The following is a 44,954-nucleotide window of genomic DNA, read 5'->3' as shown; positions in this document are numbered from 1 at the left end:
CCTTCACCTTCACCTTCACCTTCGCCCTCGCCCTCGCCGGCAGCCCCGACAACATCCAGGGAGCTTGTGCAGACGGCAGCACCCGATCCAGGACCCTCGGCGGTCACCGTGTACGTACCATCATTTACCGTTCCCCACGACACAATAATGTAATAGGCCTGCACTTGCGACGGCGCCGGTCCCTTGGGCGAGGACGCATCCAGATTGACATCGAGTGTTCCATCGCCCGCAGTGGATGTGAGTCGTGCGAGACGTTGCTCGGCCTGCTGATATCGAGCGTTGGTCAGGCTGACGATGAGTTGCGCCGCCGTACCCGTCTGAGGCGGATCTGGCGACACCTGAATCGTACAGGCGGGAGGCGCCCAGGCCACCGTGAGGGTACACGGGGAACTTTCAGCGTATGTTCCGTCCAGCGGGTGTTGCCATTCATAGTGGATCTCATAGACTATCGAATCTTGCTGCGCCGAAGGTGAGAAGTTGTCCGATGTGATCAAGGCGAATGTGCTGGAGGTTCCCGTAGCCGGTACGTGCATATCCAGGCCGTCATTCCCGCTGATGTGGAGTCGATCTACATTGGCAGGGTGGGGCACCGTAAAGGTCAAATTTCCACCCTTGCCGCCCGCCTGCGGGTCGACATAATTCATGAGAATACTCGTGCCCGTCTCCGACCCCAAATTGTCTGACACGGTTGCACCGGCGCAGTCCGGCAAGGGGGTACCCTGTACGTCGATTTTGTAGTCCTCCACCTCTCCATTGGGCACATTCAGGATGGCGTCGGAAACGGGGATCGTACTGAAGCGGAAGCGGGCATAGGTGTCAATATTCGATTCAATCGTCACAGGCAATTCAAAGGAGAGATGATTCACCCCCGCAGTTACGGCAACGGCGTTCAGGTATCGCTCACTGCCAAAATCAAAGGTGCCGTCGAGATTGAAGTCGAAAAAGGCGGTAAGATAGCCGTCGACCGACACGGTCACATCCATGGTGGCGGTTGCGCCGGCGATCATCGGGCTGGTAAACACAACGCCGTTGTCGAAATCGACCTCGAATTCTTTTGCGCTGTTGTTGTCATCGCCATCCGCGCCCTGGCTCGGCTGGCCATCGGAATCGGCGTCGATGCTACTGCCCATATAGGTAATTCCATCCACGCCATGGACTGCGCCGTTGTTTTGCCGCAGGGTGCCGTAGCTCGCGGGGGCATCGCCATAGTCGCCCCCGCGAATGGGGATGGCGTAGTCTTCCACTTCGCCCCCTTCAACCAGGCCCGTGGCAGAGAGCACGGGTTGATTGTCCACACGGAAACGAAGGTGACACGTTGAAAATGCCGCGGCGGCCAGCGCGCCGTTGAACGGGTTGAATGCGAAGGATGCGGCCGGAAAAGGCAATGAAAGGGCAGAAACAGGAGCCTCATCAGGGTCGTTCCAGTCGCCATCGCCGTTGTAGTCGATCCAGGCGCTCAGGTAGGCAGGCCGTTCGCTTACCGTGTAACGAAAGTTGGTAAGTCCCCAACCCACAATGAGCGCTTCCGGCAGCTCAATGCCGTCCTCGTCATCGTCGCCATTCAGATCGTCTTCATCGGCGCTGCTTGTGGGTTGCCCGTCTGTTTCCGCATCGACGGTGCTTCCCAGAACAGGGCCCGCGCGCAGAATGTGTCGTGCGCCATCCACACTCTTCAACGTTCCGTATTGAGCGGGCGCGTCGCCGTAGTCGGTATCGGGTAAGAACTCGAGCAGGTAATCTTCGACCTCGCCATCCGGCGCCAGTCCGGAAGGGCTGGCTACCGCCACGGTGGAATAGCGAAACCGCGCCACACCGCGCTCGACGACTTCCGCATCGGGGTCTATGTTAAGGGGGATCTCGTTGACGCCCGACCCCATTAGGTCGTTCCCGATAAAAATTTCTTCTCCCGTGTCGGCCCAGTCGCCGTCATTGTTAAGATCGATCCAGCAACTCAACAGTGCCCCTGATCGCGAAGCAATGGCCATGATCTTACCCTCCGATCCCGGCTTTATCGCGCCCTGTATGTGGATGCCGTCATCATCGTCTCCATTGGCTTCCGCGCCGGGCTCCCCATCCAGTTCACCGCTTACGCCGTTGCCCAGATAGGTGAGACCATCGAGGTAGTGGCGCGCGCCATCGGAACTGCGAAGGGTGGGAAAGAGGGGATCGGGGGCATCGCCAAAGTCGAGCCGTTTCACCGTCACACTGTAGTCTTCCACTTCCCCATCCGGGGCGGGCCCGTCGTAGCCCAGGGTGGCGCTGGTGCTTATCCGGAAGCGGGCGATTACCGCGTTCGTGCCCTCGGGCGGAAGGGCATTCAACGTAAATGACAATGTGTTCGGACCCTCTGCCAGGGCGACATTGGAAAAGACTTGCTCGTCCATGTCATCCCAGTCTCCGTCGCCGTTTGCGTCGATCCAGCCCTGGAGATAGCCTCCGGCGGCACTTGCGGTCACCGTTACGGTGGAGGACTCGCCCAGCACTACTTCGGAAGCAAATACGACACCGTCATCATCGTCTACCGTACCGTTATTGTCATCGTTGTTGGCCAGGGCACTCGGCTGTCCGTCCATCTCGTAGTCAATAAGATTTCCCAGGATGGGTCCGGACCCCGCCCCATGGTTCGCACCGCTACTGGCCAGTGTGGTGGGAAAGGTTGGATCGGGTGCGTCGCCGAAATCATAAATGGCCACGTTGACGGCGTAGTCTTCCACTTCCCCGTCATTGGCCCTGCCCGAATAGCTGAGAGCCGCATCACCACTGAAGCGGAATCGGGCAAAGGTACTCGTGGCGGTTGCCGTCGCGGGCACAGAGAACCCGAGTTCATTGGCGCCAGCGACAAGCTCCATGTCGGTGAATATCTGTTCGTCGACCCCGCTCCAGTTTCCGTTCCCGTCAAAGTCAATCCAGGCGTTCAAGTAACCTGCCGCGGAGGCCGTCACGCTCAGGCTGGCCAGGGATCCCGCCGAAATGGCCTCGGTGAAGGTCACACCGTCTTCATCGTCGATGTTAATTTTATCATCACCCAGGGCTTCGGCATCAGGTTGACCATCAGGCTCGTCGTCTACGGCGGTGCCCAGAAAGCGTGCCGAGGATTGAATGTGGGACGCTCCCGAGTTTGCACTGTAGGTCGAGTACGAGGCGGGCGCGTCGCCGTAGTCCTGCTTCAGGTCATAGCCGACCGTGAGTTCAGGGCGAGTGCTCTGGGTGTCGTTTTCACGACTGGCGAAGCCCTTGAGTGTACCAACATTGAAGGGGAAGCCTATCGTGACTTCATCCCCCATCAGTATCCAGCCAAAGTTATCTCCGTGGTCGAGCCAGTCCTGTACATCCTGCACCATTTGGCTGGAAGACCAGGTGAAATCCCCAAGAAAACTTACGTCGGTTGAGGCGCTTGTCACGCCCGAGTAGTCGCCCCCCGCCGCATTCCACGACGTGGCGTTGTAGCTTCGGTGTATCCACGTGGCATCTCCCGATTCGGCAATTGCTCCCGATCCGTTGGTGATGATTTCTTTGGAACTCGATTCGCCCCAGCCGGCGAGAACCTTGCTCAGCGATACGGTATTCGACGTGCCGCTGGGGTTACTGACAAGGCGCAGCTTCAGGGATACCGAGACGATCGTCGCGCCCTGGGGGATGTTTCCCGCTATATCGAACTGAACCAGCCCTCGCCGGATTGGCTCAGAGCCTGTGGTCCTCCCCGCGTAGAGGGTTTCGCCCGCTCCATTGCTGAGGCTGCCCGCGCTGCTCTCGAACAGGGTGTTGTCCTGACTGGCTGGAATCGAAACCATTTCCGTCGCAGAAGTCGAATCGACGGCAATCGAAATCAGGAGCAGAAGCAGTCCAATAGCTGCAGGTGTTCGACGAAGTAGTCTGGAGGCGCTCATAACAATCCTGGTTTCGGCTGTGTGGAGGTCCGCGCTGCACGGGACAGTAAACTGGTACCAAGAGTATTGTATAAAACTCCCGGTCAGGGCAAGGCGCGTCTTTTCGTCGGTTGAAGGAACTGGGCAGGCCACGCCGATTGACGCACCCCGATGGGCGCAGTCAGGGCCGCGAGCGACCCGCCTGATTTATGGATGGGCCTCCGCGACGCTATGGGCGCGGTGATCTGAGACCAAGTTCACCGGTATCCGGGGCGAATCCGGCTTACTTCCGAAAGCTGTTCCACTCGACGCGGAGTTTGCGCATGCGGGCGCGCAGGGTGTGGGGGTTGATGTCGAGGAGGTCGGCGACGCCGCCCTTGCCCTCAATCTTTCCGCCGGTGTGGGCGAGGGCGCGTTCGATGTGTCGTTTCATAGCTTCGTCGAGGGTGACGATGGGGCCAGTCTCGGCGATATCTGGCGCCACGGCCTGGCCAGAGGCGCGCTGGCCCACGGGCGCGATGCCGAGGGCGGCGGCGACTTCCAGCCTTGCGCCATCTCCCAGGAGGGCGGCGCGATCCAGCACCGAGGCAAACTCGCGGACGTTGCCGGGCCACGAATAGGCCGCGAGGAGGGCCAGATCGGCCTCGGTGGGCGTCTGGGGCCGAAGTCCGAAGCGGCGCGCGGCCCGGTCCGCAAAGTGGGCCGCCAGTTCGGGGATATCTTCCAGGCGCTCGCGGAGGGGTGGCAGCATGATGGGGAAGACGGCGATGCGATACCAGAGGTCTTCGCGAAAGCTGTGTTCCCGGACCATCATGGCGAGGTCGCGGTGGGTGGCGGCGACGATGCGCACGTTCACATGGAGCGACTGCTCCCCCCCCACGCGCTCGAAGACACCCTCCTGCACGACGCGGAGGAGGCGGACCTGTGCGGCGGCGGAAAGCTCGCCGATTTCATCGAGGAACAGCGTGCCGCCGTCGGCGCGTTCGAACCAGCCGCGCCTTGAACCGGTGGCGCCGGTGAAGCTGCCTTTCTCGTGGCCGAAGAGCTCGGAGTCGATCAATTCATGGGGGATTGCACCGCAGTTCACGCGGATGAAGGGGCCGTTGGCCCGGGGAGAGCTGTCGTGAATGGCGCGGGCGACGACTTCTTTGCCGGCGCCGGTCTCGCCGAAAATCAGCACGGGCACCTCGGAGCGGGACACGAGGGCGGCCCGCTCGAGTACGGAGCGCAACCCGCCTTTGGCGCCGATGATCTCGTTGGTCAAGGCCTCTCGGCCGAGGCGATGGAGCAGCTTGATCTTGTCGGCTTCAGCGGCCTCGCGCAGCGCGATAAGCTCATTGAGGCGCCGATCATTTTCCAGTGCGACGGCCAGGGGCTCGCAGAGTAACTCCGCGAGGCGCGCATCGGCATCGCCAAAGCGGTGGCCCGGTTGGGCACCCAGCATGAGTACGCCAAGGGTATCGTGCTCGGAGCGGAGCGGCAAGGCGAGGATCTGATTGCTGAGTGCATCGCACAACTCCAAGGGAATGGCGGGTACGGGAGCGGCGGCATTGAAGGCGACGGGGGTGCCTGTCTTGCACCAACGGGCAAGGGTGGCAACGCGCCGCGCATCGAGGGCGGGCGCGGGCAGGGTAGCCTCGTCGTCTTCGAGCACGGCCCCGAGGCGCTCGACGCGCTTGAGATCGGGGTCCACATGGAATAGCTGCATGCCATGGAGCGCCATGGGATCGGCGAGCAAGGGGGCGATCCGGGCGAGTGATTCATCAAGTTCGATATGGCGGCAGGCTTCGCGCCACACGGAGAGCAGGAGTTCGTGGTGTCTTTTCATGGCGGGAGTATACCGCAAATGTACTGGACAATGCGAATGCCTGTTATTTTTACCCGGCATATTTGCTGGATCTTGATGGGTTATCTCGAATCTGCTGGCTCACAATTCGGCTCCGTTGCCATCAAGTATGACGGATACCAGCCTTAACCCATCGAGCACACTCACGTAAGCCATCTGATAGCAAAGACTTAAACAAACAACACCGAACGACGCCGCCCGCCGCCAGGTGGCCATCTCGAAACTGGCACGCTGGCTGCTCTACAGGCATCCCTTTCAGGACGGTCAACCTATGGCGATCGCCCTGATCGGGACCCGTAAAACACCCCATGAGAATCGAGGAAATATGAGCAGCGAAGTAAGCCAGGAGAAAAAACCGGGGCCTGAGGCATCCCAGCGCATCGACCCGTCCATCACCGAGGCGATTCTGGTGGCCATCGGCAGCCTGCGCTATGGGTCTGTGGAAGTGACGGTCCACGACGGGCGCGTGGTGATGATTGACAAGCGCGAGCGAATCCGACTGGCCACCGGGGGCCACTGAGCATACCACCCCGCCCACCGCATCGGCGGAGGCATTTTGAAACATCCACTGCAGAGAACGGGCAGCAGATTTACCGGATATTCCGGAGTTCCGAGTCTTGGGAAATGAAGGAGAGACGAATCATGAGAACGAGGAATTGGTGGGGCTTGTCCCTGGCCGCGGCGGGCATCGCCACGACGGCCTGGGGCCAGCCACCGGGAACCCCGACGCCGGAAGAAGTGGCCGCGCTGCGGGAGCAGGTGGAAACGCTGACGCGGCAGTTGAACCAGTTTGAGGCGCGCTACGCGGCGGACCAGGACAGCATCGTGGAGAAGGTCGATGCGGTACAGGCGAAGGCGGAGAGCGTGAAGGACAAACAGCCGGTGGTGAGTTTGAATGGCGAGGGACTTCGGATAAAGTCCGATGACGGCGCTTTTGAGAGCCGCATACGGGTGCGACTGGGACACGACTGGGCCTGGTTCAATCAGGACCGCGAACTCAAGGGCGCTCTCGGCGACGAGCAGGACGGAACGGACTTCCGCTTTGCGCGCATCCAGCTTCAGGGCAAGGCGTGGGAAGATTTCACGTACACGGCGGAGTTCGACTTCGCGGGACAGAACGGCGAGGACACGCCGAAGTTTCGCGATGTCTGGTTCCAGTACAACGGAGTTCCCTACGGCGGCGACCGCGCCTTTGATGTGAAGGTGGGTCATTTCAAGGAACCTTTCAGCCTGGACGAGATCAATGCGATCACGGCGTGGCAGTTCCTGGAAAATCCGTTGCTGGACGTGTTCGTGCCTTCGCGCAACGCGGGCATCCAGCTCAGCGATGCGCTGCTGGGCGAGCCCAAGGCGGAACGGTTGACCTGGGCCCTTGGCGCGTTCAAGGAGACGGATGACTGGCCGAGCAGCAACGACTCCGACGAGGATCAGGGGTACCAGATCACGGGCCGTGTGACGGGTCTGCCGTATTACGCGGAAAAGGGCCGGCAATTGCTGCACCTGGGCGCGGCCTTCAGCCACCGCAATCCCGATGGGGCTGTGGTGAACTATGGCGTGCGACCCGAAAGCCGCGTTTCTCTGTTCCGTTATGTGAATCCGGACGCGTTTCCGGCAGGTTTCCGTTTCCGCGATACCCATGCGGACGACATCAATCTGTATGGCCTGGAACTCGCCGGCATCTTTGGGCCGCTTACATTCCAGAGTGAATACGTTCGCTCGGACGTGGAGACCAGACTCGGCGGCGACCTCAGCTTCGACGGGTACTACGTCCAGGCGGGTTACTTCCTGACCGGCGAGAATCGCGTCTACCGCCACGACAGTGCACGCATCGAGAACCCCGTGGTGAAGCATCCCTTCACGTTGCGCGGTGAAGAGCGCGGTTGGGGCGCCTGGGAAGTGGCCGCGCGTTACGGAGCCGTGGACATCAGCGATGGTCCGGTGCGGGGCGGCGAACACAGCAGCCTGACGCTGGGCGTGAACTGGTTCCTGAACCAGAACGTCAAGGTCTCCACAAACTACATTCACAACGAGATTGACCACGACTTGTATGAAGGCGATTTCGACGTGGTGCAGACCCGCTTTCAGTTTGAATTCTAAGGGGGCCGGGACCATGTCCCGAGTCGCCTGACTACGATAAACAACTTTCAATCAACAACCGAAGACAGAAGGAATATTCACATGAAACACATCAAGACCTCCAGCCGCATCCTTTCCGCCCCCGCCCAGGCTTCCCTGATCGAGACCCAGCAGAAGGTGGCCGTGTTCGGCGCCTTTGCGGCGGCCCTCGGGGTGTTTGGCGAGAGCATCGGCATCCTCCTGGGCCTCCAGGAAGAGCAGAACAAGTAGTCTGATTCAAGGAGTCCCTGACATGTCGGTCAAGAAGAGCATCGTGGATACAGTTTTCGAGACACCGCTGGTGGATGTGAGCGCGCTTATTCCCGCGCGCGAGCGCCGGGCGCGGGTCCTTCTTAAACTGGAGTTCTTCAACCCGCTGAGCAGCGTGAAGGACCGCATCGGGCGCGCGATGATTGAAGCGGGCGAGGCCGAGGGACTCCTTACACCGGATACGCATATCATTGAGCCCACCAGCGGCAATACCGGCATCGCGCTTGCCTTTATTGCCGCTGCACGGGGCTACCGGCTGACGCTGACGATGCCGGAGACGATGAGCATCGAGCGTCGCCACATGCTGCGCGCACTGGGCGCCAGCCTGGAGCTGACGCCGAGCCACAAGGGCATGGGCGGCGCGATCGAGCGGGCCCGAGAGCTTTCGCGCTACACGCCGCACGCCTGGACACCGGGCCAGTTCAGCAACCCGGCGAACCCGGCGGTGCATGAACGCACAACGGGTCCGGAAATCTGGCGGGCGTCCGAAGGCACGGTCGATGTGGTCGTGGCGGGTGTCGGCACAGGGGGCACCATCACGGGAACGACCCGCTATCTTCGAGGCCAGAATCCGGGTGTGCTTGCCATTGCGGTGGAGCCCAGGGAGTCGCCGATACTTTCCGGCGGCAAGCCCGGTCCGCACCGGATTCAGGGCATCGGCGCAGGGTTCGTTCCGGAAACGCTGGATGTGTCGCTGTTGAACGCGGTGGAAACCGTCACCAGCGATGATGCGGCGGGCTGGTCGCGAATTCTGGCTTCTTCTCAGGGGATCCTGGGGGGAATCAGTACGGGTGCGAATGTGTGTGCCGCGGTGCGGGTTGCGCAGCGTCCTGAGTATGAGGGCAAGACCATCGTGACCTTCGCGTGCAGCGCGGGCGAGCGGTACCTGTCGACGCCCCTCTATTCGGACGCCTACGAGCACACCGATGTGAAGAGCCTGCTCCAGCAGGCCTATGAGATCGGGGCGGGACTGTAGGAAGGATGAAGGGTGAAGGGTGAGAACCCGCCTATTTGACCCATCTGCCTATTCGGCCCATAAGACCCAGAAGACCCAGAAATTCGCGCAACGCGCTATCGAAAAAACAACAGAAACGACCAAAGGAGTACACACCATGAAACTAACCCTGAACCTTAAACAAGCCCTGCGCAATGCGGGCGTGGCGCTTGCGCTGGCGGGCATCGCGGCCGGCGGCGCCCAGGCCGCGGATATCGAACTGCTCAACGTGTCTTACGATCCGACGCGGGAGCTCTACGTGGAGTACAACGAAGCCTTCGCGGCGTATTGGAAGGAAAAGACGGGCGACAACGTTACCGTCCAGCAGTCCCATGGCGGCGCGGGCAAGCAGGCGCGGGCGGTTATCGACGGGCTGGAAGCCGATGTGGTGACGCTGGCCCTGGCCTATGACATCAGCGCCATCGCCCGGGAAGCCAAGCTTTTCGGCGAGGATTGGCAGACACGGCTGCCCCACAACAGCTCCCCCTATACCAGCACGATTGTATTCCTGGTGCGCAAGGGCAACCCGAAGGGCATCAAGGACTGGGGCGATCTGGTGAAGGAGGGCGTGGAAGTGATCACGCCGAATCCGAAAACGTCGGGTGGCGCGCGCTGGAACTACCTGGCGGCCTGGGCGTACGCGCTGAAAAAGGAACTGGGCGATCTGGCCGTGCTGAAGGACCCCAAGCAGGCGGAAAAGGTGAAGGCGGCGGACGCGAAGGCGCAGGCCTTCGTTAAGACGCTCTTTTCCCACGTGCCGGTGCTGGACTCCGGCGCCCGTGGCAGCACCACGACGTTTGTGCAGCGGGAGATTGGCGACGTACTTCTGGCGTGGGAGAACGAGGCTTTCCTGTCGATCGAGGAACTGGGACCGGACAAGTTTGAAATCGTGTATCCGTCGCTGAGCATTCTGGCGGAGCCGCCCGTGACGGTGGTGGACAAGAACGCGAAGAAGAAGGGCACGGAGAAGGTTGCGGAGGCTTACCTGAAGTACTTGTACTCCCCCGTTGGCCAGCGCCTTGCCGCGAAGCACTTCTATCGCCCGATCGAACCGAAGCACGCGGATCCCAAGGATCTTGCCCGCTTCAAAGAACTGGACCTGGTGACGATCGACGGCGTGTTCGGCGGCTGGGACGTGGCGCAGGAAAAGCACTTCAACGACGGCGGCATCTTTGACGCCATCTATGCACCGGGGAATTGATTCCCGATTGAAACGGTCGACGGGCCCGAAGGCGATGCACCACGCGCCTTCGGGCCCACCCCACGAGGAGAGAAATCTTGTTTAAGTTGCTCAAGTCCCACACGGTGTTGCCCGGCTTCGGGTTGACCCTGGGCTTTACCCTCCTGTACATGAGCCTGATCGTGCTGATTCCCCTTTCGGCGCTTTTCGCGAAGACCGCCACCATGGGCGTGAGCGAATTCTGGGCCGCGGTCACGTCGGCCCGCGTGCTGGCATCGTACAAGCTGACCTTCGGCGCGTCATTCGCCGCGGCGCTGGTAAACACCGTTTTCGGGTTTGTCACGGCGTGGGTGCTGGTGCGCTACACCTTTCCCGGAAAGCGCATTGTGGACGCGGCGGTGGACCTGCCATTCGCCCTGCCCACGGCGGTTTCGGGGATTGCGCTCACGGCCATCTACTCCAAGAACGGCTGGATAGGCCAGTTGCTGGAGCCGCTGGGTATCAAAGCCGCCTACTCGCCTCTGGGCGTGGGCATTGCCCTTACCTTCATTGGATTGCCCTTCGTCGTCCGCACCCTCCAGCCGGCGATGGAAGATTTGAACAAGGAGCTGGAGGAAGCCGCCGCCAGTCTGGGCGCGACGCGCTTCAAGACGTTTTTCCGCGTGCTCCTTCCCCCACTCGTACCGCCACTCTTGACGGGCTTTGCGCTGGCCTTCGCGCGGGCCATCGGCGAATACGGCTCGGTGGTGTTCATCTCCGGCAACATGCCCATGAAGACGGAGATCACCAGCCTGCTGATCATTACAAAGCTGGAGCAGTTTGACTACGCGGGCGCCACGGCGATTGCCGTGGTAATGCTGCTGGTGTCCTTCGTGTTGCTGCTGCTCATTAACCTGCTCCAGTGGTGGAGCGTTCGCAACTATCAGGGAGGACACGCATAATGGCGACCGCAGCCTCTCAGCGCTTTCCCAAGCCCCAGGCGGCCATTACCGAGCCGCGGTGGCTCCGCGTTCTTCTTATAACGATTACCGTGCTGTTCCTGGCCTTTTTCCTCTTTGTGCCGCTGGCGGCCATCTTCACGGAAGCGCTGCGCAAGGGTATCGGGGCCTATTTCAAGAGCTTCAACGATCCGGCGGCCCTGTCGGCCATCAAACTGACGCTGCTGGTGACGGGCATTTCCGTGCCGTCGAACCTTGTCTTTGGCCTGGCCGCGAGCTGGGCGCTGGCCAAGTTTCAGTTCTGGGGTCGGAGCGTCCTGATTACGCTGATCGACTTGCCCTATGCGGTTTCTCCGGTGATTTCCGGCCTGATTTACGTGTTGCTCTTCGGGCTTCAGGGCTGGCTTGGCCCGTGGCTGAGCGAGCACGACATCAAGATAATTTTTGCGGTGCCGGGGATTGTGCTGGCGACGATGTTTGTGACCTTTCCCTTTGTGGCGCGGGAGCTGATCCCCATCATGCAGGAGCAGGGCACGGAAAACGAGCAGGCGGCGCTTTCGCTGGGCGCGTCGGGCTGGCAGACCTTCTGGCGGGTCACGGTGCCCAACGTGAAGTGGGCCCTGCTCTACGGCGTCATCCTGTGCAACGCCCGAGCCATGGGCGAGTTCGGCGCGGTGTCGGTGGTCTCCGGTCACATCCGGGGCAAGACCAATACCCTACCGCTCCACGTGGAGATTCTGTACAACGAATACAACTTCGTCGCGGCCTTTGCGGCGGCGTCCGTGCTGGCCCTGCTGGCGCTGGTGACGCTCGTGCTGAAGGCCATCGTAGAACGGCTGGCCCACGAGGGCAGCAAGTCCGCATCGTAAGTGCGCCCCATTCGCACAGGAGTTTGATTGATGAGTATTGAAGTTCAAAATGTCACCAAAACCTTCGGCACATTTCGAGCGCTGAACGATGTATCCCTGACGGTAAATACGGGCGAGCTGGTGGCCCTGCTGGGGCCCTCCGGATCCGGCAAGACAACGCTGCTGCGGATTATCGCGGGCCTGGAGATTCCGGACCCGAATCCCGAGACCAAGATCCTGTTTCACGAGGAAGATGTGGCCCGGGTTTCGGTGGGCAAGCGCCGCGTGGGCTTTGTATTCCAACATTACGCGCTGTTCCGCCACATGACGATCTTTGAAAATGTCGCGTTTGGGCTTCGCGTGCGTCCACGGGCGACACGGCCGGCAAAGGCGGCAATCGAAGCGCGCGTACATGAATTGCTCCAGCTCGTGCAGCTCGACGGACTGGCCAGGCGCTATCCGCACCAGCTCTCCGGCGGGCAACGGCAGCGTGTGGCCCTGGCCCGCGCTCTGGCCGTCGAGCCCAGCGTGCTCCTGCTGGATGAACCCTTCGGCGCGCTGGATGCGAAAGTGCGCAAGGAACTTCGGGCCTGGCTGCGTCGTCTGCACGACGAGATCCACGTAACCAGTGTATTCGTGACCCACGATCAGGACGAGGCCCTGGAAGTGGCGGATCGGATCGTTGTGATGAATGGCGGAAGGATCGAACAGGTAGGCACGCCCGACGAGGTGTTCCACCACCCGAAAACCGAATTCGTGATGCGCTTTCTGGGCGAAACCAACGACTTCCACGGTCGCGTGGATTCCGGCACGGTGCAGTTTGGTTCAATGGCGCTGCCCTACCCCGAAGCGCGTCAGCAGGTCGTTGGCGATGCGCGGGTGTTTGTTCGGCCCCATGATCTGACTATAGACACCAAAAAGGAAGGCGATTCTTCGCTGGAGGCGTCGGTGGTGCGCGTGCAGTCGGCGGGGTCGCTGGTGCGGGTGGAACTGAAGACGAGTGACGGCCAGGAATTGGCGGCGGAGGTATCGCAGGAACGCTTCGGCACGATGCGCATCGAGGTGGGCAGCACGGTCTATGTGCGACCGCGGCACATACGGGTGTTTTCGGGGGCTTGACGCTCGATCTATTTACCTCAGATACCTTCTCGCCGCCCTTTGGGTTTGACTCCATTCACTTTGGAGCCCTTACTCAAAGGGCGGGCTGCTTTTTCGCTCATGCAGCTTTCAGGCCGCAGCGCGGGAATGTCTGGTCCGCAGATTCAGAGTGTGGCGTTGCTTCCGCAGCAAGATATCGCTACAGTATGGAAAGATTGACTAAGAACAGAAAAGTAATTCGGCAGAAACTGGAGGCGCACCATGAAATTCTCTCATATGGCATATCTAATCGCTGGCATTGCGTTTTGTTCGACCTTGGCCTCGGAAGCGGAGTCCACACAGAACGACGACTTGTGGCGTCTGGTTGCCCAAGCGCACACGATTGTTGGGGGACGCCTGATAGTCCCCGTCGCTGAAATCCAGGCAGCCGCCGCCGCGGGCGAAGGGCGATATGTGAATATCACGGTGGGCACAACGCGGGTGTTGAAGCGTCCGACTCAATCGGCGTCTGTTTCCATACAATGGTGGACCGAGCCGAACTCCAATGGACCGACCGTGGGTACGATTGAAAACCTCGATGGACAGGAGGCGATACTCTTTCTTACCCAGTTCGATGAAGCCGGGCCAGGCCACTTCTTTTTGCGCACACCGAAGGCACTCCAGGCATCTTCGCCGGAAGCCTGGGCCGCGATTGAAGCGGAAGTGAGCGCCCAGGAGGCAATCCTCAAGAACTATCAACCCCCGGCAATAAAGGACACCGAATTTCGGCGGGTCCGGAAGCTGGTCGATTCCTTGACCCACCCGGAGCGGGCGGAAGAAGCACTCAGCGAGCTACAGTCTTTGGGAAAGGAATCGGTGCCCGCGATGATCCACCTGATGGACGACCGGCGCTCCCTGACCGTAAAGCAAATCACCGTGTCGATGCCGGCCGGGCACTGGGAAGGCATCGCGCACTACGCACCGCAATGCGTGGTCGACGTGATGTCAATCCTATTGAGTCGCATCACGGGCGAATCCTTCGGTACGCTCCAGAACGGCGGGTCCGAACGGGAACGAGCGGCTGCGGTCGACGCCTGGCGAGTTTACCTCCACTATTTGACAATTGAATCGGAGACTGCGCTCGACGGTAGGCCCTGAAATGGCCTCCCGCTTGTTACGCGAAGTCTATGCCGCAGAGCGGAACGATATGCATTCCCACGGAGGACCGTGGGAACGAGTGTGCTCTACAGCCGCTCGACGTTCACTTCCATCCGCAACAGCGGCACGGGGTCGCCGAACTGGGTGTAGATCGCCACATCGGCGGCGTCGCGTCCGTAGGCGATGGCGACGCGGGCGCCCTGGAGGTCTTGCTGGGTGGGGTCGAAGGTGTACCAGCGGCCTCCAATAAAAGCCTCGAACCAGGCGTGGAGATCCATGGGTTGGAGGCCGTCGAGGTAACCGACGACCATGCGGGCGGGGATGGAGAGGGCGCGGCAGAGGGCTATGCCGAGGTGGGTCATGTCGCGGCAGACGGCGTGGGTGCGCTGGTTGACCTCGGTGGCGCTGATGATCTCCTGTCCGCAGCCGGGGGCATATTGGATAGTGGCACGGATGTAGTTCACGATGGCGGCGCACTGGTCGTAGCCCGGGGCCCAGCCGACGGTGATGGCGGCGGCCATTTCCCCGAAGCGGTCGGACTCGCAGTAGCGGCTGGGCAGGAGGAAAGGCAGGGTCGCTTCGGGCAATTCCTGCACGGGGTTGAACCACGCACCGGGCGCGGTGTCGGAGGCGTCGGCTGTTTCCACTTCCGCAGTGGCGCGGATGGTGAAGGGGCCCGGCGGGGCCACAAGTCGCTGGCAGAGGTTGCCAAAGGGGTCGGTGAATTCTGACATGGGGACTTCGGGGGTACGGGTAAATTCCTCACGGAACACGGATTGGTGGTCGCCACTCTGGGGGCGAAGCATGAGGAGGAAGGGGGTTTCCGTGACTGCGTGGAATTCGAGGAGACAGGATGTCTGGAGCCGCATAGTTTGTTTCCGCAATGATTCATGTATGCCGGTTTGGCACTTGCCTTTGACAAGTTTTACGAATCGTTTGCTGAGAGACGAGCAAACGCTTCCCGTGGGGTGACAATTGGAATATCTTCCACATGGCCAAGCACCACCATATGGCCTTTGTCGCCCGACACGATAAGGTTTGCATTTCCAGCGATTGCGGCTGCCAGGATGAGGTTGTCATCCGGGTCCGCCGACACCATTGGAACTTGAACGATTTCCACAAGCAGAGACTTTGACAGCATGAGATCCAGCAGGTCCGCTACCTCTGCCGAATCGATACGCCCCTTTATCCGTGTATAGCCCGTTACCCGCCTAAGTTCCGATAACTGGTGTCTTGAAGAAACGAGCTCGAAGGCATCGTCAAGCCAGAGCTGAAGTAGTCGACCCGAATGGCCCTCTCTTCCCAGCAGGCCCGAAACGAGCACGTTCGTATCAAGAAGGATTCTCACGCGCCCATTTCACCGCTTCTTCGGCCAAAGCGTCCGCCTCCTCGGGGCTCAGGTCGGCGTTTCTATCCTGAATAGCCCGCACGGTACGCCGCAGAAGCTCCGCGCGCACCGCCTGATCCACAAAGTCAGCGAGGTCTGCGGAACCGTGCTCATGTGCGAGGTAACGCTGCACTCGGCGGTCCGTGTCGTCTGGTATGGCAAGGGTCCACTGCGTCATGGGCATCTCCATGCAATTGAGTTGCGTTGCTTAAGTTTACACCATGGAGGCGGAGCCGCAAAATACTTCAACCGAAGCAGCGAGCGGTGGCCCCCGTGGTTATGCCTCCGATTGCAGGGACGGCAGGGACGACAGGGACGGCAGGCCTCTTAGACCAGTCGTCGCTGTTGTCACTGCCGTCCCTGTAACGTGGCATTGGGTAAGTTTGACGGTATCAGCCCAGCGTCTTCGCGTGCTCCACGAGCTGATCCAGCGCGGTGGCCCAGCCGTCGTGGAAGCCCATGTCTTCGTGCTGCTTTTTGACTTCAAGGCTGTTGTGGAGCGCCATGGCGATGTAGCGGGTTCCGGCGCCTTCGGGTTGCATGGTGACGACGCCGGTCATGAAGGACTTCTCTGCGGGGCGGTAGCCGGGCAGGAGGGCGTCGGTGAAGACGAGGCGCTCCATGGGCACGACTTCGAGATAGCAGCCCATGTTGGGGAATTCCTGACCTTCGGGGGAGAGCATGGTGGTGCGGAAGATGCCGCCGGGGCGGAGGTCGATCTCGCAGTCGCTTACGCCCCAGGGTTTTGGGCAAAACCAGACCTTGAGGTGCTCCGGCTCGGTCCAGGCTTTCCAGACAAGTTCCACGGGGACATCGATGACACGCTCGAGTTTGAGGTCGAGGGCGGGGTCGAAGGCATAGGGAATCCTCATTGCTGCTGCTCCTTGAGTTTGAGAAGGTATTCGTCCAATTGATCCAAACGGCGTTCCCAGAGCGAGCGCTGCCGGGCGAGCCAGTCTTCGACGGTGTGCAGTTTTGCGGCGTCGAGTTTGTAGGTCCGAACGCGGCCCGTTTTTCTGGAGCTCACCAGTCCGCTGTCTTCGAGGACCCGCAGGTGCTGCACGAAGGAAGGCAGGGCCATGTCGAAAGGCTCGGCCAGTTCGCTGACGGAGGCCGAACTGAGGCTCAATCGCTCCAGGACGCGGCGGCGCGTGGGGTCCGACAGGGCCTTGAACACGGCGTCGATGGGCTCGGCGACGAGGGACATGATTTACTCCTTGTGATGGCCCGGGTGGGGTTCTCACTGCTGCGGATTGGATTATAGCAGAAGAGAATACTTAGGTCAACACCTAATTGTTTGAAATTCGGGTGTCTGGTGCGAAATTGTGTCCCAGAACCGGCACTTGCGGCGTCTATCCGCAGGGGGCTACACTCCCTTGTTACGAGAGGGCATTAGGGTGAACGACGAAAAGCACAGACGGCAGTTTCTGCAGACGATTGCGGCGGGGAGCCTGCTTGCCCTCGCCCCCACGGCGCTTGCCCAGGGTCGGCGCACGCGCAACACGACGGAAGACGAGGATCCGAGCGTGTTTGTGTTTTCCCGGCTTCAGTTTCGCACCATCAACACGACGCAGGACGAGTGGGACTGCGGAATCGACAAGGACGAGGATCTGCTTCGTTTTGTTCGGGAGACGACGAACATCAAGCTGTCCGAGAAGACGTTTTACGAGCGATCCATCTCGATAGAAGACCTGCGACAGGCCTATTTCCATCCGGATGCGCCTTCGGTGGCCTTCAGCCGTCCCTTTATCTTCATGACGGGCAGCGGGATGTTCGAATTCAACGAACCGGAGGCGGCGACGCTGCGCGAGTATATCAAGCGGGGCGGGTTCTGGTATGTGGATGACTGTATCGCCAAGGACAACCCGAACGCGTTTTACAAGTGCTTCCTTCGGGAGTTCAAGAAGGTCTTTCCGGATATGGAGATGGTTCCGGTGCCGAAGGACCATGAGATCTATCACTGTGTGTACGACATGCCGGATGGCGCGCCGTGGGTCCAGGGGGATCGTTCTTCGGACATGGGTCTTTTCATCGACAAGCGTCTTGCGGTGCTGTTGACCTCGGTGGATCTGCACTGCGGCTGGCGGTGGGAATTCACGAACCGGACGGTTCACGCGGACAAGACGATCTGCCGGAAAATGGGCGTAAATATTATTGTGTATGCGCTGACCCATTGAGGGCGGGTGCGCCGCGCGAATAGATTGGGGCGGTTGGCGGTAGTTGAGGTGCAATCGAAAGGCCAGATTTTGGCGCAAACAGGGGATCAAAATGGCAAAGAGAAATGTTTCCGAAGGCAGGCGCTCCATTTACATGGTCGGGCAGGTGTTGGTCGTGGTGGGCATGCTCACTTTTGGTTCCGTATTCGTAACGTTCGCAATGGATTTTGGCCGCTTCGATAATTTTGTGGGCCGTGCCCAGTCGTTTGCCATGCGGGCCTTTGGCGGCATGGCCCTGATGATAGCGGGTGGCGCCCTGGCTGGGATTGGCCGTGCTGGCCTGGCGGGCTCCGGTGTGGTGCTCGATCCGGAACGGGCGCGAGAAGACCTGGAGCCCTGGGCGCGCATGGCCGGGGGCATGATGAAAGACGGCTTGGACGAGGCGGGAATTGTGGTGGGCACGCCGGCGGGGAAGCGCGCGGACTTTGGGGAGCGGTTGCGCGAGCTTCACGCGCTGCATCAGGAGGGGATTCTCTCGGACGAAGAATATGCGCGGGAGAAGGCCGAGGTGCTGGAGCGGAACTGAAGGTCGCGGGCTGGAAAGATTGTGAGATGGATCGAGAAGTCGAGCGGCGAAAGGGGCGACATCCCGATGAGCCATGGCGCTGGCGGGAAGATTGGGATGGGGGCGTCCTGCGATGTCAGCGGCCGGCCCGCCTTGCATTCCAGTGGGTGTTCAGTGCTTTCCTGAGTTGTGTTGGATTTTTTGTCGCGGTCAATTGGAAAGACTTGGCGAAGGACGACCAATCCACCTTCCTGTTCGGTGGGACCATATTCATGGCAATTGTGGTAGTGTTGCCGACTATTTTCAGCACCCTCCGCTGGTGGAAATGGCGGGACATGGTGTGCGAACTCCAGACGATTCCCGGGGCCATTGGCGGACGCCTGGTCGCAACTATCAGGACCCCTGTCGCGCCGACGGAGATCGACTCCATCGAGACGCGCCTTACCTGCTATTACTATAGTCCCGAGAGCGGCACGGACACGGGCCACGGCATGCGGACCGAGCTGTGGCGTGAAGCGCAGACGATCCCCGCGGCTTCGATAGGGATGGACGCCCAAGGCTGCGCACTTATTCCGGTGGATTTCGCCATACCATCCACGTGCGAGGCGTCGACGGCGGAGATGAAGCCTGACCGGGTTCAGTGGGAACTTGCCGTCAGCGGGAAATCGGCGGGTATCAATCTCTCGGCGATGTACATTGTTCCTATTTTCCAGTTTGCTGGGGAGCAGGCGATATCGCGTGTTGAAAGCCTCGCGCCGGAAGTGCCGGTGGCGTACCCACAGACGATTCAGGTAAAGGAATGGGGCGATGGGATTGAGTTTCACTATGTGGACACTCCGCTTAGAATTCTCGTCGCGCTTGTATTCGCCATTGCCACCGTTGTTCCTACCGCGCTGCCGGTCTATCTTTACACCTCGACCTCGACGCCGATCTTCGTGGTGATCGTTTTCGCAGTTTTTGCCATTCCGCTCGTGCATACCACGCTGCGCCTCTGGTTTGGCCGAAGCCACGTTTGCCTCTCCCCCACATCGCTTACCGAAATTTCTTCGATGCTGGGCTTCCTCCGTCGAAAGGCAACTCCCCTGGGCGAAATCGTGCTGGTGGATGCGCAGGTTGATGGGCGTTCCGGGAAGACGCTGTACTATGCGATCCGGGTGCATACGGAGTCGGGCGTGCGGTTGGTGCTGAAGGGAATTCGCGACAAGGCGGAGGCGGACAGGCTGGTGCGGCAGATTGAGGCGTACCTGGCGCGGCACCGGCCGGGTGTGGCCTGAGCCAGTTCGTGTCCCCGGAACAGGAGTGCTTTGATCGTGCGGAGTGCGCTCGGGCCGCGACGGGACAGCCACGGACGTTACAGGCCCCCTTGGCTCGGGTAGGGGCCGTGTACATTCGACGTGAGGTGTCGTGGCGTGGCGCGTGGGTCCGCGTCAGTCCCTGCGGTGTCGCGCTATTTTGCTGCGTTCACGCCGTAGATTCTTGCATCCCGGAGGAAGAAGCGGAGTTGCACGCTTTGTCCGGTGAGGTCTCCCCCATTTTTCCCGTCCCAGGCCATGGGGAGGGCGCGGCCTTCGGTGTTTTCGTAGAGGCATTTGTCGCGCTCGTAGCCGGGGATGAGCATTCCAGTGGCGTCTTTCAGCTCCGCCATGATGTAGGCCTGTCCGGTGGCGCCTTCGGCCGGTCGATAGCCCGCGTACGCATTGAGGGTGAGGCCAGCCGCAGGCATTGTGAAGGGGGGCGTGGAGAATTCGCCGTTGGCGCGACAGGTGGTGTAGAACACACGGTCGTCGGGCAGACTGGCGATGCTGCCGTCGGGCTTGTAATAGCGGAGGCGACCTTCGCGGAAGAGGGGGCCCTGGAGGGCGAGCCAGAACTGCTGCTCGAAGGCGTTGGTGTCGCGGAAGGGTCGCTTCCAGTTGAGTCCGTCGCGGCTGATGGCCCACTCGCTCATGTAGGGCGGGCCGTGCTTGGTGAGGGCGCGGCGTGAGTTGGCTTCGGAGGGCGGGGGCATGTAGTCATTGAGGAGGAGGGCGAAGCGGCCCTGCAAGGGGGTGACCACGACACGGTAGAACTCGAGATCGGCGGGGTCGTGGGCATCGGGCGTCCAGAGGGTGGCGCCGCCGAGGAATTCGGGGGTGAACGATTCCCAGGTGACGCCATCGCCCGAGCGGAGGAAGGACAAGACTCGGCGGCGTTCGCCGATGTTATCCGGATAGCGCTTCGGGTAAGGTTGCACGATGGTCTGGATGTTTACGAGTTGGCCCGTGGGGGCGTGCCAGAAGAAGCAGGAGGCGTCGTGGCCCTGGAGGGCGTTGTCCGAGATCAGCTTCCAGTCCGTGCCGTTGTCGCTTCGGAAAACGTGAAGTTTGCCGGGCCATTCGGCCCAGGAGAAGAGGAAAATGGCGCCGTCGGTGGGCCGGTAGACAAAGTTTGCGAAGCCCTGCCACTCGCTGCGCTCGTATTCGAAGACGACTTCCTCCCCTTCGAAGGTGCGACCGTCACGGGTGCCGCATCGGACGATCTGGATGACCCGATGGGCGCGGTCGTCCCAGTTGCGCATGCGCCAGCCATAGATCCAGGCTGCACCATCGGGCCCGGGAACTTCACAGCCGTACTGCATGTCTGGGAAGCCGGTGGCGCGGCCTTCGTTCTCTAGTTGCTCGGCGCCGAAGACGATCTTGCCGAAGGGCGCTTCGATGTCGGATGCGTCCCAGAAACGGAGGGGCAAATCGGCCGCCGGCACGCGGAGGGCACTGATGACGAGAGCGAGGGCGGTGATGGCGCACTTCATGGGGCATCTTCTCCAATGGCGGATTTGCAGCAGGGAGCCTGGGGGGCGGTGGTCATCGATTCGAACGCTATTCGCGCTTCCTTCCCCAGGAGCGCTTTTCCAATTGGGCCGAACTGCTCGGCCAGTTCGGTCGCGTGGTTTCCGTAAGCTTCGGCCACGAGGGGCGCGCCCTGGGCGAGGCTGTAATCGACCGCGCCGCCGAGGGCAAGCACCATGTCTTCCAAAAGGCGGCATTCGTTCCACTCGCCGAGGATTTCCTGGGCCGCTTTGACGTGCTCGATATGGGTAGTCATGGCGTCGCCATAGAGGGGCGCATGAAACTCGCAGGCGTAGCGCAAATGTTTCAGGGCGATACGCACGAGGTGGAGGGCTTCCGGATCTTCCGAGCGCCGCCATTCCTTACGCGCGACGCGCGCCTCGGTCAGGGTGCCGAGGATTCCGGCCTGGGCGAGATCGAGGATGCAGATGCCGTCGGTCTTAATTTCGGCTAGAAGCGCGGCCAAGGCTTCCGAGAAATGATCGCCCGCCGCGAGCTTAGCCGCTTCGCGGCAATAGTTCGCCTGATCGTCCCGACGTGTGTCGATTATGGTGATGGCGTGGTCCATGAAGCGCCGCCAAACGCCGTGGGTCTCTTCGCGGTGCTCGCGCAACATGATCGCCATGACGTCGAGCTCGCGTCGGGTGCCCAGGTCGCGGGTGATGCTCCGGGCGAGCTTGCGGAGGGCCTTGCGCGGCTTCGGCGACAAATAAGGCTGGTAGATGTCGAGAGCCATGCGCAGGCGGCGGGAAGCCACGCGCATGTCGTGTATGGCGGCGCCGTCGAGGTTGTCTACCCCTTCGACCTTAGCCATGATGATGTCGGCCTGGGTCTGAACGACGGCCTGGGCCTGCTCTTGGCCCCGAGGACAGGCGGTGTGCTTGCTCATGCCTCGTCCTCACTGGCGACGTCTGGTTGGGCCTGATGGGTTTCCCAGGCGGCGAGGGCCTTCAACAGGGATTGCTCGGCGCGGACCCTGTCGTCGCCCTGGGAACGGCTCCAGATGCGGGCGGTGTCACAGACGGCCTGCATGGCGTTGAGACGTCGAGCGTCGATGATGTGCATTCCCTCGCGGGGCATGGCGCTTCCTTTTCGAATGACTGAATACCTGCCAGTATAGGCTATAGCGGCAGGGCGGGCCAAGTGCCTGAGGGGTAGCGGACTGATAGGACCAATACGACGGATAGGACCGATATGAGCGCTAAGTGAGTCGTGCGCGGGGCGGGTTGGGCGTGCTATGATCTTCGTGCGCTGGGGTCCGGCGCTTTTCACTACCCCTACCCTTGGCCCTTTGTGTGCCTGTCGCGGAGAGTTTCCATGCATGTTCCCCTGCTCGACCTGAAAGCGCAGCTTGCCCCGATTGAAGCCGAGCTGAAGCAGGCTGTCCTGGATGTTATCGATTCGACGCGCTATGTCATGGGGCCGGAAGTGGACGGGCTGGAGGCGGAGATCGCGGCGTATTGCGGGGTGGAACATGCCATCGGGGTGACTTCGGGCACGGATGCGCTGCTGATGGCGTTGATGGCGCTGCATGTGGGGCCTGGGGATCTGGTGGTGACTTCGCCCTATTCATTCTTTGCGACGGCGGGCGTGGTGGCGCGATTGAACGCCACGCCGGTCTTCGTGGACATCGATCCGAAGACGTACAACATCGATCCTGCGGCGCTGGCGAACTGGTTTGCGGAGAATCCCGACGCCGCAGAGCGCGTGAAGGCGATTATCCCGGTGCACCTGTACGGTCAATGCGCGGACATGGACCCGATTCTGGCTATTGGCCGGCAGTATGATGTGCCGGTGATTGAGGACGGCGCTCAGGCGATTGGCTCGACCTATCCGGGGAAGGAGGGCGTGCAGAAGGCGGGTTCGATGGGAGCGATGGGCTGTTATTCCTTTTTCCCGAGTAAGAACCTGGGCTGCCTGGGCGACGGGGGCATGGTGGTGACGAATGATGCGGCGCTTGCGGACAAATTGCGGCGACTCCGCAACCACGGGATGGAGCCGAAGTACTACCATTCGCTCATCGGCGGCAACTTTCGGATCGACGCGTTGCAGGCGGCGGTGTTGCGCGTGAAGCTGAAGCATCTGGAAACCTGGCACGGGATGCGCCGGGCGAACGGCGCGTATTATGACGGTCATTTCTCGACCGGGGCCATCGGGCTTCCGGCGCTGGCCTACGGACGGGAGCACCATATCTACAATCAGTATATCGTGCGGATTCCGGGTCGGCGTGACGAAGCCAAGGCGCACCTGACGGCGAAGGACATCGGGTGCGATATCTATTACCCGATTCCCTTTCACCTGCAGGAGTGCTTCCAGTATCTGGGGTATCGGGAGGGGCAGTTCCCCCACGCCGAGCTGGCCGCGAAGGAAACGCTCGCGCTGCCGATTTATTCGGAGCTTAGGGATGAAATGCAGGATTGCGTGATTGGGGCGCTCGAGGGGTTGCTGGGGTGATCTGCCACTGACTGGGTTTGCCTGGTTCAAGGCGGGGCACTGCACACATTCTGCCGGCAGGGATGCCGGCGCTCCCAGCCCGCCGCATTACTTCACACCTTCGAGGCTTGTACAATGCGGCGGAGGATGGCTGGGGTTTGGTCGTAGAGGGGATCGCTGTCGAGGGCGGCGGGGTCTTTGGCCGTTTTTCTGCTGTTGAGGAATTTCACGATTTCCATTGAAAAGCCCACGGGATCGCCATGGCCATCGCGGCGGAGGTCGTCAATCCAGTAGGCGGCGTTTACGAGGTTGAAGAGATCGCGGGCGGCGAGGATGGCGGCCCAGGTGGCGCAGGTCACGCCGCGTCCGCTGTGACTGCTGAGGGCGTAGGCCGCGGGATAGAGCACCAGTTCATTGGCACGGCCCTCGCCGAGATAGGCCACGAGGTTGTCTTTAACCAGGAAGTACTCCCGACCTTTTTTGTCGACATCACCGAATCGCCCCTGGGCGATGTGGTGCTGGATGGTGCGTCGGGCGGTACCGAGGGCCTCGGCGATTTCTTCTACGGTCCAGGAGCTTTGCATGGTGGCGCAAGGGTCTTTCATGAGTCGCGAAACTGGCAGGTTCACTGCGCCTGTGGCGCAACGGACGGCCATTTTGGCGCAGATGTATGGTAAATTCAAGTGGTCGATACCTGGTCGTGCCCGCTATGGTGTAAGTCTGACCGATCTGACCGATCTGACTGATCGGTGGATTGTGGTGGCGTGGGACCTTGACAGGACCTCGCGGAATGTTGACGATAGTAGTCAGTGATTTTCTGTACTGGAGAGATGCCATGACTCGAGTTGTCCTGTTTTTGACGCCGCTTCTTTTTTCCGCCGCACTGCTTGCGGGGCAGGCCGACGCACCGTCGGATGAGGACGGGTTTGTGCCCCTGTTCAACGGGGAGAATCTCGACGGGTGGGAGACGCCCGACCCCTCCTACTGGTCGATCGAGGATGGCGCCATCACGGCGAAGATCACGACGGAGCATCCCTGCTCGGTGAATCAGTACCTCGTGTATGAGAAAGAGCCACTGGGTGATTTTGAGCTGAAGTTGTCGTTCCGAATGAACGGATGGCCGACGCCGGAATTGCCTCACATCAATGGGGGTTTCCAGTTTCGCAGCAGGGTGATCGAGGGTCACGACGTGGCGGGCTATCAGGTGGACAACAACCTGGCGACGGACTGGCTTGTTCGGCTTTATGACGAGCACGGGCGGCATACGCTGGCCTGGCGCGGTGAAAACACGACGATCACGGACAAGGGGGAGCTGGTGGTGTCGCCCATCGAGGCGGCAAAAGGTCCGGCGGAATTCAAGCTGGAGGAATGGCACGAGTATCACCTGATTTGTCAGGGGCCGAAGATTACACTGAAGGTCAATGGCAAGGTGATGGCCGAGGTGACCGACAACGATCCCAAGCAGCAGGAGTTCACGGGGGTATTGGCGCTGCAACTGCACAGCGGTCCGCCGATGACGGTGCAGTTTCGAGATGTGCGGGTGAAGAAGCTGTAGTGATTTTGAGGACGAAGGACTTAAGGGACTGGAAGGACTGAAGGGACTGGAAGGACTTAAGGGACTGGAAGGACTTAAGGGACTGAAAGGACTTAAGGGACTGAAAGGACTTAAGGGACTGAAAGGACTTGAGGGACTGAAAGGACTTGAGGGACTGAAAGGACTTGAGGGACTGAAAGGACTTAAGGCATGGGCTATCCAGTGGCTACGCTGTCGCAAGAACGGCGCTGTCGTGGAAGCATTCCCGCAGTGTTGTCTCCGGTGTCCTTTGCGTCGTCTCTTGTCCTTGACTGGCGCGCCTCCGCTCAAGTACAACCACATTAGTCTTGCAACACCTTGGAGAAGCACCCCATGAAATCTTTTTCCCGCAGTCTCATGCTGGCCTTGACGTGTGCGCTTGCCCTGGGCGCGAATGGGGCCGAACCCGCCGCAACGGACGAGGGTTGGGTCCGCATCTTCAATGGCAAAGACCTCGAAGGGTGGACGCCGAAGATCCGCTACCATGAACTGGGCGAGAACTGGAACAACACCTTCCGGGTTGAAGATGGCGTGCTGAAGGTCTCTTACGATCAGTATGGCGGAAAATTCAACGAGACCTTCGGGCACCTTTTCTACAAGACGCCTTTCTCCCACTATAAATTCCGGATGGAGTATCGCTTTGTGGGCGAGCAGATCGCCGACGGCCCCGGCTGGGCACTGCGCAACAGCGGGATCATGCTCCATGGCCAGGACCCAGCGACGATGGAGAAGGATCAGGACTTTCCCGCGTCGATCGAAGTGCAACTGCTGGGCGGTGACGGCGAGAAGGAGCGGACGACGGCCAATCTCTGCACGCCGAGTACCAACGTGGTGCTGAACGGCGCGTTGTTTGAGCCGCACTGCGTGAACTCCCGTTCGAAGACCTATCACCTCGACCAGTGGGTGAAGGTGGAGGTCGAAGTCCAGGGGAATGATTTCATCCAGCACTTCATCAACGGCGAGGCAGTCTTTGAGTATGAGAAGCCCCAGCTCGACCCGAAGGACAAGTATGGCAAGAAGCTCATCAAGAATGGTGACGTGATGCTGAGCGGCGGGACGATCTCGCTGCAGAGCGAGAGCCACCCGGTGGAGTTTCGGAATATTGAGATACTGGATTTGAGCGGGCGGTAGAGCTGAACCGCAAATTTGCCCAAATTCTCGCAAATTTTATGCTGAGCAGGTGGGAGAGATTTGAACGGCAAGTGAACGCGAATCTGGACCAGTTTGAATGCAGGATGCAGTGCTTGACGTTGGCTTTTCAACGGCCACGGGGGCTTGGCATATTGGGATAGATAAGCACAACAACCTCAAAGGACTCAAATAGAACGATCGTAGGTTGATCTTCGTCATCTTTGATATCCTTTGAGGTTAAGTCGACACTTACATTACCTTTCGCCGGGTTGAGCGACCTGCCTGATCGTGCAAATTCAACATCGCGCAGGCCGATTTCTTGCTGCGCTCTTCATCTCTATTTGACGGTAATCGTTGCGGCTATGCTGGCGCCGGTCAGGATGTCTTCGGCGTGAAGGGTCCATTGGCCCCTGGGGTCGTTCAACGCAAAGGGGATGGTGACTTTCCCCTGGCCACTTTCGATGACTACGTGATCCGCGAGCCAGTTTGCCTGGTTGTCATTGGGACCGTTGAGATGGAGTTTCAGTGCGCGCGGGCCGCTGGGGCCGGGCACCGCAATGGTCGGGGTCAGGACTTCGCCGGGCGCCGCGTCGGCACTGCCGAGGTCGATTTCGGGTGGCTGCGGCGCATCCGGAAGGAGGGCGAAGAAACTCGCGCGGGCTTTGACAAGTGCTACGGGGAATTCCGAAACACTGCCGAAGGATTTTTTCGACTTGATGTCAATGACGTGACGGGGCTCCGGAAGGGTGACGTGGAGTTCTTTTGATTCAGGGCCAAGCAGCGCAATTAGCTCCACGTCGCCGTTCTTCCAGCGCGTGAGTTCCACGCCTTCCGGGTGGGCTCCCTCTTCCCCATCGAGCACCGCCGGGCCGCCTGATCCCGCCGGGACCTGTTCGCCCTCATCGAGCAATCGAGCCACTTCCTGCGTCTCGGCCGTGGTGGCGACTTCCCGCACCTGTATGGCCGCTTCGACGCCCGAGGCCGCGAGGGCCTGCCGCAGGAATTCGTCGAAGGGCGCGGGATAAATGGCGAAGTTGAAGAGCAGGGCCTTCCCCTGGCCGAAGTTGTTTTGAATGGCGGCGGGGTACTTCAGCCCGTGGTGGAAGTGGATGGGAAAGGTCCAGCCGAGGGCCTCGCCCGTGGTCAATTCCACGGAGGGGTCGGCGTACATCTGGGGATAGACGTCCCTGCCGTACCAGTTCCCCCACTCCATGTACACCTTGCGTCCGTTCAGGGTTCCATCGATCCGCATGCGGTCGAGATCGGCGGCTTTCTGCTTCGGCCCGCGCTTCACGCCGAAGACATCGTCGAGGATGCCGCCGGACTCGTAGGGCTTGCAGCGATCATTGTAGAGTCCGGGACGGACATCGGCAATGAGGGTTCCGCCCTGTTGTACGAAGTCGCGAATGACGGAGGCCTCCCGCTCGCCTATGGCGAAAGCGAGGGGGAGAATGAGCACTCTGTACTTTGATGCGTCGAACTCGCCGAGGCGCAACTGGCGGTCGGTGACATAGTCGAACTGGAGCCCGGCATTGTGGATGGCCTCGTGCCATCGGTCGTGGTCGCGGTTGTACAGCCCGTAGGTTTCGTTGCCGTCGAAGTGGGCGATGTGGGTGGAGGGCATGCTGTAGAGCATGGCGATGCCGTCTTTTTCCATGGGGTATTTCATCAGCAGATCGCCGAGGCCGTCGCGCACGACCTGGGTATCTTCGATGAGCGGGCGGGCCGTGGGCGAGGGCGCAAGGCTGGGCAGGAGATAGCCGTGGTAGCCTTCGCCGATGTTGTCCCAGCGCCACCACTGGATGGTGTTCATGTTGTTGGTGATCTGGCCCCAGTAGTAGCCCAGTTCTTCGTCGGGATCCATGCTGTAGCCGATCCAGTTGCCGGTGGGGAAATTGGGCTTCGCCAAGGAGCGCACCACCTCATTGGCCGGACCGTGGTAGGGTCCGAAATATTCCATCTCCCGCATGAAGAGGTCCAAGTCGCCGCCCTGGCGCGAGCGCGTGGTGTGGCGGCGAAGAGAGAAGCTGTCGGTGCCTTCAAAGCCGGTGAGGGCCTGGGGGTCGAGTTCCTTGAAGGCGACGAGGAATCGCTTGCACCATTTTACGTAGCTCCAATTCTGGAAGGCCTGGCGATCATACCAGCGGGCATAGTTTTCGTCCTGCAGGGCGCGGATCTCGTCGTTGATGTCGCCGAGTCCGACCTGGGCCTCACCGAACTTAATCTCGTCGTCGGTGATGTCCTTCTGAAAGCGCTGCTTGTAGAAATCTCTAAACCATTCGGGGGCGTCGGGGGCCGGGAGCGGCCCTTCCGTGAACAGATTCACGTCGTCAAAGGTGGTGTACTTCTCGCCCCACGATGCGTTGAGGGCATCGATGTCGCCATAGACCTCTTTCAGATATTCGCGATAGGCCTTGATGCAGTGGGGACCGAGACAGGAGGCGCGCACCGCGTTTTCATCGCCCAGGGAGTAGACGAAGATGCCGTGTTCCCGAGATTTCCGGTGGCGTTCGACGGTTTCACGAACGAGTTTGTTCATGGCCTCTTCATCATGCACGCAACCGCCCTTCAGGATGCCCTGTTCATCGAGCATGGCGGTGACGGTGTGGCTGCTGGCGCGGAAGCTCGCGGCATAGGGCACGTAGGCCAGCTCGCTTGCGGAAAAAGACAGGGGCGGATCGCCGCCCTGGAGGATGGATGTGACGCCGTGGCGCGCGAGGCTTTCCACGCCGTAGGGCGCGAGATCGGCGGTGGGCGTGTTCCACATCATGAAATGAAACTGATCGCGCTTGCGCTGGACGATGCGGACATAGGACGAGGCGGTATCCAGCTTCGAGCTTCCCTCGGTCAATACCGCTTCGACGCGAACCAGCATGGGGAACCAGTCGGGAATCTGAGAAGAGAACGACGCGACACCGTCTTTCGGGATGGCGTCGTGCCGCTGCAGGACCCGCCCATCCTTGTCCACGACATCGAAGTGGAGCTTGTACGTTTCGACGGTCGGAATCGGGATAGTGGCTTCAAGAGTCTCACCGATCTCGAACCAGTCTTTCACCAAAGCAAGTTCGCCGAGCAACTTCTCCTGAGACGCACGCACGGAAATTGAGGCCCAATCTTCGACACCGTTTTCGGTGCGGATGAACCCATCGATATGATACTCGCCCGCGGGGGCGAGCATCTGGTCGAGAAAAGCTTCGCCCGATTCGCCGACTTCTTTCTCAAACATGGTAAAGCGATTGTTCGTAGCGCTGCGCACGGTAGCGTAGACTTTCGCGCCCTGCTCCACACCGGACCAGGTGATGGTCGTCTTGCGTGGATCGGGATCGGCCTTGATGAAGACGCGCGCCTTCGGCTCTTTCTTCGCGGCCCAGAGGAGCGCCCGGCCCTGATCGGCCATCTGGTAGTCGAGTTGCACTTCCCAGTCGAGGGTATAGGAGAGTTTGTCGCGCAAGGGCAGATGAAGGATTCGCCCCTCCCCGGCGGTGAATGCTTTTGTAACCTTGATAGCTTCGGGCATGGACTCCGACGCTGTGAAGACTTCCTGACCCCAGTTCTCATCCTTGCCCACATAAATCAACCCCGCGCCGGCTTGCACTGCGGACTTGATTGCTGTCTGGACGGCATCCGGCAATCCCGAGAGCGGAACTTGATTCAGGAAGAAGACATCGTAGGGCTTTTCCATCAGGCGCAGGACACGCTTCGTCGCCAGTTCGGGGTCGCCATACCAGCGCGGGTTTCCATCGCCCACGAGGCGCTTGGGTCCGGGGGCGAAGTAGGCGGCGTCGGCCTCCAGGTCGAAGCGCTGCATGAGTTCGATAATCTCGCGGCCTTCGGTGCTGCCCTGGTACCAGGGGGCGAAGAAGAGGACGCGCGTGGGGCCCTGGGCGTAGGGCTTGGCCCATTTCGTGTGGGGCGTTTCGAACTCCATGGAGAGGGCGTGTTCGGCTTCAAGGAGCTCGGGGCCTGATGGGACATCGGCTCGGAGGGTGGCGCAGAGGGTGATGCAGATCCCCGCGGCCAGACAGCGCATCGCGGCAAGCAGCCTGGAGGTCACCCGAAAGTCGATTGAACTTTTTCCCATTGTCATTGCTCCCACGTCGAGCGGTAAATTCAATTAAAACTCGACAAGACCCGCAGTGTAAGTTCTTGACGAGGTTCATGTCCAATTAAACCCGCGCGTAAAACTAGGCTGAAAACTGACCTCGGATGGCGCGACGGCTTTGGTCCGACGCGTTGATTGCGCGGGGGCGGTGGTCTATAGTTTATCCACGCTGTGGTATTGACTTTTTTCTATTGGAGACTTTGCCTGCATGTTTCGGGCTTTCATGGTTGTCGTCCTCTTTGGCGTTGCTTCCGCATTCGCGGCCGATGCTCCGGTGCATTATTCCCGCGATGTGCTGCCTGTTCTCGCGTCGAAGTGCTTCACCTGCCACGGTCCTGACGCGGAACACCGTAAGGCGGGGTTGCGCCTCGATCAGAAAGAGGGGCTGTTTGGGCCGCTGAAGTCGGGCAATATCGCGGTTGTGCCGGGCGACACGGCGAAGAGTACATTGTTCCACCGCGTCACCACGACGGACGCGGAGGAGGTGATGCCACCCGCCGACGCCCCTAAGCCCCTCAGCGAGGAAGAGAAGCAGACCCTCATCCGGTGGATTGAGGAGGGCGCGCCGTGGACGGGACACTGGGCTTTTGAACCCTTGCAGGAAAGTGCGCCGCCGGCCATTGAAGGGGACACCTGGAGCCGAAATCCCATCGATCAGTTCATTCGCGCGGCGCAGGTGGAAAGGGGCCTGACGCCTTCGCCCGAGGCGGATCGGCGCACCCTCATCCGGCGACTTTCTTTCGATCTGCTGGGCCTCCCCCCCACACCGGAGGAAGTGGATGCGTTTATCCGCGACGCACGACCGGATGCCTGGGAGCGGCTGGTGGACGTGATGCTGGCATCGCCGCGCTATGGCGAGCGGTGGGCGCGACACTGGCTCGACGTCGCCCATTATGGCGACACCCATGGCTATGACAAAGACAAGCGACGGGAAAACGCGTGGCCCTATCGGGATTACGTGATTAATGCGCTGAACGGGGACAAGCCCTATGGTCGCTTTATTCAAGAGCAGATCGCGGGGGACGCGCTTTATCCCGATGACCCACAGGCAACGGTGGCGCTGGGCTTTCTCGCGGCGGGGCCCTGGGACTTTGTGGGGCATGTGGAATTGCGCGAGGGCACGATAGACAAGGCGATCACGCGCAACCTGGATCGGGACGATATCGTGAGCACGGTGATGGCGTCGGTGTCGAGTCTGACGGCGGGTTGCGCGCGTTGCCACGATCACAAGTTCGACCCGATCAGCCAGGAAGACTATTACAGCCTCCAGGCGGTATTCGCGGGCATCGATCGGGCGGATCGCGATTTTGACGATGACCCCGCAGTGCATCGAAAGCGTCTCGAGATTGCAAAAGTTCGGGATGGACTGCTTCGCGCTGATGAACGGTTCAAGGCGCAACTTAAGGCGCTGACTTCCCCCGATCTTGTTGCTGTGAATGAGGCGCTGAAGCCGCTTGAGACGCGCCTGGAGGAATTGTCGCGAAAGGACAGTCCGACGAACGGCTATCACAGCGCGATTGAAACACGCGCCGATGAAACCAAGTGGGTACAGGTCGATTTGGGCGCTTCCATGCCGCTGGAGAAGATACGTCTGGTTCCCGCGCGGCCAGTGGACTTCACGGATACACCGGGCTTCGGCTTTCCGCTGCGCTTCAAGGTGGAGGCTTCGGAGGATGGTGCGTTTACTTCGCCGGTGGTGATTGCGGACTACACGGAAACAGAGCATGGCTTTCGCACGGACCATGCGGTGGAGCTGGACGGAAAGGGTGTGTCGGGGCGCTATGTGCGCGTGACGGCGACGCGGCTCTTCAAGCGTCTGGAGGACTATGTTTTTGCGCTGGCGGAATTGGAGATCTACAGCGGCGGCGCGAATGTCGCATCGGGAAAGGGGGTGTCGGCGCTGGACAGCATCGATGGCGGCCGCTGGAACACCGCCTATCTTGTGGATGGTTATGACAGCCACCAGCGCCTGGAAGCACCCGGAGTGGAGCGACCCGAAGCGGCGACCATTGCCGCGATCGAGCGCGCGGTGGCCACGCTGAAGGCGGAACGGGAGACGATCACGCTCGGCCTTTTGCCGGAGGGCGACCGCGCGGGCTATGAAGAGAATCAACATGCGCTGGCGGAGGCCACTGCTGCGTGGGATGCCTTGCCCGAGCCGCGCAAGGTCTTTGCTGGTACGAGTCGCTATGCCCGGAATGGCAATTTTGCCCCACCGGAAGCGGTGCGCCCGATCCACCTGCTGATTCGGGGCAGCGAAAAGACGCCGGGACCGGAAGTGGGCCCCGGCACGGTGGGCTGTATTGCGGGTCTTGAAAGTCGCTTTGGGGTGTCGGGCGACGAATCCGAACGGCGCGCGGCGCTGGCCCATTGGCTGACCGATGAACGCAATCCGCTGCCGTGGCGTTCCATCGTCAACCGTGTGTGGCACTATCACTTTGGTCAGGGAATTGTCTCCACGCCGAACGATTTTGGCCGCATGGGCGCGCCACCGACCCATCCCGAATTGCTGGACTGGCTTGCGGCGGAATTTCTGAAAAATGGCCAATCGCTGAAATGGCTTCATCGCCAGATCGTGACCAGCGCGACGTATCGACAGTCTTCCGCGTCCAATCCGACTTTCGAATCGTTGGATGGCGGCAATCAGTTTTTGTGGCGCATGAACCGTCGTCAACTGGAGGCCGAAGCGCTGCGCGATGCGACGCTGGCGGTGAGCGGCAAGCTCGACCTGAGCATGGGCGGGCCGGGCGTGAACTTCTTTGTCTTCGAGGACGACCACTCCCCGCGCTACAAGTATGCGGAGTTCGACCCGGCGGATCCCTCGGGCTTCCGGCGATCGATTTATCGTTTTGTGGTGCGCAGCGTGCCGGATCCCTTCATGACGAACATGGACTGCGCGGATCCTTCGCAGAGTGTGCCGGTGCGCAACCAGACCCTGACGGCGATTCAGGCGCTTTCGATGCTGAATAATCCCGTCACGGTGCGGCAAGCGGCGTATTTTGCGGAGCGGGTGGCGCAGGGTGGCGCGACGGTTTCGGCGCAGGTTGAGGCGGCCTACCGGATCGCCCTGAACCGTGGACCGAGTGCGGAGGAGCTGGTGGCGCTGGCGCCTTATGCGGAGAAGAATGGCATGGCGGCGGCGTGTCGGGTGATATTGAATAGCAATGAGTTTATGTTTGTGGATTGAGAGGGAGTTTTTCACCACGAAGAGCACGAAGTTCACGAAGGGAAGAGAAAGAAGGCAACAAGAGGAAAGGGTAATACCGTGCAGTTTGACACACTATCCAATCGAGTTATCGGCTGTGCGATCGAAGTTCACAAAGAACTGGGTCCCGGACTCCTGGAATCCACCTACAGGGCTTGCTTGTCCCATGAGCTGACGTTGCAGGGAATTCCCCATCGAATTGAGGCGCCGGTGAAGGTGATGTACAAGGGCCTGGATGTGGAATGTGGATATCGCATAGACCTCCTTGTCGAAGAGTCGCTGGTGCTGGAGTTGAAGAGCGTAGCGGAACTCGTTCCTATCTTTGAAGCCCAGTTGCTGACCTACATGAAGCTTGCGAACAAATCTGTTGGCCTCTTATTGAATTTCAATGAAGTGCGTTTGAAAGATGGCATAAAGCGGATGGTGTTGTAGCGAAGTGGACAACATGCGCCAAAGCTATTGGAAAGAATTGAACCACGAATGGACACGAATGAACTCGAATAAGATAGTGTTACCTTTTTACTTTTTCTTCTTCGTGCTCTTCGTGCCTTCGTGGTGAATCAATCGTTTGCGCCTTACGGCGCGGGTTGGATGCAGAATGAAAAACTTGTCTAAGGAGTATTTTCCCCGCTCCCTTTCGCGCCGCGAGTTCCTTTGGAAATCCGGCGGTGGTCTGGGCGGTATTGCCCTGGCCCATTTGCTTGCGCGGGATGGGGCTTTTGCCAGCCCCGCGCCCGGGTTGCCGCTGGGGCTGCATCATGCGCCAAAAGCGAAGCGCGTGATCCAGCTTTTCATGTCGGGCGCGGCGAGCCAGTGCGACACTTTTGATTATAAGCCCGAGTTGATCAAGCGGGCTGGTCAGCCTTTCGAGCCCGGTGGCAAGGTGGAGTTGTTTCAGAGCGATGCGGGCGTGGTGATGCCTTCGCCGTGGGGGTGGAAGCAACGGGGCGAGTGCGGGAAGTGGATCAGCGATCTGGTGCCCCATTTGGCGACCTGCGCGGATGACATGGCCTTTCTCCCCGCGATGGTGGCAAAGTCGAATGTGCATGGCCCGGCCACCTTTATGCAGACGACGGGTTACCTCTTGCCCGGATTTCCAAGCATGGGCTCCTGGGTAACGTATGGTCTCGGCAGCGAGACGGACAACCTCCCTACGTTTGTGGTGTTGCCAGACGCGCGGGGCTTTGGTCCGGGCGGCCCGAAGAACTGGGGCGCGGGTTTTCTTCCTTCGAACTTTCAGGGAACGCTCATCCAGCCCGCCAAGGCGAATCCCATTGCGGATCTTTTTCCGCCGAGTGGCGAATACGTCACGCCGCAGAGCGATGCGGAAGGATTGGACGTCCTGGAGAAGCTGAATCGCATGCACCTGGCGGAGCGCGAGGGGGACTCGCGGCTGGACGCGCGAATCGAGAGCTATGAATTGGCCGCGCGACTTCAGGTGACGGCGCCGGAGGTGCTGGACCTGACGGGCGAGACGGATGCGACCAAGACGCTTTATGGCATGGACAGTCCCGTGACGGAGGACTTTGGCCGGAATTGTCTGGTGGCGCGGCGGATGCTGGAGCGGGGTGTTCGTTTTGTCCAGGTGTGGAGTGGCGCGGACAATGCTTTCCCCCGCCGCAACTGGGATTCCCACGAAGATTTGCACAAGGATCATGGCGAGATGGCGGCGAGTATGGACAAGCCCGCGGCCGGTCTGTTGAAGGATCTGAAGTCACGGGGCATGCTGGACGATACGATCGTAATCTGGACCACGGAGTTTGGTCGCATGCCATGCAGCCAGGGTAGCGCGGGCCGTGATCACAATCCCTTCACGTTCACGTCGTGGCTTGCGGGAGGCGGTATCAAGGGGGGCGTGACCTACGGCGCGAGCGATGAGTGGTCCTACAAGGCGGTGGAAAATGTGACGTATGGCTATGATCTGCACGCGACGGTGCTGCATCTGCTGGGCATTGACCACCGACGGCTGACGGTGCGGCATAACGGAATCGACCGAAGGCTTACGGACGTGCATGGGAATGTAATTGGGGACATTCTGGCGTAGGGTGGGGCGCCGTTGGCGGTAACAGTCCCAGGAATTGAACCGCAAATTTACGCAAATTTGCGCAAATTCATCGGAGATAAAGCGGACGAGATTGCGAGCCGCGAATGAACGCAACTAAACGCGAATTGCGTGGCAAAGTAAGAGGTCGAAAGGAGCGGCATCTAAAGCCCCACACTCACCGTCTGCGTGCCTGCGAAATCGGATTCAAGGGCGGGCTCCCCATCCTCCAGCAGCATTGAGATCACTTCCTGCATGTTTTCACGAAGCTCTTCCATTGTTTCTCCCTGGCTATGCGCGCCGGGAAAACCGGGCACGTAGCCCACCAAGAGATTTGTATCCGCGCAACGCTCGACAACAAACGTGTAATTCCGCACTTGACTTCTCCATTCCATGACCTCCTCGACCGGGCATTCTATTTTCGCTTTTTAATTATACATTACGGCAAGGTGGCGGCAAGATGGGAATAAATGGCACTCTGGCTACGTGTGAGTCATCAACATTCGGAGCAAATCTACGCATGAACCTTATCATCTGCCTACTCGCCCTCATCGGCGGCCCCGATTCCCTCCCCGCTACTACGGAGCTTCCCGATCCCTTCCAGTACCTCGATGGACGCCGTGTGGCGTCGCCGGATGAATGGCCCGCGCGCCGTGGGGAGATGCTGGAGCTGCTTTTGAAATACGAGTATGGCCACGTGCCCCCTGCGCCGGGGAATGTGGCGCTGGACGCGGTGCTGGAGTCGGGGACGCATTTCGAGGGGGCTTCCACGTTTCAGTCGGTAAAGATTAAATTCGGTCCGGAGCAATCCCTGAGCACGACGGTGCATCTCTATCTTCCCTCAGGGTCGTCGGGGCCGATGCCGCTGATCTTGCGCTTTGGTCTGGGCGGAGAGCATGCCCCGGCGGCGAATGGGGCGGGCTTTGCCTTTGCCTGCCTCGACCAGACCAGCCTTGATCCCGACACGGAAGGCTACGACGAAGCGGGCCCGGCGCAATTGGCCTATCCCGAGTGCGACTGGGGCAGCATCGCCGTGTGGGCCTGGGGCGCGTGCCGCGCGCTGGATTATCTGGTGACCCTTCCCGAGATAGACCCGAAGCGAACGGTGATCACCGGGCATTCGCGGACGGGCAAGGCGGCGCTGCTCGCGGGTGCGCTGGACGAGCGGTTTGCCTTTGTAGCGCCGAACGGATCGGGCGCGGGCGGCGCGGCGGTGTTTCGCCATGCGCCGAAGGGCATAGAGACGCTCAAGCTCATCACGGAGCCCGCGCGCTTCAAGAGCTGGTTTCAGGCGGATTTCGGGCGTTTTGGCGACAACGTGAGCACCCTGCCGTTTGATCAACATTTTCTGCGGGCGATCATCGCACCCCGACCGGTACTTTCGACGGACGCCTTCGGCGATCAGTGGGCCAATCCCGAGGGCACGCAGCACGGGTGGCAGGCGGCGCAGCCGGTCTACGATTATCTCGGTGCGGGCGGGAATAACCAGATTCACGTGCGACAGGGCGGGCACGACCAACTTACCGAGGATTTCGCGGTGCTTCTTGAAGCGGCTTCGGCCCATTTCGCCGGCACGTCGGCTCCGGCCACGTGCCGTCGGGCACCCTTCCCTGAATTGGCGCCGCAGTATCGAGGGCAAGCTTCCGCACCCCATCCCTGATGCATATTGACTATTGAAATTCTTAATGACTAAAGCATTGACACTGCCTATTCAAAAAGGGCAGCCTGTAGACTTGGGAGGTCAGGGCCCATCGGCGATTCAAAATATGGCTCCGGTCGAAACGGATCGTTGCCTGTCCCTGTCCAAGGTAGCGGAAAGAACCGCAGCAGCGGAAGGAGAGCATGCATGAGTGAAGTGGCATACAGCCCGGGATTGGCCGGGGTCATCGCGGGCGAGACCACGATCGGTGTGGTTACGAACGGAAAACTGCTCTATCGGGGTTACACGATCCAGGACCTGGCGGAGAAGGTTTGTTTTGAGGAGACGGCGCACCTGCTTCTTTTCGGCGAACTGCCCACGGCGGCGGAACTGGCCACGTTGAAGCAATCGCTGGACGAGTACCGCCCCCTTCCCGAGCCGGTGCTGCGCGCGCTTCGCGATATTCCGGCGAAGCACTCCATGATGGATGTGCTCCGCAGCATGGTGTCGCTGACGGGCCATTTTGACCCGATATCGGGGGACGACGAGGCGGCGGACCGGCAGCGGGGCCTTTGGCTGACGGCGCAGATCGCGGGGATCATCGCGGCGCGTTTCCGGCTGCTTAACGGCAAAGAGCCGATTGCGCCGAAGCCGGGATTGAGCCACGCGGCGCAACTGCTGTATCAGTGCCATGGCGAAGTGCCGGATGATCTGTCGGCCGAGCTCGTGGATTTGACGCTGGTGCTGTATGCGGAGCATGATTTCAACGCCAGCACCTTCGCGGGCCGGGTAATTATCTCCACGAAGTCCGACATGGTGTCGGCCATCACGGGGGCGATTGGTGCGCTGAAGGGATCGCTGCACGGCGGCGCGAACGAGGCGGCGATGGAGATGTTGAAGCAATTCAAGACGCCGGAAGAGGCGTCGGCCTGGGTGGCGGAAGCGCTGGCGCAGAAGAAGCTGGTGATGGGCTTTGGCCACCGGGTTTACCGGGATGGCGACGTGCGTGCGGTGATTCTGGAAGACAAACTGCGCAAGCTTGCGGTGCAGAAGGGCCAGGAGAACTGGATGGCGATTTACGATGCGGTGAAGAAGCCGATGGTGGAGCAGAAGAAGATATATCCGAATGTGGACTATCCCTGCGGGTTGGTTTACTACCTGCTGGATCTTCCGATAGACGTGTATACGCCTCTGTTTGCGGCGGCGCGCGTGACGGGCTGGAGCGCCCACATCATGGAGCAGGCGCGCCACAACCGCATCTTCCGCCCGATCAGCATCTACACGGGGCACGCGGAGCGTCCGGTTCCCGCGCTTTCGGAGCGCTGAGGGCGGTCGCGCCGGGGAAATTCGAGGCCCTCGGGGGCTGATAAAAGTTGTAGCAATTATGGGAAAAACCTGCTAAACTTTTTCCCTGGATCAGTGGTGTGCCTCCACCGCCGCCACTGGTTTTCTGTTACACAAGTAGATAACACTAGAATCTAAAGGAAAAGAAAATGCCCACAGGTACCGTAAAATTCTTCAATGAGCAAAAGGGTTTTGGTTTCATCAATCCGGACGACGGCGGAGATGACCTGTTCATCCACATCTCCAATGTTTCCCCGTCCGAAGGACTGCTGAAGGAAGGCCAGAAGGTCTCTTACGAGATCGGCCAGGGTCGCAAGGGACCTGAAGCCCGCGAAGTGCGCTCCGCGTAGTTCTGGAACGCTTCCCAACCAGTTTAATCTGTGTATCTTGTGGACTACGGTGAATGGATGGCTTCTCCGCGCTGGTGGAGCGGCGCCAGGAACCGATACGTACACATCGTCGAAACAGAATACCGCGCTATGCCCGCGAATCTGTTGACGCCCGAAATTGCCTGGTGGAGGTCTTCGGCGTTCCTGGATTTCAAGGGTATAAGGTGGGTTTACGAATAAGAGTGTAGCAGTACTGGGCACTTTCATACGTCAAGCTCTCGGCGATTAACCATCAGCCTCCGCTGGCGAGAAACACCGATTACATCGAATCAGGAGAACCGAAGAGGTTCTCCTGATTTTTTTTTGGGGGGGGGGAAGGGGGTGGCGGTGGTTGAAAAGACTTAAGGGACTTAAAGGACTTGAGGGAGTTAAAGGACTTAAGGGACTTAAAGGACTTAAGGGACTAAGAAACTTGAAGGACTAAAGAGACTTGGATTTGGGGACTTGGATTTGGGGGCTCTGAATGCATGACGGGCCTTGGAAAGACGATAGCCATGAGGCCCGGAGGGGGCTTTGTGGTGTTGCGCACTTTCTGGATTGCGAATGCTTTTCGTGGTTCGGGTGCCTCAAATAAACAAATATTTAACGTAGTAGTATTTTGCGTGAGATATTGGTATACTTCTCTAAATGGCGCGGAGGCGCTCTTCCACCAGTGCCTCCTGTGTGCGTTACACAATGCCTCCAAAAAAACACAGAATCAAAGGAAACACAATGCCCATCGGTACCGTAAAATTCTTCAATGAGACCAAAGGTTTCGGCTTCATCCACCCCGACAACGGCGGAGACGATCTGTTCGTTCACATTTCGAACATCGACCCTTCCGAAGGCACGCTTACGGAAGGCCAGAAGGTCCATTACGAAATCGGCCAGGGACGCAAGGGCGACGAAGCCCGCTCCGTCCGCTCGGCGTAATATCGCCAGCCTTTTCGCAACAGTTTAATCCGTGTATCTTGTGGGACATCAGGCAATCTGCTTACGCCTACGTAAATCCTGCTGTTTGAATACCCTGGCAATACCCCTCGTCGAAACAAAATGAGGCCCCGCCCCGCTCTCGGATGATTGGCAACGACTGGTGGAAGTCGACCCAAGCGTCGGAGGCCTTGGGAAGGTCCTCATTGCGAACGAAAGTGTTGCAGTATTGAGCACTTGAAGACGCCGAGCTCCGGCGAATTACTACCAGCCTCGGCTGGCGAGAAACACTGATTACCCGAAAGCCGGGAGGATCCGGGATCCTCCCGGCTTTCTTTGTTTGCCGGGGTATCCGTATGGGTCTTATGGGTCTTATGGGTCTTATGGGTCTTATGGGGCGTATGGGGCTTATGGGGCTTATGGGGCCTGGGGGCTATCGGGCGGGCGTATGGGATGATCGCTCCAGGCTACGGGCCGTTGCGTTGGCGTCGAAAATGTATGCATACTGGCCGTTCAGGTGAGGAAGAGCCACATCCAGCATCACGGGCAGTATCACATGATCAAGCAGTCGACGAGTTCTGAGCGCATCCAACACTATACCCGGCAGCCTGCGGCGTTGCCCGATGCGATTGTGCGGAAAATAACTTCGGCATCACCCGGTGATCCCGTCGTGTTGTATGGTCTTGCCGATTTGGATGGGGCGCTTGCGCAACGACCAACGTGGGTGGTGCTTACGCGCGCCAGCATCTACCTGGCGGATGGGGACGCTCTTTCCATTTCGACCCACATTGCGCGGGATGCGATTGGCGAGGTGCAGACGGTAACGGGCTTGAGTTGCAGCCAGTTGTTTTTGCTCGGACGTGAAAGTGGCGAGGCGCTGGCGCACCTGCACTACAGCCATCGGCAGCGCCACGCGATGGAGGGGATCAAGTATCTTCTGGAACACCCCGAAGGCGCGGCACCGGAGAGTTCGGCGGAGGCGCTGTATCAGCGCGGGCTGTTGCAACCGATCGAAACAGCGCAGGCGTCGATTTCGGAGGACAGCACATCGGTGCTGTGGCGGCTGCTGGGCTACATGCGCCCCTATATGTTACGGGTGTCGGCAGGTATCCTGTCCGCGCTTGCGATTACGGCACTGCTGCTGGTCCCCCCCTATCTCACCGGCCACCTTCTGGATTCCATCGTGCGTCCCGTTCAGGCGGGGGAACGTGCCGCGCTTGACATGAAGCCTGAGGCCCTATGGACGATAGTGCTGCTGGCGCTGACCTATTGCGGAATCCAGTTTGGCTTCTGGGTGCGGATGCGGACGATGGCGATGCTCGGCGAGTTTATAGCGCGTGACCTGCGACGGGAGGCTTACAGCCACCTGCAGAAGTTGAGCCTGGGCTTTTACTCTTCCAAGCAGACCGGCAGTCTCATCAGCCGCATCAGCTCCGACACGGACCGGCTTTGGGAGTTCCTGGCCTGGGGCAGCATCGACTTTGTCATTGCCCTGCTCACGCTGTGCGGGCTGAGCGCCATGCTTATCACCCTCGATTGGAAGCTGGGCCTGGTGATGACCCTGCCGCTGCCCTTTATCCTGCTTTTGCTCTACTACTACGGAAACGTGATGCAGGGGCTGTTCATCCGGGCGTGGCGGCGGTGGAGCATGGTGACGGCGGTGCTGGCGGACGCCATTCCGGGTGTTCGCGTGGTGAAGGCCTTCAATCAGGAGGGGCGCGAGCGGAACCGCTTCGATCTTCGCAACGATGCCGCCTGCGAGAGCTTTAACCAGATCCATCACACGTGGACCAGCTTCTGGCCCTTTCTCTGGCTGGCGGTTCAGGGCATGACCCTCGGGGTGTGGATCTTTGCCATGCCGCGGCTGCTGGGCTACTCCCCCACCGCCGCGCCGCTGAATGTGGGCGTTTTTGTGTCCTTCGCGCTCTACATGGGCATGTACATGCAGCCGATTGAAGTGCTGGGTCGGATGACCTTCATTTTAAATCGCGCGACGAGCTCGGCCCACCGGGTCTTCGAGATTCTCGATACGGAGCCGGAGATCCGCGACAAAGAGGATGCGGTACGGCTTGATCCGGTGCTGGGCCGCGTGGAATTCGACCAGGTGAGCTTCGGGTATGACGGGGTTCGTTCGATTCTCAAGGGTGTTTCCTTCCGGGTGGAGCCGGGCGAGATGATCGGCCTGGTGGGGCCTTCGGGTGCCGGCAAATCGACCATTACGAATCTGATCAGCCGCTTCTACGATGTAACCCACGGCCGCATCGCCATTGACGGCGTGGATGTGCGCGATCTCGATCTGGGTCATTTCCGCAGGCAATTGGGCATTGTGTTGCAGGATCCCCATCTGTTTCACGGGTCGATCCTGGACAATATCCGCTATGGCATGCCGGAGGCCGATCTGGCGGCGGTGGTCTCGGCGGCGCGGACGGCTAACGCCCACGACTTCATCTGCCAATTGCCCCAGGGCTACGACACCGTGGTCGGCGAACGCGGACACACGCTTTCGGGCGGCGAGCGCCAGCGCGTGTCCATCGCGCGCGCGATTCTGTGCAATCCGCGCATCCTGATACTGGATGAGGCGACGAGCAGCGTGGACACGGAGACGGAACACAAGATTCAGGAGGCGCTGGACAAGTTGGTGGAGGGACGGACGGTGTTTGCCATCGCGCACCGCCTCTCGACGCTGCGCCGGGCCAACCGCCTGTTTGTGGTGGACGAAGGGCGCATCGTGGAGGAGGGCACCCATGGGGAACTGTTGGACAATCCCGAGGGTGTGTATACGCGGCTGGTGCGCATGCAGCAGGAACTGCACGAGATGTATATTGCGTGACGAAGGCTGATCGCCTGACACGGTTGCAGGGACGGCAGGAAATTTTTGAGACAGGCTAAATGGCAGCAAACGAAGACATAGATATTCCCAAAGCACCGGTGACCCTCTCGGAGTTGCGTGTCACACGCGCGGAGGACGGGCGCTATCGCGCGGCGTGGGCGGGGCACGAGTGCATCGTGCGCGTCGGCACGTGCTTCCCCTGGACCGCACCGGGCACCTTTGTGTCGCTGCGCGGCGAAGACGATAAAGAAGTGGCGCTCATCCCCTCGCTCGACGACGTGGATGGCGAGACTCGGGCGGTGTTGCGGCATGCCCTGCGCGAAGCGGCTTTCGCTTTCGAGATTATCCGGATCACGCAGGTGCGCAAGGAGTTTGAAATCCGCCATTGGGTGGTGACCTGTGCCGAGGGGCCACGCAGTTTTCAGACCAAAGTGGATGACCACCCCCAGTTGCTCCCGCCGAGTGGACTGCTCATCACCGATGTGGCGGGCGATGTGTATGTAATTCACGACTGGAAGGGGCTGGACAAGCAGAGTCGGAAGCAGATTGCGATGTTTGTGGACTAGGGGACTGGCCGTACCCAAGCGGCAATGACTTAAAGGCGGTATTCAGGGGACGGCCAGCGCCTCGACCTGAATCATGTGTTCGAATTGGCTACGTGTGCCGGGTGAGTCAGTCCCCTCGTCCGGTCCCTGCTCAGTTCTTGATCGACTCGACGGTAAAAGTGCTGTACTTGATGGTCTTTCCGCCGGGCACGCTGAGCGTGTAGGAAAGGTGGATGTTGCCGTCGGCGCCGCGTAGTACGGTGGGGTAGCCGAAGGAGGAGTCCTTGTTGTCGCTGTTTTCCAGCATCTTCTTGGCGGTCCAGGTTTTGCCTTCGTCTTCCGAGAGGGAGATGGCGAGGTTGTGGCGGCCCTGCTCGGCGTCGTTGTAGACCAGGACCCAGCGGCCCCCACCGACCGCGCAGGCGGAGACGCTGCCGCCGGAGTTCTTGAATTCCATGTCGGTGCCGATGCTCCAGGTCTCGCCGCCGTCTTTGGAGCTGGCTTCGATGATGCGCTTGGGCTCCACCCCGTTGTCGCGCATGTAGGCCATGAGGGTGCCGTCTTCGCGCTCTACGATGGCGGGCTGGATGTTGCCGAGGCCCACGATGGGCTTGCTGGCGGCCCAGGTCGCCCCTTGATCATCGGAATAGGCGGCGAGGGAGACGTTGAAACCATCGGAATAGAGCGGAATCAGGATACGTCCGCTCTTTAGCGTGAGGACGGGCGTGCGGGTCATCCAGCCGATGTCGGTCTTGACCGGATCGGCTGCGTTCTCCGCCAGCATATCGGTATAGGCCTTGGCGTACTCGGCCCACATATGCTCCGGATAGCCAATCGCTTCGAAGCCCGCCTTGAGGTCGTCGGCGAAGGTCTTGCCCGGCTTGAGGAGGATGATATCCTGCCAGTCCCACACGGGTGCGCCCTCGCCCTGGTAGTTGGTGCTGGTTTTGTACTTCAGGATCCCGCGCTCCCAGCGGTTCGTGTGTACGACGAGCCAGAAAAGCCAGAGTTTTTCATTGGCGTCGATGAAGAGGACGGGGTTGCAGTCCGGCAGGTCGGGGGTGTCGGCCATTTCAAAGACTGGACTCCATTCGGAGGCGCCTTTTTTCAGGCGTGCGCCCTGCACGCGTACGTCGTTGGCGCTTCGCTCTCCCGTGCCGTAGAACCACGTGGCCAGAATATCGCCGTTGGGGCACTGCACAATGGAACTGCTGTGAACGTGCTTGTCCTGGAGCGGAAAGATGTGGCTGGTATCGGCGGGGGCCGCCGGAGCGATTAAAAGGACCGCAAGGGCGAAAAGGAAAAGACTGGCAGTGCGCACGGCGCGTCCTCCGGATGGGATGAGATTGCTTGCATGGGAATGAAGACCAGCACCCAGTAAACCCGATTGGGTGCGGTCAAGTCAACGGCGCGGTTGAGCGTACGTGGGGTGTTGATGGGGCTTATGGGGCTTATGGGGCTTATGGGGCGTATGGGTCGTATGGGTCGTATGGGTCGTATGGGTCCGTATGGGGCTTATGGGTCTTATGGGTCTTATGGGTCTTATGGGTCTTATGGGGCTTATGGGGCTTATGGGGCTTATGGGGCT

General features: G+C 60.2%; 40 protein-coding genes. 26 read left to right on the top strand and 14 right to left on the bottom strand.

Features of this window, described 5'->3' with window-relative positions:
* Positions 1 to 3,887 (bottom strand): hypothetical protein (locus tag JNK74_22935; protein ID MBL7649043.1); only part of this gene is annotated, 3,887 nt, incomplete at its 3' end.
* 262 nt (positions 3,888 to 4,149) lie between these two features.
* Positions 4,150 to 5,694: a sigma 54-interacting transcriptional regulator gene (locus tag JNK74_22930; protein MBL7649042.1), complete on the bottom strand. Its 1,545-nt coding sequence runs from the start codon at positions 5,692 to 5,694 to the stop codon at positions 4,150 to 4,152.
* A gap of 343 nt (positions 5,695 to 6,037) precedes the next feature.
* On the opposite strand from JNK74_22930, the gene JNK74_22925 reads away from it, so the two are divergent.
* From JNK74_22925 to JNK74_22885, 9 genes are all read left to right on the top strand, one after another.
* Complete coding sequence (locus JNK74_22925) at positions 6,038 to 6,232, top strand: YezD family protein (GenBank protein ID MBL7649041.1); 195 nt, start codon at positions 6,038 to 6,040, stop codon at positions 6,230 to 6,232.
* A gap of 122 nt (positions 6,233 to 6,354) precedes the next feature.
* Entirely contained in the window at positions 6,355 to 7,809 is a 1,455-nt protein-coding gene (locus JNK74_22920; protein ID MBL7649040.1) for a hypothetical protein, read from the top strand.
* 81 nt (positions 7,810 to 7,890) lie between these two features.
* A complete protein-coding gene (locus JNK74_22915) occupies positions 7,891 to 8,058 on the top strand; it encodes a hypothetical protein (GenBank protein MBL7649039.1) in 168 nt (55 codons plus the stop codon).
* A 22-nt stretch (positions 8,059 to 8,080) separates the two neighbouring features.
* The gene (gene cysK, locus JNK74_22910; protein MBL7649038.1) at positions 8,081 to 9,073 is read left to right on the top strand and encodes a cysteine synthase A; all 993 of its coding nucleotides are present in this window, start codon (positions 8,081 to 8,083) and stop codon (positions 9,071 to 9,073) included.
* A gap of 136 nt (positions 9,074 to 9,209) precedes the next feature.
* Positions 9,210 to 10,292 carry a sulfate ABC transporter substrate-binding protein gene (locus JNK74_22905; GenBank protein ID MBL7649037.1) on the top strand — a complete coding sequence of 361 codons (1,083 nt, stop codon included), beginning with the start codon at positions 9,210 to 9,212 and terminating at the stop codon, positions 10,290 to 10,292.
* Between the two features lie 86 nt (positions 10,293 to 10,378).
* A complete protein-coding gene (gene cysT, locus JNK74_22900; GenBank protein MBL7649036.1) occupies positions 10,379 to 11,212 on the top strand; it encodes a sulfate ABC transporter permease subunit CysT in 834 nt (277 codons plus the stop codon).
* Positions 11,212 to 12,078 (top strand): sulfate ABC transporter permease subunit CysW, encoded by an 867-nt coding sequence (gene cysW, locus JNK74_22895; protein ID MBL7649035.1) that lies wholly within the window; start codon positions 11,212 to 11,214, stop codon positions 12,076 to 12,078. Before cysT ends, cysW begins: the two co-directional genes overlap by 1 nt.
* Before the next feature lie 30 nt (positions 12,079 to 12,108).
* Positions 12,109 to 13,176, top strand: a complete 1,068-nt coding sequence (locus tag JNK74_22890; GenBank protein ID MBL7649034.1) for a sulfate/molybdate ABC transporter ATP-binding protein — start codon at positions 12,109 to 12,111, stop codon at positions 13,174 to 13,176.
* Between the two features lie 255 nt (positions 13,177 to 13,431).
* The gene (locus JNK74_22885; protein ID MBL7649033.1) at positions 13,432 to 14,292 is read left to right on the top strand and encodes a hypothetical protein; all 861 of its coding nucleotides are present in this window, start codon (positions 13,432 to 13,434) and stop codon (positions 14,290 to 14,292) included.
* An 86-nt stretch (positions 14,293 to 14,378) separates the two neighbouring features.
* Here the strand turns inward: JNK74_22885 and JNK74_22880 are convergent, their stop codons facing one another.
* From JNK74_22880 to JNK74_22860, 5 genes are all read right to left on the bottom strand, one after another.
* The gene (locus tag JNK74_22880) at positions 14,379 to 15,161 is read right to left on the bottom strand and encodes a transglutaminase family protein (protein MBL7649032.1); all 783 of its coding nucleotides are present in this window, start codon (positions 15,159 to 15,161) and stop codon (positions 14,379 to 14,381) included.
* A gap of 56 nt (positions 15,162 to 15,217) precedes the next feature.
* Entirely contained in the window at positions 15,218 to 15,640 is a 423-nt protein-coding gene (locus JNK74_22875) for a putative toxin-antitoxin system toxin component, PIN family (protein ID MBL7649031.1), read from the bottom strand.
* Positions 15,624 to 15,857 carry a methionine repressor-like protein gene (locus JNK74_22870; protein MBL7649030.1) on the bottom strand — a complete coding sequence of 78 codons (234 nt, stop codon included), beginning with the start codon at positions 15,855 to 15,857 and terminating at the stop codon, positions 15,624 to 15,626. Before JNK74_22870 ends, JNK74_22875 begins: the two co-directional genes overlap by 17 nt.
* A gap of 214 nt (positions 15,858 to 16,071) precedes the next feature.
* Entirely contained in the window at positions 16,072 to 16,551 is a 480-nt protein-coding gene (locus JNK74_22865) for an SRPBCC family protein (GenBank protein ID MBL7649029.1), read from the bottom strand.
* A complete protein-coding gene (locus tag JNK74_22860) occupies positions 16,548 to 16,886 on the bottom strand; it encodes a helix-turn-helix transcriptional regulator (protein ID MBL7649028.1) in 339 nt (112 codons plus the stop codon). Before JNK74_22860 ends, JNK74_22865 begins: the two co-directional genes overlap by 4 nt.
* A gap of 190 nt (positions 16,887 to 17,076) precedes the next feature.
* On the opposite strand from JNK74_22860, the gene JNK74_22855 reads away from it, so the two are divergent.
* The 3 genes from JNK74_22855 to JNK74_22845 all read left to right on the top strand — a co-directional run bounded on the left by JNK74_22855 (position 17,077) and on the right by JNK74_22845 (position 19,674).
* Entirely contained in the window at positions 17,077 to 17,856 is a 780-nt protein-coding gene (locus JNK74_22855) for a DUF4159 domain-containing protein (GenBank protein ID MBL7649027.1), read from the top strand.
* Positions 17,857 to 17,947: 91 nt separating this feature from the next.
* Positions 17,948 to 18,421 carry an SHOCT domain-containing protein gene (locus JNK74_22850; GenBank protein MBL7649026.1) on the top strand — a complete coding sequence of 158 codons (474 nt, stop codon included), beginning with the start codon at positions 17,948 to 17,950 and terminating at the stop codon, positions 18,419 to 18,421.
* A gap of 251 nt (positions 18,422 to 18,672) precedes the next feature.
* Positions 18,673 to 19,674: a hypothetical protein gene (locus JNK74_22845; protein ID MBL7649025.1), complete on the top strand. Its 1,002-nt coding sequence runs from the start codon at positions 18,673 to 18,675 to the stop codon at positions 19,672 to 19,674.
* A gap of 173 nt (positions 19,675 to 19,847) precedes the next feature.
* Here the strand turns inward: JNK74_22845 and JNK74_22840 are convergent, their stop codons facing one another.
* Genes JNK74_22840 through JNK74_22830 form a run of 3 tightly spaced genes read right to left on the bottom strand, consistent with a single transcriptional unit; the run spans position 19,848 to position 22,305 of the window.
* A complete protein-coding gene (locus tag JNK74_22840) occupies positions 19,848 to 21,188 on the bottom strand; it encodes an exo-alpha-sialidase (protein ID MBL7649024.1) in 1,341 nt (446 codons plus the stop codon).
* A complete protein-coding gene (locus tag JNK74_22835; GenBank protein ID MBL7649023.1) occupies positions 21,185 to 22,114 on the bottom strand; it encodes a CHAD domain-containing protein in 930 nt (309 codons plus the stop codon). Before JNK74_22835 ends, JNK74_22840 begins: the two co-directional genes overlap by 4 nt.
* Positions 22,111 to 22,305, bottom strand: a complete 195-nt coding sequence (locus JNK74_22830; protein MBL7649022.1) for a hypothetical protein — start codon at positions 22,303 to 22,305, stop codon at positions 22,111 to 22,113. The genes JNK74_22835 and JNK74_22830 overlap by 4 nt, the downstream gene beginning before the upstream one ends.
* A gap of 237 nt (positions 22,306 to 22,542) precedes the next feature.
* Here JNK74_22830 and JNK74_22825 point away from each other — a divergent pair, with 237 nt between their 5' ends.
* A complete protein-coding gene (locus tag JNK74_22825) occupies positions 22,543 to 23,679 on the top strand; it encodes a DegT/DnrJ/EryC1/StrS family aminotransferase (protein MBL7649021.1) in 1,137 nt (378 codons plus the stop codon).
* Between the two features lie 92 nt (positions 23,680 to 23,771).
* On the opposite strand, the gene JNK74_22820 is transcribed toward JNK74_22825, so the two are convergent.
* Complete coding sequence (locus tag JNK74_22820) at positions 23,772 to 24,242, bottom strand: helix-turn-helix domain-containing protein (GenBank protein MBL7649020.1); 471 nt, start codon at positions 24,240 to 24,242, stop codon at positions 23,772 to 23,774.
* Between the two features lie 251 nt (positions 24,243 to 24,493).
* Between JNK74_22820 and JNK74_22815 the strand changes: the two genes are divergently transcribed.
* The 3 genes from JNK74_22815 to JNK74_22805 are packed head-to-tail and all read left to right on the top strand — an operon-like array spanning position 24,494 to position 26,362.
* The gene (locus JNK74_22815) at positions 24,494 to 25,213 is read left to right on the top strand and encodes a DUF1080 domain-containing protein (GenBank protein ID MBL7649019.1); all 720 of its coding nucleotides are present in this window, start codon (positions 24,494 to 24,496) and stop codon (positions 25,211 to 25,213) included.
* A gap of 28 nt (positions 25,214 to 25,241) precedes the next feature.
* Positions 25,242 to 25,568: a hypothetical protein gene (locus tag JNK74_22810; protein ID MBL7649018.1), complete on the top strand. Its 327-nt coding sequence runs from the start codon at positions 25,242 to 25,244 to the stop codon at positions 25,566 to 25,568.
* On the top strand, positions 25,565 to 26,362 hold the full coding sequence (locus JNK74_22805; protein MBL7649017.1) for a DUF1080 domain-containing protein: 798 nt from the start codon (positions 25,565 to 25,567) through the stop codon (positions 26,360 to 26,362). The genes JNK74_22810 and JNK74_22805 overlap by 4 nt, the downstream gene beginning before the upstream one ends.
* A gap of 337 nt (positions 26,363 to 26,699) precedes the next feature.
* Here the strand turns inward: JNK74_22805 and JNK74_22800 are convergent, their stop codons facing one another.
* Positions 26,700 to 30,443 carry a beta-galactosidase trimerization domain-containing protein gene (locus JNK74_22800; protein MBL7649016.1) on the bottom strand — a complete coding sequence of 1,248 codons (3,744 nt, stop codon included), beginning with the start codon at positions 30,441 to 30,443 and terminating at the stop codon, positions 26,700 to 26,702.
* Between the two features lie 229 nt (positions 30,444 to 30,672).
* Here JNK74_22800 and JNK74_22795 point away from each other — a divergent pair, with 229 nt between their 5' ends.
* The 3 genes from JNK74_22795 to JNK74_22785 all read left to right on the top strand — a co-directional run bounded on the left by JNK74_22795 (position 30,673) and on the right by JNK74_22785 (position 35,713).
* Complete coding sequence (locus JNK74_22795) at positions 30,673 to 33,651, top strand: DUF1553 domain-containing protein (protein MBL7649015.1); 2,979 nt, start codon at positions 30,673 to 30,675, stop codon at positions 33,649 to 33,651.
* Between the two features lie 78 nt (positions 33,652 to 33,729).
* Positions 33,730 to 34,101 (top strand): GxxExxY protein, encoded by a 372-nt coding sequence (locus JNK74_22790; GenBank protein MBL7649014.1) that lies wholly within the window; start codon positions 33,730 to 33,732, stop codon positions 34,099 to 34,101.
* Between the two features lie 166 nt (positions 34,102 to 34,267).
* Complete coding sequence (locus JNK74_22785; protein ID MBL7649013.1) at positions 34,268 to 35,713, top strand: DUF1501 domain-containing protein; 1,446 nt, start codon at positions 34,268 to 34,270, stop codon at positions 35,711 to 35,713.
* Between the two features lie 161 nt (positions 35,714 to 35,874).
* Here JNK74_22785 and JNK74_22780 read toward each other — a convergent pair whose 3' ends face one another.
* Positions 35,875 to 36,087, bottom strand: coding sequence for a type II toxin-antitoxin system HicB family antitoxin (locus JNK74_22780; protein ID MBL7649012.1), 213 nt, complete (start codon positions 36,085 to 36,087; stop codon positions 35,875 to 35,877).
* Positions 36,088 to 36,230: 143 nt separating this feature from the next.
* On the opposite strand from JNK74_22780, the gene JNK74_22775 reads away from it, so the two are divergent.
* The 6 genes from JNK74_22775 to JNK74_22750 all read left to right on the top strand — a co-directional run bounded on the left by JNK74_22775 (position 36,231) and on the right by JNK74_22750 (position 43,387).
* Positions 36,231 to 37,370 (top strand): hypothetical protein, encoded by a 1,140-nt coding sequence (locus JNK74_22775; GenBank protein MBL7649011.1) that lies wholly within the window; start codon positions 36,231 to 36,233, stop codon positions 37,368 to 37,370.
* Between the two features lie 186 nt (positions 37,371 to 37,556).
* Positions 37,557 to 38,675, top strand: a complete 1,119-nt coding sequence (locus tag JNK74_22770; GenBank protein ID MBL7649010.1) for a bifunctional 2-methylcitrate synthase/citrate synthase — start codon at positions 37,557 to 37,559, stop codon at positions 38,673 to 38,675.
* A gap of 167 nt (positions 38,676 to 38,842) precedes the next feature.
* A complete protein-coding gene (locus tag JNK74_22765) occupies positions 38,843 to 39,043 on the top strand; it encodes a cold-shock protein (protein MBL7649009.1) in 201 nt (66 codons plus the stop codon).
* A 750-nt stretch (positions 39,044 to 39,793) separates the two neighbouring features.
* Positions 39,794 to 39,994, top strand: a complete 201-nt coding sequence (locus tag JNK74_22760; protein ID MBL7649008.1) for a cold-shock protein — start codon at positions 39,794 to 39,796, stop codon at positions 39,992 to 39,994.
* 553 nt (positions 39,995 to 40,547) lie between these two features.
* Positions 40,548 to 42,821 carry an ABC transporter ATP-binding protein gene (locus tag JNK74_22755; protein MBL7649007.1) on the top strand — a complete coding sequence of 758 codons (2,274 nt, stop codon included), beginning with the start codon at positions 40,548 to 40,550 and terminating at the stop codon, positions 42,819 to 42,821.
* A gap of 59 nt (positions 42,822 to 42,880) precedes the next feature.
* Complete coding sequence (locus JNK74_22750) at positions 42,881 to 43,387, top strand: DUF1854 domain-containing protein (protein MBL7649006.1); 507 nt, start codon at positions 42,881 to 42,883, stop codon at positions 43,385 to 43,387.
* A 130-nt stretch (positions 43,388 to 43,517) separates the two neighbouring features.
* Here the strand turns inward: JNK74_22750 and JNK74_22745 are convergent, their stop codons facing one another.
* Positions 43,518 to 44,687, bottom strand: a complete 1,170-nt coding sequence (locus JNK74_22745; GenBank protein ID MBL7649005.1) for an exo-alpha-sialidase — start codon at positions 44,685 to 44,687, stop codon at positions 43,518 to 43,520.
* Positions 44,688 to 44,846: 159 nt separating this feature from the next.
* On the opposite strand from JNK74_22745, the gene JNK74_22740 reads away from it, so the two are divergent.
* Positions 44,847 to 44,954: hypothetical protein (locus JNK74_22740; protein ID MBL7649004.1), on the top strand; the 108-nt coding region annotated here is incomplete at its 3' end.

The sequence above is a fragment of the Candidatus Hydrogenedentota bacterium genome, from assembly GCA_016791475.1.
GTDB lineage: Bacteria > Hydrogenedentota > Hydrogenedentia > Hydrogenedentales > JAEUWI01 > JAEUWI01.
The sequence above is the reverse complement of the archived record's forward strand: the minus strand, read 5'-3'. Positions and strand labels throughout refer to the sequence as shown.

Excerpts from the sequence above, each read along its gene's own strand:
- JNK74_22930 (MBL7649042.1), bottom strand. The coding sequence starts at position 5,694 with ATGAAAAGACACCACGAACTCCTGCTCTCCGTGTGGCGCGAAGCCTGC.
- JNK74_22925 (MBL7649041.1), top strand. The coding sequence starts at position 6,038 with ATGAGCAGCGAAGTAAGCCAGGAGAAAAAACCGGGGCCTGAGGCATCC.
- JNK74_22920 (MBL7649040.1), top strand. The coding sequence starts at position 6,355 with ATGAGAACGAGGAATTGGTGGGGCTTGTCCCTGGCCGCGGCGGGCATC.
- JNK74_22915 (MBL7649039.1), top strand. The coding sequence starts at position 7,891 with ATGAAACACATCAAGACCTCCAGCCGCATCCTTTCCGCCCCCGCCCAG.
- cysK (MBL7649038.1), top strand. The coding sequence starts at position 8,081 with ATGTCGGTCAAGAAGAGCATCGTGGATACAGTTTTCGAGACACCGCTG.
- JNK74_22905 (MBL7649037.1), top strand. The coding sequence starts at position 9,210 with ATGAAACTAACCCTGAACCTTAAACAAGCCCTGCGCAATGCGGGCGTG.
- cysW (MBL7649035.1), top strand. The coding sequence starts at position 11,212 with ATGGCGACCGCAGCCTCTCAGCGCTTTCCCAAGCCCCAGGCGGCCATT.
- JNK74_22890 (MBL7649034.1), top strand. The coding sequence starts at position 12,109 with ATGAGTATTGAAGTTCAAAATGTCACCAAAACCTTCGGCACATTTCGA.
- JNK74_22885 (MBL7649033.1), top strand. The coding sequence starts at position 13,432 with ATGGCATATCTAATCGCTGGCATTGCGTTTTGTTCGACCTTGGCCTCG.
- JNK74_22880 (MBL7649032.1), bottom strand. The coding sequence starts at position 15,161 with ATGCGGCTCCAGACATCCTGTCTCCTCGAATTCCACGCAGTCACGGAA.
- JNK74_22870 (MBL7649030.1), bottom strand. The coding sequence starts at position 15,857 with ATGACGCAGTGGACCCTTGCCATACCAGACGACACGGACCGCCGAGTG.
- JNK74_22865 (MBL7649029.1), bottom strand. The coding sequence starts at position 16,551 with ATGAGGATTCCCTATGCCTTCGACCCCGCCCTCGACCTCAAACTCGAG.
- JNK74_22860 (MBL7649028.1), bottom strand. The coding sequence starts at position 16,886 with ATGTCCCTCGTCGCCGAGCCCATCGACGCCGTGTTCAAGGCCCTGTCG.
- JNK74_22850 (MBL7649026.1), top strand. The coding sequence starts at position 17,948 with ATGGCAAAGAGAAATGTTTCCGAAGGCAGGCGCTCCATTTACATGGTC.
- JNK74_22845 (MBL7649025.1), top strand. The coding sequence starts at position 18,673 with ATGGCAATTGTGGTAGTGTTGCCGACTATTTTCAGCACCCTCCGCTGG.
- JNK74_22840 (MBL7649024.1), bottom strand. The coding sequence starts at position 21,188 with ATGAAGTGCGCCATCACCGCCCTCGCTCTCGTCATCAGTGCCCTCCGC.
- JNK74_22835 (MBL7649023.1), bottom strand. The coding sequence starts at position 22,114 with ATGAGCAAGCACACCGCCTGTCCTCGGGGCCAAGAGCAGGCCCAGGCC.
- JNK74_22830 (MBL7649022.1), bottom strand. The coding sequence starts at position 22,305 with ATGCCCCGCGAGGGAATGCACATCATCGACGCTCGACGTCTCAACGCC.
- JNK74_22825 (MBL7649021.1), top strand. The coding sequence starts at position 22,543 with ATGCATGTTCCCCTGCTCGACCTGAAAGCGCAGCTTGCCCCGATTGAA.
- JNK74_22820 (MBL7649020.1), bottom strand. The coding sequence starts at position 24,242 with ATGCAAAGCTCCTGGACCGTAGAAGAAATCGCCGAGGCCCTCGGTACC.
- JNK74_22815 (MBL7649019.1), top strand. The coding sequence starts at position 24,494 with ATGACTCGAGTTGTCCTGTTTTTGACGCCGCTTCTTTTTTCCGCCGCA.
- JNK74_22805 (MBL7649017.1), top strand. The coding sequence starts at position 25,565 with ATGAAATCTTTTTCCCGCAGTCTCATGCTGGCCTTGACGTGTGCGCTT.
- JNK74_22800 (MBL7649016.1), bottom strand. The coding sequence starts at position 30,443 with ATGGGAAAAAGTTCAATCGACTTTCGGGTGACCTCCAGGCTGCTTGCC.
- JNK74_22795 (MBL7649015.1), top strand. The coding sequence starts at position 30,673 with ATGTTTCGGGCTTTCATGGTTGTCGTCCTCTTTGGCGTTGCTTCCGCA.
- JNK74_22785 (MBL7649013.1), top strand. The coding sequence starts at position 34,268 with ATGAAAAACTTGTCTAAGGAGTATTTTCCCCGCTCCCTTTCGCGCCGC.
- JNK74_22775 (MBL7649011.1), top strand. The coding sequence starts at position 36,231 with ATGAACCTTATCATCTGCCTACTCGCCCTCATCGGCGGCCCCGATTCC.
- JNK74_22770 (MBL7649010.1), top strand. The coding sequence starts at position 37,557 with ATGAGTGAAGTGGCATACAGCCCGGGATTGGCCGGGGTCATCGCGGGC.
- JNK74_22765 (MBL7649009.1), top strand. The coding sequence starts at position 38,843 with ATGCCCACAGGTACCGTAAAATTCTTCAATGAGCAAAAGGGTTTTGGT.
- JNK74_22760 (MBL7649008.1), top strand. The coding sequence starts at position 39,794 with ATGCCCATCGGTACCGTAAAATTCTTCAATGAGACCAAAGGTTTCGGC.
- JNK74_22755 (MBL7649007.1), top strand. The coding sequence starts at position 40,548 with ATGATCAAGCAGTCGACGAGTTCTGAGCGCATCCAACACTATACCCGG.
- JNK74_22750 (MBL7649006.1), top strand. The coding sequence starts at position 42,881 with ATGGCAGCAAACGAAGACATAGATATTCCCAAAGCACCGGTGACCCTC.